This is a genomic window from Chitinimonas lacunae (assembly GCF_042650885.1).
Taxonomy (GTDB): Bacteria; Pseudomonadota; Gammaproteobacteria; order Burkholderiales; family Chitinimonadaceae; genus Chitinimonas_A; species Chitinimonas_A lacunae.
Genome location: NZ_JBHSBU010000001.1, coordinates 2,411,255 through 2,467,430 on the forward strand (window position 1 = coordinate 2,411,255; position 56,176 = coordinate 2,467,430).

Consider the following 56,176-nt stretch of genomic DNA (forward strand, 5'->3'; position numbering starts at 1 on the left):
GGCGGATATTGCTGCGCAGCTCGATCTCCGCCACGCCGCGCAGGCGCGCCCAGGCTTCGGCCTCAAGCAGCAGACGGGCGCCGATGCCGCTGCCGCGCGCGGCAGCCGTCACCACCAGTCCCAGCACTTCGACCCGCAGCGACGACTCGAGCGCCAGCCGCTCGCTGGCATGGAGCCAGCCGAGCACCTGGCCTCTATGCTCGGCCACCCAGACGGCCTGATCGTCGCGAGCGGCGAAGCGGCTCAGCGTCGCACCGATCTCCTCGGCCGTTCTGGCATAGCCCAGCTCACCTGCCAAGGCCGCCAATACCGCGGCGTCGGCCAGCACAGCCCGCCGCAGCGTCATCTCATTCAGCGGAACCACAGCTTCACCGCATCGGCACTGCGGCCGAACCAACCGGCTTCGGGCACGGCGGCGAGCGTGGTCAATGGCAGCTCAAGCAGCGGCCGGCCGTCGAGCAGCACCCGCACGCTGCCGACCTGTTGGCCCTTGGCCAGCGGCGCAATCAGCGGTTCACGCAGTACGATCTGTTTCTGCAAACGGCCCGACTGGCCCCGGGTCAGCGTCACATAACGGTCGCTATCGAAGCCGACGGCCACCGTATCGCTGGCGCCCTTGTAGACCTGGGGCTTGGCCAGCGCTTCGCCACCCGTGAACAGCTTGGGCGTTTCGAAGAACTGCACGCCGTAGCCCAGCAGCTTGGCGCTTTCCTCGGCGCGGATCTTTTCCGAACGGGCCCCGAGCAGCACCGACACCACCCGGCGGTTCTGATGGCGCTTGGTGGCCACCAGACAGAAGCCGGCCGATTCGGTATGGCCGGTCTTCATCCCGTCGACTTCGGGGTCGCGGAACAGCAGCAGATTGCGGTTGGGCTGGGTGATATTGTTGTAGCGGTATTCCTTGAGCGAATAGATCGGGTAGAACTCAGGGAATTCGCGAATGATGGCGCCCGACAGCACGGCCAGATCGCGCGCCGTGGTGTAGTGGTCGGGATGGGGCAGCCCGGTTGAATTCATATAGCGCGAACCCTTCATGCCGAGCCGGCGCGCTTCCTGATTCATCATCTCGGCAAAGGTGGCCTCGCTGCCGGCAATGGCTTCGGCCAGGGTGATACAGGCATCGTTGCCCGACTGCACGATCATGCCGCGGATCAGCTCGGCCACCGTGGCCGGCTTTTTCGGGTCAAGGAACATGCGCGAGCCTTCGGTCTTCCAGCCTTTTTCCGACACGGTCAGTTGCTGGTCGAGCTTGAGTCGGCCTTCGCGCACCGCCTTAAAGGTCAGGTAGGCGGTCATCAATTTGGTCAGCGAGGCCGGTTCGACCCGGGTATCGGGGTCGCGGGCGGCCAGGGTGGCACCGCTTTGGAAATCGACCAGCAGATAGGCACGAGCGGCGATCTCGGGCGGCTGCGGTGCAGGCAGTGCGGCGGCCGGGACGCTGGCATACAGCAGCGCGGCGGCAGCGGCGATCAGAACGGATTTCATCGGCATTGTGCGAAAGTAAACGGGTATGGAGTCGCGAACAGCGGGGCCACCCGGGTTCAGCCCTGCGCGACAAAAGCGACTTCGATCCGGCCTTCGGGCCGGTCGAGCCATAACAACCAGTCACGACGGCCCTGCACGCACAGCGGCAAGGTCGCCGTCAGCGCCGCACGGCCATTTTCGGCCGACAGCGGAAAAGCGATGGGTCCCATTTCCATCCCGGCCATGCCAAAACGCACCGTGGCGGGGCTGCTGAGACCGGTCACTTCAAGTCGGAACGGATGCAAGGCCGAGGGCGCCCGGTCGGTCCGCAGCGTCACGGTGGCGTCGGGCAGCACGATACGGCAGCCGCGTTGCAGCTCGGCGCAGTTGGCCCGGATCGCCGGTGCCGGCGCACTGCGTTGCCGATCGAGCCAGACACCCAGCAACACCAGCGTGCTCAGCACGGCAAAGGCCAGCGACAGCAGTAAGCGGCTGCGTTTCATCGCCAGGCCGCCCGCAACATGGCCACGCCATGACCGCCATGCCCACGCGCGGTGGCGACGAACTCAGGCCTCATGCCGCCCAAGGCATAGACCGCCAGCGGCCAGCCTTGCTCGACCAGACGGGCAAAGCCGTCCCAGCCCAGCGTCGGCGCATCGGGATGGCTCAGCGTCGGCAATACCGGCCCCAACATCACATAGTCGAGTCCCAATTCGGCCGCCTGGGCCAGTTGCGCCGCATCGTGCACCGAGGCGCCGCACCAGCCTTGCGGCCGCTCTTTAACTTCAGCCAGCAGACGGCTCGGCAGATGGACGCCGTCAGCGCCGACTTCCTCGACCAGGGCCGGGTCGCCATGGACCAGCAGACGCGCGCCATAGCGACGCGCCAGCGTCCGCGCCGCCGCGGCCAGATCGAGATATTCGGCCCGCGCCAGTTGCGGTTCGCGCAGCACGAACCAGCGCAGACCACCGGCGAGCGCCTGCTCCAGCGCATCGAGCCAGCCTTGCCGACCCAGCTCTGCCACATTGGACAGGGCCAGCGTGGGCGGCAATTCCAGCCCACGCAGAATCGGTGTATTGGCCGGCAGGATCGGCTCGGCCGTGGTGGCGCCCGCTGTCTGCCAGACAAAGGCCTGACCCTCATGCGGATGCGGTTCACCACGCCACTGACTTACCAGAAAGAAATGCAGCTTCACCGTGGCATGCGGGTAGACAAAACGCTGTACCAGCCAGGGCGTGGCCGCTTCGACCTCGATGCCCATCTCTTCGCGCAGCTCGCGCACCAGGGCCTCATACGGGGTTTCGCCGGCTTCGAGCTTGCCACCGGGGAATTCCCACCAGCCGGCGTAAGGCTTGCCCTCGGGCCGCGACCCGAGCAGGAAGTCGCCGTCGGGTCGTATCAGAATACCCGCCGCCACTTCGGTGATCTTGCTCATGCTGATTGTCCTCGCGACGGAAGGACGAAGCCGCCGCATTGCTGGATTCGAGGCCGAAAATAAAAAAAACGGAAAATTATTCGCGATATTCCATGTTCATAAAACATGGAAATGCAAAATTCGGGGCGCTATTTTGCCTGATCGCGCCGGCTATCGGAACAACCGTCCGGCTGAAGCGCTGCGCCGCGTCATCCACGGCGCCCACGCATTATTCAAATACTGCGCCATATATCCGCAAGACACATGGCGCCATATGAAAGAAAAATAAAAATCTAACAAATGTCCATCTCCGACTCTTCTGACGCCCTTCCCTTACTTTGCCGGCGCCACCTTGGGCTCGGACGCACCGGCTGCCGGTTCGGCAGCCGGCTTGGTGCTGACATCGGGAACTGCCGGCTTGGCCGGGCGGGTCAGGGTAAAGCGGCGGCTGAGGAAGTCGAGCGCCAGCACGGTGTCGTTGATGCCGGCCAGTCCCATGGCGCCGCGATGGCCGTCCTGGAACCACCACATATCGGAACTCTTGTCGCAGTACAGCACAGGCGCCTTATTGAGCGTCACGCCCGCCAGGCTCGCGCTCATCGACGACGGGGCCTGATAGCAGTGCTGTTGCCGGCCCCAGAACAGGGTCGGGAAGGCAAATACCAGATCGGGCCGATCGACGCCGGTGGCGGTCGGCCACAGCTTGCGGTCGACGGCCAGACCCATCGGGCCCATACCGGTATCGAACATCATCTTGAGCGGCTGATTGTCCGGCCCCTGCAAGGTCATCACGATCTGGCCGCCACGGCCTTGCTTGCGCCAGTCAAACGGCTGGCCCTGGCCCTTGAGGGTCGCCTTGGGCTCGAAACGCCAGCGGCCCTGCAGCAGATCGAGGGTCAGCGTGCCCTTGGCGAACAGATCGTTGCCCAGTGTCCCGATCACCCCGCACTGCTTGTCGCGGGCGGTGCCGATCACCGATTCCATCCGGGCCTTGAGCTTAAGGCTGCGGTCGCCGATGTCGAGCTTGAATTCGGCCTCGTCGCCCGGAATCTTGCGTTGCAGCCAATGCTCGGCGGTGCGGCGGAAGATGGTGGTGTCGCCGGCACCGGCGTCGAGCTTCATCTTGCAGTCCACGCCATCCACCTTGACGTCGATCAGGATGGCGGCCTTATCGGTGAAATACGGTTCGGCCTGGAAAGGCATCCAGGTAAAGGACTGCCAGCCCGGCGCCTCGTCGGCATGGGCGACGGCGGCCAGGGCGAGGGTAGAAGCGAGCAGATAACGCATGGGAAATCTCTACAGGAAATAGCTATTGGACAAGAGGGAACGATTGGAGCGAGCCCGGCCCGGAAAAATCCATCGCCGCAGAAAAAACTTGGCCGCTATGCCTCGCGGCCGGCGCGGTCGCGGGCAAACTGCCACGCCACCCGACCGGAGCGGGCACCGCGCGCCAAGGCCCAGTTGAGGGCGGCCCGCTCGATTTCCGGGTTCCAGGCAGGACAGCCGAATTCGGCCAGCCAGTGGCGCGCGGCCGCTAGGTAGGCGTCCTGGTCAAAGGCATAGAAAGTCAACCAGAGGCCAAAGCGCTCGGACAGGCTGATCTTTTCTTCGACCGCCTCGTGCGGATGGATTTCGCCATCCTGATGACGGGTACGGGCATTGTCGTCGAAATATTCCGGCATCAGATGACGCCGGTTCGAGGTGGCATAGACCAGCACATTGTCGGGCGCCGCCACCACCGAGCCGTCGAGCACCGACTTCAGCGCCTTGTAGCCGGCGTCGCCCTCTTCAAACGACAGATCGTCGCAAAACACAATAAAGCGCTCGGGGCGACCGGCCAGCAAGGCCACCAGCTCGGGCAGATCGACCAGATCGGCCTTATCGACCTCGATCAGGCGCAGGCCGGCCTGTTCCAGTTCATGCCAGACCGCCTTGACCAGCGAGGATTTACCGGTGCCGCGCGCGCCGGTCAGCAGCACATTATTGGCCGAGCGGCCGGCGGCGAACTGGCGGGTATTGCGCACCATCTCGGCCTTCTGCGGCTCGATATGCTGCAAATCCTCCAGGCGGATACGGTGCGGTGCAGCCACGGCTTCGAGCCAACCGACCCGGCTGCCCAGCACATCCTTCTTACGCCAGCGAAATGCGTGGGCGCGCCAGTCGGGCGACTGGTCGAGCGGCGGCAGCAGGACTTCGAGACGGCGCAGCAGCAGTTCGATGCGATCCAACATAAGGGCTCCTTGGCGCGGCATGACTGGGTGCAGACCCCGTCTCCGACGGCTCCTCCTGGAAGGGAGAGCACCCTCCCCTTGCTGTCCGCCCGAACCTCAGCGTGACTGGACACGGACGGAGCCTTATCGCGCTTTGCGGCTAAGGCGGTTGACCAGCGAAGAGCCTGGATACGAGGTGGCAGACGGGTCAGCTCCGGTAGTCGGCGTTGATCTTGACGTAGTCGTAGGAGAAATCGCAGCTCCAGACCGTGGCCGTGGCATCGCCCCGGTTGAGCATCACCCGCACCAGAATCTCGGGCTCGCGCATCACGCGCTGGCCGTCCTCTTCGCGATAGTCGGGGTGACGGCCGCCTTGATGGGCGACCAGCACGTCGTCGAGGTAGAGATCGACCTGGTCAACATCGAGGTCGCTGATGCCGGCGTAGCCGATGGCAGCCAGGATACGGCCCAGATTGGGGTCGGAAGCAAAGAAGGCCGTCTTGACCAGCGGCGAGCGGCCGATGGCGTAGCCGACGGCTTTGCATTCCTGATGGTCGCGGCCGCCTTCGACCTGGATGGTCATGAATTTGGTCGCGCCTTCGCCATCGCGCACGATGGCTTGCGCCAACTGCTGCGCCAAGGCAGTGACGGCGTCGCGCAAGGCCAGATAGTCGGCGCTGTCGGCATTGTCGATCTGCGGGCCCGCGCGATGGCTGGCGATCAGGATAAAGGAATCGTTGGTCGAGGTATCGCCATCGATGGTGATGCTATTGAACGAGCGGTCTGCCGCGTAGCGGACCAGGTCCTGCAGCAGCGACGGCGCCACCCGGGCGTCGGTCGCGATATAGCCCAGCATGGTGGCCATATTGGGGTGGATCATGCCGGCGCCCTTGGCGATACCGGTGATGGTGATGGTGTCACCGCCCAGTGGCAGCTGCACGCTGGCAGCTTTGGGCAAGGTATCGGTGGTCATGATCGCTTCGGCGGCCTCGGCCCAGTTGGCCGGTGCCAGCGCAGCCACGGCCTCGGGCAGGGCGGAGCAGATCTTGTCGGCCGGCAGCGGCTCAAGGATCACCCCGGTGGAAAACGGCAGAACGGCCTGGCGTTGGCAATCGAGCAATCCGGCCAGCGTGTCGCACACTTCGAGCGCCCGATGGCGGCCATCGAGGCCGGTGCCGGCGTTGGCATTGCCGGTATTGACCACCAGCGCCCGCACGGGCTTGCCGCTGGCCAGATGCTCACGGCACAGATGGACGGGCGCGGCACAGAAGCGATTGAGGGTAAACACGCCAGCCACCTGGGCACCGTCGTCGAGCCGCATCACCAACACGTCCTTGCGTCCCGGCCGTTTGATACCGGCCGAAGCGATGCCGAGCGTCACGCCGGCAACAGGATGGAGGGAAGCGGGATCGGGCGCGGTCAGGCTGACTGGCATGGCGGTATTCCTGGAACTTGAGTGGATGAGAAAAGGCAAAGCGGCGTCGCGGACACGAAGCACGCTATTGTAGCCCAAGCCAGACAGCGGTCTTGGCAAAAGCGGCGCAATCGCGTATGGTTTTTCGGCTCGGTCGGCAGTTCACCCAGGCGTCGCCGCCCCGCAAGGGGAGCTAAACCTGCCATTGGCCTTATGCAAGTTACTCGACGCGCAATCCTGTGCCGCGTCGGAAGCCGGCGACCACCGACACCCGCTCCGGGTAGGCACCTCATTGAGGATTAGCCCATGTCCAGACTTGCCATCCCCTTCCACAGCGACGATATCTCGGCGCTGGCCCGTTCCCTCTGCCAACAACTCGAACAGCTCGGCCAGTTGCCGGGCCATCTGCAGATGCTCAATATGCTGGCGCGCGCCAGCGGCCATCGTAATTTCCAGAGTCTGCGCGCCGCGCCGCTCGAACGCCCGGCGCCGGTCGGCTCGCTTCCCGCTCCGGCGCCCGCGCCCATCGCGGCCACCCCCAAACCCACCCCCTCGCTCAGCCGCCAGCTCGAGCGCTATTTCGATGCCGAAGGCCGGCTGCTGCGCTGGCCGTCCAAGTTTTCGCACCAGGAACCCTGTCTGTGGGTGCTGTGGTCGCGCCTGCCTGCCCGGCGCACCTTCAATGAAGCCGAAGTCAACGGCTTGATCAAACCGCAACATCATTTCGGCGATCATGTGCTGCTGCGGCGCGAGCTGTGCAATTACGGTCTGCTGAGCCGGACGCTCGATGGCCGCATCTATCACCGGGTGGAACGACAACCGACCGCCGAAATGCTGCAACTGATCCGCACCATGGCGGCGCGGATGGAAGCCGTGAAGCAAAGTTAAAATCTTGAGACACCTTCTCGCAAGGAAGGTAGCCTTTTATAAAGAAAAATAAATCATTGATGCAAACCGCCGCTTAACAGCGGCGGTCTTTGTCATAGGACTAGGATATGTCTCCGCTCACCTTCTGCGCCGGCCGTCGCAGCCGGCCTGCCGCCGGGCCGTCTTCCAGCGTGGCCGCCCCGACACCGGCCCCGGCCGCCAGTCCTGCCCCGGCGACCCAGACCGATCCACCTTCGATATGGCGGCCCAGGTCGCCGACCTCGTAGCACCGTCCCCGTCACGGCCGTCCGCCATCATTGACTTGGAGACGCGTGCCGCCACTTGGCAGCTAGCGCATTTCCAGCCAATCCGGCGTCGGCGTATCCGGACCTCAAAGCACAGGCGTACAGCGCTTCACCAGGCTTAGCGGCGATGCCGGTTTAAAGGGAAATGCCCTAGCGCAACTCCGTCCGGTCTACAGCGCTGACAGTGTCTATCGGCCTGACGCCCAGTGTCCGAACAATCGGACGCCAGGTCCTGCGGCCATGGGCTGCCATCCCTGTGACTTGGGATGGACACCAGGCCGAAGCCAGATCGGCTCAGTCCTCCTCGAACAGCCGCGGGCTGCCCTGGTCGAGCAGCAGGCGGCGCACGGGAGTGGGAATCCCAGCTGCCAGTGCCGCAGCTGGCTCCAGCCAGGTCAGCGCCTGCTCGCGCAGGCTGCTCGCGCCGACGACCGTGCAGTATTGCGGCGTAATGGTCAGGCGATAGTGGGTGAAGACATGGACAAAGGGTGCAAGCCGGCTGCCCGTGGCCACTTGCAGACCGAAGCGCTCGCGGCAGTAGTCAAGCGGGTCGTCTTCAGGCGGCATCTCGGGCAGGCTCCACAGCCCGCCCCAGATGCCGCTCGGCGGCCGCTTTTCCAGCAACAGCCGGCTGCCGTCGCGGACCAGCAGCATCACCGTGGCCTTCTCGGGAATCGTCTTTTTCGGCTTGCGGGTCGGCAAATCGGCCGTGCGACCCTCGGCATAGGCGCGGCAGTCGCGTTGCAGCGGGCAGCGCTGGCAGTCGGGCCGGCTGCGGCGGCAGATGGTGGCGCCCAAGTCCATCATGCCCTGGGTATAGGCGGGCATCTCCTCGGCACTCAGCGGCAACAGCGACTCGGCCAATTGCCAGAGACGCTGCTCGATCGCCCGCTCGCCCGGAAAGCCTTCGATGCCGGCCCAGCGTGTCAGCACCCGTTTGACATTGCCGTCGAGAATGGCCGTCCGCTCGCCAAAGCAGAACGAAGCAATCGCCGCCGCCGTCGAGCGGCCGATGCCGGGCAGGCTTTCCAGCTCGGCGGCAGCGGTGGGCATCTGCCCGCCGAAGCGCTCGACCACGGCCTGGGCTGCCGCATGCAGATTGCGGGCACGGCTGTAGTAGCCAAGGCCGGCCCAGAGCGCCAGCACTTGATCCACTTGGGCGGCGGCCAGCGCCGTGACGGTCGGGAAACGTTCGATAAAGCGGTGGTAATAGGGCACCACCGTCGTGACCTGGGTCTGCTGCAACATGATTTCAGACAGCCAGACCCGGTAGGGATCGCGACACTGCCAAGGCAGGTCGTGGCGGCCATGGCCGCGTTGCCAGCGCACCAGGCGCTCGGCAAAGGAAGACAGATCGCTCATCGTGAATCGCGCCAAAACCGCCTTGTTACCCCGCGCTGTCGCTGACGTCAAGCAAAGCAAAACGGGACGCCAGGCGTCCCGTTTGTCTGTCTGGCCGGAGCAGTTCCGGACTGGTGCCGATCAGGCGTCGGGATTATAGGTAGCGTCACCAAAGCCCAGAATCGGGTAGAAAATAAAGCCCAGCAGAATCAGCCCCACGGCGAACAATCCGCTCTTGCCGAATTTACGGGCGATATCAATGGAAGTGATGATGGCCACGATAAGGCCGACGAACGGAATAAGAAACAGGATCAACCACCAGCCCGGCCGCTTGGCAATCTGCAACAGCACATACAGGTTGTAGAACGGAATCAGCACCGCCCAGCCCGGCTGGCCGGCCTTGACGTAGACCTTCCACATCCCGGCAATAAAGGCCACGATGACTGCCACATAAACCAGACCAATGATCAAACCAAAAATCGTGTCCATCTGTTTTTTCTCCCTGAGAGGACTTTACTGCCATGCACAAAAAACGCCGGTCTATTGATCGGCGTCACGCTTGCCAGAAAATCAATTCCGCCGGGTACGCAACCGGCGGAAAATCCGTAAAACGGTGAATAACTCTAGCATGGCTAAAGCCGCCTTCCACGCCAGCCAAATTACCAAGCCCGCCGCCTTCTTCATGGCGGCATTTCATTTTTGGACCAGTAAATAAGTATTGACGAATAAAGCTATCGGGAAAGGTTTTTGGCAGTTCAACAGTCCGCACAAAAAATAAAGTTACTGGTCTTTTGGATGCCAGCAACTGTGCTGAGAAAGGCCTGAAAATAAAATATTCTCCGGCCCAACCTAAATTCGGTAGCGTTCGACCACGCTCTGCATCCGATCGGACAGGGTCTTGAGTTCATCGGCCGCAGTCGAGGTATTGGCTGCCGCCGAACTGGCTTCTTCCGACATCTGGGCGATCCGCTCGACCAATTGGGCAATATTTACGCTCGCCGCGCTTTGTTCACGGATCGCGCGCGAAATATCGCCGACCACCACCACCACCCGATCGGAGCCCTGGCGGATTTTCTGGATCGCCATCCCGGTTTCCTCGGCCTTGGCCACTCCGCTGCCGACCCGGTCCACCACTTCGCGCATCCGCGCCACGGCCGCGTCGGCGCTTTGCTGGATCGACCCGATCAGCTTGCCGATTTCCTGGGTCGATACCGAGGTGCGCTCGGCGAGCTTGCGCACCTCATCAGCCACCACGGCAAAACCGCGTCCCTGCTCACCGGCCCGGGCCGCTTCGATGGCAGCATTGAGCGCCAGCAGATTGGTCTGGTCGGCCACTTCCTTGATCACATTGACCACCGCGCTGATATTGCTGCTCTCACGCGCCAGCGCATCGATCTGGGCGGCGGCGTCGTGCACGGTGTTGGCGATGGTATTGATTTCCGCGACGGTCGCGTCGATCACCTGGGCGCCTTCGTCGGCGATCCGGCCCGATTGGCGCGATTCGTTGTCGGCTTCACCGGCCCGGTCGGCCACATGGTTGATGCTGACCGTGACCTGTTCGACCGTGGCCGCCATATTGGAGGCCGCCTCGCTTGCCGCCGACGAGTTGCCCGACATCTCGCGCGAGGTCGAGGCCATCATATCGGCCTGACGTGCCACACCGGCCGCCTGGCTCGACAGCTCGCGCAGGCTCTGTTGCCAGGTATCGAGCAGCCGGTTGAAGGCCGCCACCGTCATGCCGACCTCATCACGGCTCTGCACCGGTACGCGCTGGGTGAAATCGAGTTCCTTGCCGATCCGCTCGACGGTCTTCTCCATCACCGCCAGCGGTACTTTGACTGCGCGGAAAATCAGGGTGCCGAACAGGGTCAAGCCGATCACCGCCACCAGGATCACCCCGCCGAAAATCCCGAGCGAGCGGCTATAGACCTGATCGACGCTGGCGGCGGTCGTCTCGACCATCCGCACGTTATAGGCAGTCGATTGCTTCAAGGCGGCCTCGAGTACCTGGGCCGTCGGCATCACCTTGCCGTAGAGCGCCGCCTGGGCCAGATCGGCCTTGCCTTCGCTCGAATTCTTGAGCGCCTCGTCATAGGCGACCAGATAGGTTTCAAACGCTTTTTTGAGGGTCTGGTAGTTGCTGCGGTCGGTGTCGTCCGTCACCAGATTGCTGTAGCCCTCGACCACCGCACTGGCCCGGTCACGCGCTTCCTTGACCTTGTCGTTGAAGGCGTTCTTGAGGTCCACATCCTGTTCCATGATGTGCGACAGCAGCAAGGTGCGCATATCGCGATAAGCGGTGCCGATATCGCCCATGGCCTGCATGCTGGGCAGGATGGCATTGGTCATGTGCAGCATCTCAGTCTTGACCCGCTGAAATGCCCCCACGCCCGTACCACCCACCACCAATAGCGCCACGATTGCCAGCGCCAGCATCATGATCAGTCGTTTGCCTATCGTCATCTTCACGTCCCTGCCTGCAATGGCTCGGCGCGGCCACGGGCGTGGCCCCTACCCTAACTCTTGATATGGCAGGCCGAAGCGAAGTGCAAGCCGAAGCCGCGTGGGGCGGATCGGTTGAGCCGGTAATCAGATATAAAGGACATCAAGCGGAATTTTCATTTATTACTTAGTAGAAAGATCCGCTTGATCTGAGTGTGAAGGGAAGGGTGAATTGTTTTTTCCGAACCGAAATGCCAGATAGAGTCTGGCATTCAGTTCACCCGCGAATCGAAGGCCAGGCAGGGAATTCAAATTCTTCCACCAGAAAACCTTCCAGTCTCACAGTATTTATCCTGCCAAATAAAGCGCTTCTCGCCTGATGGATTCGCGTCAAAGAATAATGCCGCCGCCGAGGCAGACCGGGCCGTCGTACAGCACCAGCGACTGGCCGGGTGTCACGGCCCATTGCGCTGAGTCGAAGCGGACTTCGAGCCGGCCGTCTTCGACTGCTGCGATCTCGCAGGCCGCATCCTGCTGACGGTAGCGGGTCTTGGCGCTGTAGCGGCCCGGTGGCGGCGGCTGATCGGCCACCCAGGACAACTGGCCGGCAGTCAGCCGCTCGGACAGCAGCAGCGGATGGTCATGGCCTTGCACCACGATCAGCTCGTTATTGGCCATATCCTTGGCCGCCACATACCAGGGCTCGCCCGGGCCGCCGATAGCGAGGCCCTGGCGCTGGCCCAGGGTGTAATACATCAGCCCCATATGCTCGCCGAGCCGGCGGCCTTCGGGGGTGCGCATCAGACCGGGGCTGCGCGGCAGATAGCGGTTCAGGAATTCGCGGAACGGCCGCTCGCCGATAAAGCAGATGCCGGTTGAATCCTTCTTGGCATGGTTGGGCAGGCCCAGCGCGGCCGCCTGGCTGCGCACTTCGGTCTTGTGGAGCGCACCCAGCGGGAACAGCGCTCTGGAGACCTGGAACTGGCTCAGGCGATAAAGGAAATAGCTCTGGTCCTTGCCCGGATCGGCGCCGCGCAGCAGCCGGGTGCGGCCGTCCCGATCGAGATCGATGGCGGCGTAATGACCGGTGGCGATCTTCTCGGCGCCCAGGCCGATGGCGTAGTCGAGAAACGCCTTGAACTTGATTTCGGCGTTGCAGAGCACATCGGGATTGGGGGTGCGGCCAGCCTGGTATTCGGCGAGGAAATAGCTGAATACCCGCTCCTTGTATTCGCCGGCGAAATTCACCAGTTCGATATCGATACCGAGCAGATCGGCCACGGCGATGGCATCGCGCGAGTCTTCCTTGATCGAGCAGTATTGATCGTCGTTGTCGTCCTCCCAGTTCTGCATGAAGACGCCAATGACATCGTGGCCCTGCGACTTGAGCAGTGCCGCAGCGACCGAAGAATCGACGCCGCCGGACAGGCCGACGACGATGCGGGAAGCGCTGGACATGGTCTCAACCTTTCGGATAGTGGCGCACGAGTTCAAGCGGGAAACGCCGCCCGGCGCGCAGATCGTCGATACATTGCAGCACCAGCGGGCTGCGGTGGCGGTCGCGGCAGGCCAGGACTTCGTCGTAGCTGAGCCAGACGGCGCGCACGATGCCCTGATCAAGTGGTCTGGCCGGCAGCGTCGGGAATTCCTGGGCGAAGGCCGTGCTGACCGTATCGACCGGGGTGGCCGGGGTCAGCAGGTCGGCGGCATAGGCAAAGCGCAGATAGTCGAGCGTGGGGTCGGTGGGCGGCGACCATTGATAGATGCCCACCAGCGCCGTCGGCCGCACTTCGCACCACGTCTCTTCGCGCGCTTCGCGGGCCGCTGCGGCCAGCAGCGACTCGTCGGGGTCGAGATGGCCGGCTGGCTGGTTGAACTGGCGGCCGTGCGGAGTTTCCTCCTCGACCAGCAGATAACGGCCGGCGTGCTCCAGCACGACGGCAACGGTGACATTGGGTTTCCAGCGCAGGGGATCGGCCATGGGAAAGCAGCTAGGCGGCGAATAAACCAGCGATTTTACCATCGCCGACCGGGGCAGCCACTTGGCCGATCAGGCGCCGCAAAACTTGCCCAACGGCGGGTCCGACCTGCGTGAACCAGACAGGTGACACTACGGCAGAAAAACAGGAACGGCGCGGGAGTGACCAGAAGGCGGCACCAGTGGAGGAAGCGGTGCAGTGGAGGCATCGGGACCGATGCGATGGGGAGAAACGGAACAGCCAACAATGACAAAGGGCGGTCGGAACCGCCCTTCGCGCAGAAAGCGAGGCGAAGAATTACTGAGCCTTCTTCTCTTCAGCCTTCTTTTCTTCGGCCTTCTTCTCTTCTTTCTTTTCGGCCTTCTTTTCGGCCTTCTTGTCAGCCTTGGCTTCGGCCTTCGGGGCTTCAGCGGCGGCGGCCTTGGGGGCTTCGGCCTTCGGGGCTTCGTTGGCGAAAGCGACGGTAGCGAACAGGCCAGCGATCAGGGCAGCGATCAGTTTCATGTTTTTGTCCTTCAGACAAGTATTGTTGGAACGGTAGAGTGTTGCGGACGGCATGATCCAGCAACGCGCGGCATTTTAGGTGGGTTAGCCAGGATTGCAAGCTCCATCGCATTAAATGCCCGCGTCATGAGATATGGCCGTTGCATTTTTACCCACCCCGATTGCCAGCACAGCAGTCTTCCAACAGGAGCATTAGCTTGACACCTGTTCAAAGTGGTATCAAACTTGTATTGCAATTTCGCATAAATATAAATCAGGCGGAGCAGCGGGTCCGATGAGCACGACGGTCGATTTCCTGATTGGGGTGGATGGCGGCGGCAGTGGCTGCCGGCTGGCCATCGCCGGCCCCGACGGTCGTGAGCTGATCCGCAGCCAGGGCGGCCCGGCCGGTCTGGCGCTCGGTATCGACACCGCCTGGCGGGCCATTCTGGACGCGATCGGGCAAGCCTTCGCCCAACTGGGCCACCCCGACTGGCAGTTCGAGCACTGCGCGATCGGCCTCGGACTCGCCGGCGTCCACCACGCCGCCTGGGCCGAGGCGTTCGCGCAGCAGGCGCCCGCCTTTGCCGCGCTCGCGCTGCGCGACGACGGCGTCACCACCTTGCTTGGTGCCCATCATGGCGAGCCGGGCGCGATCATCGCGATCGGTACCGGCGTGATCGGCCAGGCCTGGTTCGGCGGCGAGGACTACCGCACCGTGTCAGGCTGGGGCTTTCCCAGCGGTGACGAAGGCAGCGGCGCCTGGCTCGGTCTGCGCGCGGTGCAGGCGACCCAGAAGGCACTCGATGGTCGTGCGCCGTTCGGGCCGCTGAGTCAGGCGGTACTGGCCCAGGTCGGCGGCAAGCGCGAATCGCTGCTGGGCTGGCAAGCCCACGCCAATCAGACCACTTACGCACAACTCTCACCCCTTGTCCTGCAACACGGGTCCAATGACCCGACTGCGCTGGCACTCCTGTCCCAGGCTGGCAGCGAGATCGCTGCCGTCGCGACCGCCTTGGACCCCGAACGGCGCCTTCCGCTGGCATTATGTGGCGGCCTGGCCGAAGCGCTGGGACCATGGCTGCCGGCCGAATTGCGCAGCCGAGTCCAACCGGCGCATGGCGACGCCGTCGCCGGCGCCCTGTCCCTGATTCGAGGAGTGTTGCGTGGATAAAGCACGGATTGACGCCCTGGCGGCGTTGAAACCAGATAGCGAGAGCAGTACCCCGCTCTACCTACAGGTGGCGAGCAAGCTCTCCAGTGCCATCGGTGCCGGCCTGTGGCAGGCCGACGAGGCGCTGCCCTCGGAACGGATGCTGTGCGAGCTGCTGGGCGTGTCGCGCGTCACAGCCCGCAAAGCCATCGATGTGCTGTTCGAACAAGGTCTGATCGTGCGCCGCCAGGGCTCTGGCACCTATATCGCCCCGCGGCTGGTGCAGCCGCTGTCGCGCCTGACCAGCTTCAGCGAGGAAATCCGCAATCGCGGCTTCAACCCCGCTTCGGCCTGGCTCAGCCGCGAAGTCGGCATCGCCACCCAGGAAGAAGTACTGCGGCTTGGCCTGTCGCCGGCGGCCCAGGTGGCCCGTCTCAAGCGTCTGCGCACGGCCGACGGCGTTGCGATGGCCTTCGAGACCAGCACCTTGCCCGTGGCCTATCTCAACGAACCGACCCAGGTCAACGACTCGCTCTACAGCTATCTCGACGCCCGCCATACCCCGGTGGTGCGGGCCTTGCAGCATATCAAGGCCATCAATGCCAGCGACGAGATCGCCCGGTTGGTCGGCATCACCCCGGGCACCGCCATGCTGATGATTACCCGCATCGGCTATCTAGAAAACAATCTGCCAATCGAGTTAACCAACTCATATTGTCGTAATGATTACTACGACTTTATTGCAGAGCTACGTCGATAAGAAGAAGAAAAAATCATGCAAAGCATTTTCGGCAATCTGTTGACTCCCGACGGCTGGTATCAAGGCCGGCTGCGCTTTGAGGAGCGGATCGCCGCGCTGGATGCCTTTCCGGCCGATCCCGACGCCAACGACGCCGACTATATCGTGCCAGGCTTTATTGATCTGCATGTGCACGGCGGCGGCGGCCGCGATGTGATGGAAGGCGGCGACGCGCTCGATACCGTGGCGGGCCTCCATGTACGCCACGGCACCACCAGCCTCCTGGCCACCACCATGACCGCGCCCCGGCCCGAGATCGAAAACGCGCTGCGCGCGGTGGGCGCCGCCATGGTGCAGCGCCGGCCCGGCAGCGCCCGGGTGCTCGGCGTCCATCTGGAAGGGCCGTATATCAATCCGGGCAAGCTGGGCGCCCAGCCCAACTTCGCCCGCGACGGCATCGAAGACGAAATCGACAGCTTTGCCGCGCTCGCCCCGCTGCGCGTCTTGACGCTGGCGCCCGAGGTGCAGGGCCATCTGGCCTTGATCCGCCATCTGAGCGCACGCGGCATCCGGGTCCAGCTGGGCCATACGCTGGGCAGCTACGAGGACGGGGTCGCGGCGCTCGCTCACGGCGCCACCGGCTTTACCCATCTCTTCAATGCCATGACCGGCCTGCAGCATCGCGAACCCGGCATCGTCGGCGCGGCGCTGGCGCACGCCCAATTCGCCGAGCTGATCCCCGATCTGCTCCATGTCCACCCGGGCGCGATCCGGGCGGCGCTGCGCGCGATTCCCAAGCTCTACTGCGTCACCGACTCCACCGCCGCCGCCGGCATGCCCGATGGCGAATACAAGCTCGGCCGCCATACCGTCACCAAATGCCTGGGCGGGGTGCGCCTGCCCGACGGCACGCTGGCCGGTTCGACCCTGACCATGGACCAGGCGCTGCGCAATCTGGTCCAGCTCGGGCTCGGGCTCGATGAGGCGGTGGCGCGGCTATCCACCTATCCAGCCGATTTCCTGGGCCTGGCCGATCGTGGCCGGCTGGTCGCGGGGGCCTGGGCCGATCTGGTCGTGTTCGACCGTCAACTGCGGCTCAAGGCCGTCTATGTCGAAGGAGAAGCGATTGCACTCGCGGATGTGGCTTGAAACCCATGAAGCCCCGGCAACATTGGCGCGCCAGGGACGCCTGCACGATGAACGCTTCGCCGCGCTGGGCGAGCGGCTGCGCGCGGCACCGCCCCGGGCGGTGGTGACGGTCGGGCGCGGCAGTTCCGACCATGCGGCGGCCTATCTGGGCTATCTGACCATGGCCCGGCTCGGCCGGCTGGCCGTCTCGCTGCCGATGTCGCTGGTGACGCTGTATGAAGCACCGCTCGATGTGGCGGGCACGCTGGCCGTCGCCGTGTCGCAATCGGGCCGCAGCCCCGATGTGGTCGAGCCGATCCGCCATTTCCGCGCCGGCGGCGCCGAGACGGTGGCGCTGGTCAACGATACCGCCTCGCCGCTCAGTCAGGCCGCCGCCTGGAGCTTCGGCCTCGAAGCCGGGCCCGAATACGCCGTCGCCGCCACCAAAAGCTATATCGCTAGCCTTGGCGCCGCTGCCCGGCTGGTGGCGCACTGGCAGAACGACCAGAGCCTGCTCGCGGCGCTCGACGAACTTCCGGTGGCCCTCGAAGCCGCCCTGTCGGTCGACTGGTCCGAAGCGGTCGAGCGGCTGCAACACAGCGACCGGCTGATGACGGTCGGGCGCGGCCTGACCCTGCCGATCGCCCTCGAAGCCGCGCTCAAATGCAAGGAAACCGCTGCGATCCAGGCCGAAGCGTTCTCGGGTGCCGAGATCAAGCACGGCCCGATGGCCTTGATCGAGCACGGCTACCCGCTGCTGATCTTCGCCACCCGAGGCCCGGCCCAGGCCAGCCTGCGCCAGACCGCCGCCGAGATGCGCCGTCGCGGGGCCCAGGTATTGCTGGCGGCACCGGCCGACGTGGCCGAGCGCGATCTGACGCTGCCGCTTGCGCCCGTTGCTGAACTCGACCCGCTCACGGCCATCACCGCCTTCTACCCGATGGTGGAAGCCCTGGCGCGGGCACGCGGGCTCGATCCGGACCAGCCGCGCCATCTCGACAAGGTGACGCTGACGCGCTAGCGCCCAGCCGATTCGGCCTCAGCGTGTCCGATCCGCCAAGCACCGGCGCGTCACACCGAGCCAGGCGGCGTGGCGTTGAACGGACAGGCCATAAAGGTCAGATGAAACTTTTAGGCAATCCACCCTCAAGATAGAAAGCGGAAAACAAAAGAAATCTATATAAATCGGCAAATCTTGCGTCCTTGCGGACGCCCAGAAACGCCGAACGTGCCCTACCCGCTATATGCCCCAGGTCGCGAGCCGGACGCCGGTTCGCCCACCACAAGAAGAGAGAGGAAGACCATGCAAGGAAAATCGTTTGCACGCGGCCTGCTGCTGGCGGCCGGGCTGCTGGTATCGGCCGAAGCATTGGCCGACAAGCCGCAACTCGAAGTCTGGACGATGAGCCTGTCGCCCAAGTTCAACGACTACTTCAAGCAGTTGATCAGCCGCTATAACGCGGCCAATCCGGCGGTCGAATGGCGCTGGGTCGATTATCCGTGGGATGTGATCCAGACCAAGTTCACCGCCGCCGTGGCAGCCGGCCGGCCGCCCGCGCTGGTCAACCTCAATGTGCCGTGGGCCTACGACTACAAGCAGGACAATCTGATCCAGCCGCTCGACCAGTGGGTCGACAAGAGCCAGTACACCGAAGGGGCGATCCGCGACGTGACCTTCGACGGCAAGGTCTATGCCTTTCCGCACTACAACGGCGCCAATGTGATCGCCTTCAATACCGAGCTGTTCAGGAAAGCCGGGCTCGATCCGGCCAAGCCGCCGCAAAGCCTCGATCAGCAATTGGCCTACGCCAAGCAGATCAAGGCCAAGACTGGGGTAGCCGGCTTTGCCCCGGCAATCGGCCCGACCAAGATCGAAGGCTTCTTTATGCAGGAAGGGCTCGATGTGGTGAAGGATGGCCGCGCCGTGTTCAACTCGCCGCGCCATGTCGAACTGCTGCGCAAGCTCGCCGACGCGTATAAGTCGGGCGCGCTGTTCCGCAACAATCTGTTTGCCCAGGACAATTTCCAGGTATCGATGGCGGCCTACAACAGCGGTCAGATGGCCATGCTGGTATCGACCCCGACCTCGCTGACCCGGGTGCGCGACGATGCCCCGGCCATCTACAAGATCACCGACGTGGCCGGCGCCCCGCTTGGCCCCACCCGGATCGCTTCGGGTGGCTGGATGTTCAACTTTGCCGTGGCACGCAATGTCGATCCCAAGCTCCTGCCTGAGATCGGCAAGTTCGGCAGCTATCTGACCAACGCCGACAACCAGCTCGCCTTCTCCAAACAGGCTGGCACCCTGCCGACGGCCAAGAAGACCGCGGCCGACCCGTTCTTCCAGTCGCTGCCGGCCAACGCCGGTGCGGTCGAGAAAGGTCTGGCGGTGGCGGCCCGCCATCTCGACAACACCCGGACCGTGTTCCTGGCCGGCGTGAAGGATGCCGAGTTGCTGTCCAACCGTCTGGCTGCTGCGGTCGAGCAGGCGGTGACGGGGCGCAAGGAACCCCAGGCGGCGCTCAATGAAGCGGTGGCGTTCTGGAACCAGAAACTGGCGGCCAAATAGACGCCCTGACGGCGCGCCCCAGGCGGGCGCGCCATTTGGAAAGTATTCGGCAAAAAGACTGCAAACACTGATGCGAATTTAAAAGAAAAATAAAAAATATCCGCTTTTTATTCGCCAATCCCGAACCCATGCTGGGGCACGATACGCTGCGGTGAACGTGCGCCACGAGGTATTGCATTGATGGATGCCCATTGCGATTGTCGCCGGAGGTCCGTGCCATGAGCCAGCGCCGCCGTGCCACCCTGCAAGCCTATCTGTTCCTGGCTCCCGCGATTGCGCTGTTGCTGGCGTTTGCGTTCTGGCCGGTCGGATTCGGCTCCTATCTGGCCTTTACCCAATACAACCTGATCGATGCGCCACGCTGGGTCGGGCTCGATAATTTCCGCGAGCTGTTTGCCGACGAACTGTTCCTGTCGGCGCTGAAGAATTCGGCGCTCTATCTGCTGGTGGTGCCGCTGATCCAGATCGTGTCGATCGCGCTGGCGGTGCTGGTCAACAACAATCTGCCCGGCATCAAGCTGTTCCGTGCCGCCTATTACCTGCCGGTGGTCACCACCGTGTCGGTGATCGGGGTGATCTGGAATTTCATGTATGCCGACCAGGGGGCGCTCAATGCCATCCTGACCTGGCTGCGGCTGATCAACGAGCCGGTGGGCTGGCTCAGCGACGATCGGATCGCCCTGTTTGCCGTGATGTTCGTCACCGTCTGGCGTGGTCTGGGCTGGTATATGGTGCTGTACCTGGCCGGGCTGCAATCGATTCCGCAGGATGTCTACGAAGCCGCCATGCTCGACGGCGCCAATGGCTGGCAGCGTTTCTGGCGCATCACCGTGCCGCTGCTGCTGCCGACCATCCTGCTGTGTTCGGTGTTCTCGCTGCTGGCGGCCGTCAAGGCCTTCGAGGAAGTGCAGATCATGACCCAGGGCGGCCCCTACCAGTCGACCTATACCGCGCTTTATTACGCCTACGAATTCGGCATCCGCTCGCTCAACTTCGGTCGTGCCCTGGCGGCCAGTCTGGTGATGTCGCTGTTTTGCGTGGTGCTGGCCTGGCTCAACTTCCGCTATCTGCAACCGCGCAGCCGCTGACCGGAGACCCAGCCATGACTGCCCTGACCGCTTCCGTTCCCGCTACCCGCGAACCGCTCGCCGGCCGGCTCAGGCTGCGCCGCCGGCTTGACCGGGCACTCCATTATCTGGTGCTGTCGGCGATTGCGCTGATCACCGTCTATCCATTCTGGTGGACCCTGGTGACCGCGCTGTCGACCGATGGCGAGGTCTACCGCTTTCCGCCGCCGCTGTGGCCCACGGCACCCGGTCTCGACAACTTTGTCGAGGTGTTCAGGACCATCGATGTCTGGGCCTTCTACAAGAACTCGATCCTGATCTCGCTGGCCACGGTGATCGGCACGCTGGTGGTGTGCAGTCTGGCGGCCTACCCACTGGCCCGGATGGAGTTTCCCGGGCGGAAACTGGTCTTCGGCGCCGTGATCGCCACGATGATCCTGCCATCCGAAGTCAACTTCCTGGTCAACTTCATTACCGTCTCCAAGATGGGCCTGACCGACACCATCGCCGGCGTCGCGCTGCCCGGGCTCGCCGGAGCGCTGGGCATCTTCCTGATGAAGCAGGCGTTCGAGGCCGTGCCGCAGGATCTGATCGACGCTGCCCGCATCGATGGCGCCAGCGAATGGCAGATCTTTCTCAGGATCATGCTGCCGCTGGCCAAACCGGCACTCGGGGCCTTGGCCATCCTGACCACGGTGACGGCCTGGAACCAGTACATCTGGCCTTCGATCGTGATGACCAGCCCCGACAAGTTTCCGCTGTCGGTCGGCGTGCTCTATCTGTCGGGCGCCTTCAGCTTCAAGACCCGGGTGGTGGCAGCCGGGGCGGTGTTGACCGTGCTGCCGATCCTGCTGGTGTTTCTGTTTACCCAGCGCTATTTCCTGCGCGGTTTTGACGGAGCCGTCAAATGACCCTTTCCCCTGCCCAATTGGCCGGCCGACTGCTGATGGTCGATATCGCCGGCGAGCGGCTCGAAGCCGACGAGGCCGAATTTCTGCGCCGGCACCATATCGGGGCAGTCTGTCTGTTCCGCCGCAATGTGGGCGATTTCGACACCACCTGCCGGCTGCTGAGCCAATTACGCGAACTGCTCGGCCCCACGGGGCTGGTCGCCATCGATCAGGAAGGCGGCGCCGTGATGCGCACGCTGTTCATGCCCGAAGCCCCGTCGGCGATGGCGCTCGGCGCGGCCGACGATGAAGCGCTGGCGTATCGGATCGGCGAGGCAGTCGGCCGCGGCCTGGCGGCACTCGGGATCAACTGGAATCTCGCTCCGGTGCTCGATCTCAACTGCAATCCGCACAATCCGGTGATCGCCGAGCGCTCGTTCGGCGCCGACCCCGAGCGGGCGGCACGGCTCGCCGGTGCCTGGCTCGACGGCCATCTGGCGGCAGGCGTGGCCACCTGCGTCAAGCATTTCCCCGGTCATGGCGACACCCAGGTCGATTCGCATCTGACGCTGCCGGTAGTCGATAAGCCGCGCGAGGCGCTCGAACGCTATGAGCTGGCGCCGTTCCGGCTGCTGAGCGGACGCACGCCGGGGCTGATGTCGGCCCATATCGTGTTTCCGGCCTTCGACCCGGTCCATCCGGCCACGCTGGCCCCGGCGCTGCTTGACGAGCTGCTACGGCAGCAGTGGGGCTATCAGGGCGTGGTGATCACCGACGGCATGAATATGAAGGCGATCCACGACCGCTACGGCCAGGCCGAAGGCACGGTGCTGGCGCTGGCAGCGGGCGCCGATCTGTCGCTGGTGCTGCAATACCGCGACGAGATGGCGGCCTCGCACGCGGCCATCGTGGCCGCGATCGAGCAAGGCCGGCTCGACCCGCAGCGCCTGCTGGAATCGGCCCGACGGCTCGACCAGCTCGCGACCCGCTTCCCGCTCGGGGGCGCCGCTTACCCGTCTGCGGCCCAGGAAGCCGACCGCGCCTTGATGGCCGAAGGCTGGCGGCGAGGGCTTACCGCCTATCGCCAGCCGCCCCGTCTGCCGGTCGGCAGTCGCTTGCGTCTGGTGGTGCAGGCCGAAGCGGCCTCGGACGGCGTGTCCGAAGCCGGACTCAAGCCGGCCCGGCTGATCGAGTTACTTCAGCCTCACTACCAGCTCGATGTGGTCAGTTTTGCCCGCCGCGAGGCGCTCGATTGGGCAGGGCTGCCGCACGACGGTGTCTTTACCGTGCTGGCCTCGACCACCCGGGCGCGCTACGGCGAGCGCGAGCGGCAGAGCTGGCGGCCCGATCTGCATCTGGCGCTGTGGAATCCCTACGCCGCCGCCGATCTCGACGCCCCGGCGCTGGTGAGCTACGGCTTTGCGCCGCCGGCGCTGGCGGCTGTGGTCGATTGGCTCAGCGGTCGGCTCGATGCCAGCGGCCGAGCACCGGCGCCTCTGACGGAGGCTGCCGAGCCAGCCTAAAAAGTTTCCGCTCCATCCCCGGCTTCTCAACCGCGTCGCCGACCCGGTTGTGGCCCTTTGTTTGCCAAGGCTGGGTGGATCGATCGTGCTGCCTGTCCGGCTTGATTTGCGCCGGACAGGCCATCTTGCGGACGGTGGGCGGAAATAAAATATTGTGAAAAACGTCTTCAAGCACTGTTGCGGCGTTCATTAAAAAATAAACGTATTGTTTTTAGATTCTTGCTGACTGGCCCATAACGATCAGCGACCATCGCAGCTCGCTGCCGTGGCCGGGGAAGACGATCGCCCAGGCTTGGGTCGGCCGTGGAAAAGCCAGTCTTCAACTGAAAACCGCCCAATGCCGGCTTGCCGGTACGGCTCGTGGACAAGGAGCGATGCGATGGCAGAACTGCGCCTGAAACAGATCAGGAAATGCTACGGCGACGGCAACGGGGTGATCCACGGGCTCGACCTGACCGTGCGCGACGGTGAATTCATGGTGTTCGTCGGGCCGTCCGGTTGCGGCAAATCGACGCTGCTGCGGATGATCGCCGGCTTGGAATCGTTGAGCGCCGGGGAGCTGTGGATAGGCGAGCGCCGGGCCGACGAGCTGCCGCCGGCGCAGCGCGGGGTGGCCATGGTGTTCCAGAGTTACGCGCTCTATCCGCATATGACGGTGCGGGAAAACATGGGCTTTGGCCTCAAATTGGCCGGTCTGCCGCGCCGCGAGATCGATGCGGCCGTGGAGCGGGCCGCAGCGGCACTGCAACTGACCGAGCTGCTCGAACGCAAGCCCAAGGCGCTGTCGGGCGGCCAGCGGCAACGGGTGGCCATCGGCCGCGCCATCGTGCGCAAGCCGCAGGTGTTTCTATTCGACGAGCCGCTATCGAACCTCGATGCCGCGCTGCGGGTGCAGATGCGCATCGAGCTGGCCCGGCTCCATCAGGAACTGGCCACCACCATGATCTACGTCACCCACGATCAGGTCGAGGCGATGACGCTTGGCGAACGGATCGCCGTATTCAACAGCGGCCGGATCGAACAGGTCGGCACGCCGCTTGAGCTGTACGAGCGGCCGGCCAATCTGTTCGTCGCCGGTTTCCTGGGTTCCCCCCGGATGAATCTGCTGCCGGCCGTGGCCGAGAGCGACGGTCGGCTGCGGCTGCCCGCCGGCTTTGTGCTCGATCTGGGGGTGGCGGCGCTGCCGGGCGAGACGCTGACGCTGGGCGCGCGGCCGGAACATCTGCATCTGGCCGGACGCGGCCTGCCCGGGCGGCTCGATCTGGTCGAGCATCTGGGTGACTGCCAGCTGCTGCATATCAGCGTCGAAGGCGTGGCGGAACCGTTGGCGCTCAAGCTGCCGGGCCATGCCCAGGCGCCGGCGCTCGGCGAGCCGGTGCGGATCGGCTTCGATCCGGCCTTCTGCCATCTGTTCGACCACCACGGCCAGGCGCTGGCGCCCCGCGAGGCGCCCGTGCCGGCCTGACTTTCCGGTTCCCGCTGTGGCGGGAACGACTTCCACTCATCCACAGCACGATAAGAACGGAGAACACATCATGCGCATTCAGCCCCTGGCGCTCGCCGTCAGTGTCGCCCTGTCCGTCCCGGCGCTGGCCGGTTTCAATATCGGCGGTTCAGCCGAGCTCAATTTTGTTAGCGATCGTGGCCGGGCCGAGTATGGCGACGATAAATGGCACCAATCGCTCGACCGTGCCCTGGTGATCCAGTTCGACGGCGACCATAAGCTCGACCAGGGCGGCAAGTTGCAGGCCCGCGTCTCGCAGAAGATCGCCGAGGGCAACCAGACCCCCAACTGGGGCAACCGCGAAGCCTGGGTCGGCTTCTCGGGCGACTGGGGCAGCCTGCGCGGCGGCCGCCAGTTTCTCAACAGCTATCTGACGCTCGACTGGCCCTATGGTCAGGGCGGCTTCTGGGAGCTGGCCGAACGCGATCTGGGCAGCTGGGACGGTGCCGGCAAGATCACCTCGCTGTTCCAGCAGAACGATCAGCAGAAGGACAGCCGGATCCGGGTCAATTCCAACGTCGGCACCTCGATCAACTATCTGTCGCCCAACTGGAACGGCCTGAGCTTCGGCGCCCAGTACGCCTGGGACGACAACCGCTTTGCCAACGGCGGCGTGGTCGATCTGTCGGCCAACTACACCATGGGCGCGCTGACCTTCAACGGTGGCTATCTGCACGCCAAGGGCATCAGCACGCTGGCCGGTGCCGCCGAAGAGAAGGAAGTGGTCGGCATCGATGCCGAAGGCCGTGCCGTCACCCGCAGCAAGTTCAAGCCGCTCAAGGACAACAAAGACCAGCAGTTCTATCTGGGCCTTGTGCATAACGGCGGCAATCTGGTGCTGCGGGCGCTCTATACGGGCTATCAGACCGAAGGCGTGCGCGGCAAGGCGCGCGGCGGCGATCTGATCGCTGCAGGCACCTATGTGTTCGACAAAAGCTACGTCAAGCTCGGCTGGCTGCGCCGTGACGACCGCAGCTCGGCGCTGATCCCGGTCATGGCGCAGAAGGACTTCAATATGCTCAAGGCCGAATACGGCTACAACCTAGCCAGCAGCGTGGTGGCCTATGGTCGGGTCACGGTCAAGAAATGGGCCGCCAACTCGGTGGGCGCCGGCGAGCGCTACACCCAGTTGATGGCAGGGGTGTGGGCCGGCTTCTGAGGTCTTGCCAGCGCACCCGTGCCCACCAGCACAACGGCCGGCCGCTTCGGGACGCGGAAGCGGCCAGGTCGTGATGTCGCACAGCGTCCAAGAGTAGGTTCACTCCTCTCAGGCGCGGTCAGTCGCCTAGGCGGACCCCTCCCGCTGACCGACCGCGCCGCTTTTTAGCCGATGACGGCCTTCCCTCCACGGCCGGCCTCCCACCGTCTCCGCTTGTCCGACTGTGTGTCCAGCTCCACCGAAAACCCGAACCATTGTCACCGCCAAGAGCCGTAGCAGAGCATAAGGCTGTAACGGTACAGCCCGCGGCCAAGGCAGCGGCCTTGCTAAAGCATTTCCGTTTGACTCGGCGTCGCGGCCAAGTCTGGTTGAATAGCATGGCTTGCGCTTTGAGGTCCGGACACGCTGACTACGAATGGTCTGGCAATGTGCCAGCGCATTTCCTGTTGAATCGTCGGCGTCGGCACTAAAACTCGTTGAGGACGCTTAGCGGCGGGTCCGGACCCGCTGACTCCGGCTCGTCTGGAAATGCGCCAACCCAGAACCGAAAGATCACGACCTTCCCAGCCATGGACTATTTCTCTCAACACGGCTATTCCCTGCGTTTCGAATGGGGCTTGAGCGGCATCGACTATCTGGCCGCGGCGGCCGAATGTGTGGTGATCGTCGATGTGATGTCGTTTTCGACCTGCGTCAGCGTGGCGACCGGGCGAGGTGCCACGGTCTACCCTTACCGCTGGCGCGATGACACCGCCTTTGAATACGGCAAGCAGTTGCGGGCCGTGGTGGCCGATCCGCATCGGCGCCTGAGTGACGGCTATTCGCTGTCGCCTTCCTCGCTTCTGACGATTCCTGCCGGCACGCGGCTGGTGCTGCCTTCACCCAATGGCTCATCGGCTGCATGGCTGGCGCGCGATTCGGGGGCGACCGTGTTGAGTGGCTGTCTGCGCAACCGCCAGGCCACCGCCGAAGCATGTCGGGGCTTTGCCAGCGTACTGGTGGTTGCCTGCGGCGAACGCTGGCCCGATGGCAGCTTGCGGCCCAGTCTGGAAGATCAGTTGGCGGCCGGAGGCATCATTGCCGCGCTGCCGCAGCTGCGCCCGTCGCCCGAAGCGCAGGCCGCCGCGCTGCTCTACCGGGGTTTCGGCCCGACCCGCCAGCAGGCGCTGGCGCAGTGCAGCTCGGCGATCGAACTGCGGGAGCGGGGCTTCGGCGCCGATGTGGCCCTGTGTATCGAGGAAGACGTCTCATCGAACGCCTGCTGGCTCGACGGTGATCGCTTTGTCGCGAGAAGTGGCTGATTCCGGACCCGGCGAGACACCGGCCTCCCGCAGCAACTTTGCCAGTTTCCTCTAAAAGCAGCCGCCGATCCCCGCCAACTCGTAGGATGCGTTAGCGGCAAAGCGGCATAACGCACCATTTCCCTTCCCTCCCACCACGATTCCCACCCGATAGTGGCGGACACCACTACGTCCTGGCCGCCACCACCGTCCCCGCACGCAGAGACTCGCGCACCAGACTGCGCACCCGGTCATGGACCGCAAAGGTCCGTTCAGGCGGGCTGTCGAGCCAGGACACATGCTCCAGCACCACCACGCTGAGCTGCTGGACCGGGTAGTAGAGCAAGGTGCTGAGATAGCCTTCCACATAGCCGCTATGGCTCAGTTCGAGCAGGCCATCGTGTTCCGACACCTGAAGGCCGTAGCCATACCCCAATTTCCCCCAGCGATGCGAGCGCTGGGCGGTGGCAGCTGGGGTGATCATGGCTTGATAGAACGGGCCGCTGATCCACTTGCCCTGATGCAGACAGGCATTCCAGCGCACCAGATCGCCCAGCGTGGAAACCGCTCCGCCCGACGGATTGTGGGCCACATTGCGCTGAGCGCTCCACGGCCACAGCCGGCCATCGCCACGCTCGACCAGTCCCGGCATCAGCCGGGGCAAGGTGCGCAGCGACTCGGACTGTGGCGGCATCAGACTGTCCTTCATGCCGCAGTGGGCGAACATTTCCTCGGCCTGGAGCGCAAAGGGCTGGCCGCGCACCCGTTCGAGAAGCCGACCGAGCAGCAGATAGGAAAAATTGGAATAGGCAAACACGCTACCGGCCCGATGGAGCAAGGGCCGGCCCAGCGTATCGATGCCCGAGGTATGGTTGAGCAGTTGGGCGATGCTGACCTGATCGGCCCACTCATCGGTCAGATCGGGCAGATAGGTACGCAGCGGGGCATCGAGTTCGACCCGGTTCTGCGCTGCCGCCCGCAGCACCAGCGCGGCGGTCATCTGCTTGCTGATCGAACCGATCACATATTGGCTGGCCAGTGTCGGTGCCGACCGGCCAGGCAGCCCGGCGGCGCGTTCATACAGACGCTCGTCCCTGCGCGCCACCAGCACACCGCCACTGAAGCCACGCGGTGAAGTGGCCGTCAGCACGGCATCGATGGCCGCGCCCAGCGAATGGCGCGGAGAAACCGAAGCTGCGGGAGCGCCTTCGGGCGCCGGTGCATGAACCACGACAGCCGCACACAACACCACGCAGAACAGCAGAAAAGACGACATCGGCATGCTTCCGTTTCGACATGGAGGAAAAATTGAGGAATTCCTTTTCAGCGCTGGACCTTATCAAGGCTTGCATGGCCTTGTCGCTTATTTTTCCAGTAACCGCTGTAACCGGGCTGGGACGCTGCGGGACATAAGGTTGCGGCATCTGCCGCAAGCGGCTATCGACCCGGCTCAGCCGTAAGCGTTCCCCTTATCGCTGCCAATCGGCTGGCTAGCGCATTTCCACTCAAATCGGCGTCGCAGCAAGTCTGGTTGGGCGCTGGGAGCCGGCACGTTGAGGGCCGGACACACTGACGCCGAATTGACTGGAAATGCGCTAGCGAGTCGGGAGAAGGAGACTTTGACGGTGATCGAGCGGGCGCCAGACAGAGATCACGCCAGGGGTGCCTGATGTGGTGTCCGAAGGCGGGAAGCGACCTCGACGCAGACAGCGTCATGGCCGGCTCCACCCTGGGGAACAGGGATAGCGGAGCCGCCGGTCAGCGGCTCCTGGGAAAGTCAGCGGCGGGGGCGCAGCATCCGGCTGGGTTCGAGGCCCGATTCGGCATAGGGCTCAAGCCGCTCGCCCATGGCGGCATCGAGGCTGTCGAGCCGCGACGACGGGGTCGGATGGGTTTTGAACATCAGGGCAAACGACGTGTCTTCGGGGCTGACCGTATCGAGCGTCTGCAAGACCGCCACCAGCCCATAAGGGTTGTAGCCGGCGCGGGCGGCGATCACCACGCCCATCCGGTCGGCCTCGAACTCGTCGCCTTTATCGAGGCCCCGGGTATACAGCTCGTTGAGACCGGAAAAAGCCTTGAGCGCGTTATACGTCCCGGCACTGCCGCGTGCCTCGGCCCGGGTCTGGATCGCGTCGCCCAGCGCACCGCGCAGATTGCCGCCCTGGATCGCCTTCAGATGATGGCGCTGCACCACATGGGCAATCTCATGGGCCAGCACCCCGGCCAGTTCGGACTCGTTGCGCAGCCGCTCGAACAGACCCCGGGTAATCAGCACATAACCGCCCGGCGTGGTGTAGGCGTTGATCTGGCTGTCGTCGAGGATGCCGAAATGCCAGGCGATATCCTGCCGCTCGGTCTGCAGGGCAAGCCAGCCGCCCACACGATTCACATAGCGCTGCAACTCCGGATTGGGCAGCAAGGGCGAGGCACCGAGCAGACTGGCGGCCATGCCGGCACCCATTTCCATTTCCTCGGCCGGGCCGATGTCGCGGACGCTGTCGACCACTTTCTTGCCGATCGAGAAAATCTTGTTGAGGTCGATGGCCGCAGCCGGCAAGGCGAGGCCGGCCAGCAGCAGGGACAGGACGATACGCTTCATGGCGGCCTCCTCAACGGTCGGCGGAATCACGGCGCGGCGCCGGCTCGTCGCGGCGGCGTTCCTGGCGGCCGCCCGCCAGGTAATCGACCTGGCGCGCGCTCAGCCGGGCGCTGTTGGCGAAACGGGCGGCCTCCTCGCGGCTGCTGTGGTAGCTCTTGAGCTTGGCGAGTTCGGCCGTATTGGGTTCGGTGTGGCCGAGCTGCTCCTCGTCGATCCCCTTGACTCCGGTGGTGGTGGTCTTGCCTGAACGTCCGGTGGTCACCAGACCGACGACCGAGGCCACCCCTCCGCCCGCGGCAGCCCGCTCGCCGCTGCTGGTGCGCACATTGAGCATCTTGACCCAGCCCTGGCGGCCGTCTTCGGTCTTGACCTGCATCCAGGCTCCTTGCCGCGTCAGAATCTCGACCCGGCTATTGGCCGCCAGATCGGCCAGCTTGGCGGCGTCGCCAAACGGCTTCTGCCGCAACTCGGCATTGCGCGCCAACGTGCCGCTATCGGCCAGGGCAGTCAGCGCACAGCAGAGCAGACCCAGGCTCACGAGAATCTTCATATCGTTTGCTCCTTGGAACGGGGCTCGAACAGACGGACGCCTTGTTCCCGCCCCTTGACGTGATGCAGGCCGTGGTCGAGGTAATCGAAGTCCTCGGCGGCCAGACGGGTGGATTCGGCCACCAGCACGCGCGCCACCCCTTTGGTCTGGCCTTCGATCCGGCTCGCCAGATTGACCGTATCGCCAATCACAGTGTAATCGAGCCGTTCAGCCGAACCAATGAAGCCCACCACGGCCGGGCCGGTATTGAGGCCGATGCCGATATCGAAGTCGGGTCCAAGATCGGACAGCTCGGCCTTGAAGCGTTGCACCGCAGCGGCCATCTCGATCGCGGCCGCCACCGCATGGCGGGCGTGGTCCGGATCGTCGGCCGGCGCCCCCCAGAAAGCCATGATGGCGTCGCCGATAAACTTATCGAGCGTGCCGCCGTGCTTGAAGATGATCTCGACCTGCATCGAGAAGTAGCGGTTGAGCAGATCGACGATGAATTCGGGCGAACGGGTTTCGGACAGCGTGGTAAAGCCGCGGATATCGGAAAACAGCACGGTGATCTGCCGGGTCTGCGCCACGGCGGCGGTATCGACCCGATGATCGTCCACCAGTTGCCCGACCACCCGGGGATCGAGAAAGCGGCGGAACATCCCCACCGCATGCTCGCGCCGCTCGCGCTCCTTCAGATAGGCCAGCACGGCGGAAACGAAATAACAGGCCCAGCCCCACAGCAGCGGCGCCAGCGCCGGCCACCAGACACCGCGACCAAGCTGCCACCATAGCGCGCCCACCGTCACCACGCTGGTGGCGGCCAGCCCCAGTGCGATCCGGGTCGCCGTCACGCCGTACTGGAACGCCCAGGCAATCGCCGCCATCAATCCGAGCGCCAGCGGCAGCATCCACCAGCGCGGTCGTTCGATCAGCGCATCGCCCGCTTGCAGGTTGTCGATGGCCGTGGCCAGCACATCGACGCCCGGGTAGGTGCTGCCAAGCGGCGTGACGCGCAGATCCTGCAAGCCGGGCGCGGCCGTGCCGACCACCACGATCTTGTTGCGGAATTCATCGGCCGGCCGCTGCCGCCGTTCGCGCTGGGCATCGAGATAGAGGTCGGCGTAGGCGATATGGCGACGGTCGCGGTACCAGTTGAGCAATATGCGCTCGCCTTCGGGCACCACCCAGCCCAGATCGCGGCCGATGCGCGCCGGCAGCGAGGGAAAGCGCCAACCCTGGTCTTCCACATACAGGTAGTAGTGACGCCCTACCCCGTCACTGTCTTCGGCAAAGCTGATCATGCCGGCCCGCCAGTCCTCAGGGCGGAAGATCAGCCCCAGGATGGGCGAGCGGGCCTCGGGCTGCGCCGTGGGGCCGGGACGCACCCCGAGCGCCGAGGGCAGATCGATATTGCGCAGCGAACCCTGGCCGCCGACTGCCAGCGCCGTGCCGAAATACACCCGTGGCTGGCGTGCCACGACCTCGGCCAGATAATCGTCGTCGGCCCGGCGAAACACATCGCGTTCATTGAACAGGATGTCGAACACGATAGCGCGCGGCTGCTGGGCAGCCAGATATTCGATCAGCTCGCCGTGGACCGAACGCGGCCAGGGCCAGGCGCCCGCAATCGGATTCATCTGCTCGAGCGAAAACTGGTCTATATCGACCACTACCACCTCGTCGCGTGCAGGCCGCTTCTCGGCGTGCCAACGCAGCAACAGGTCGCCGCCGCGCTGGTCGACAATGCGGCTGGCCTCAAGCCAGCCGTAGTCCAGCCCGGCCAGCAAAGCAAATAGCATGAAGCACTTCCAGAAGGACCCGGCTAGCGACTTGCTCATGGCATTTTTTGACGCTGGTTCAATGTCGTTTCGCTCTATAAACGGCAAAACACCGCAGGAAGGGCGGCGAAAAAACGCTACCAAGCAGGTGCTTTACTCAACTAGAATAATCAGTTGCAGCAACTCTCACGACCGGATGCAAGCATCATGTATAGCATACCCAACTATCGCAACCGCCCTACTCGCACCCTGCAAGATCGTCTGCGTACCCTGTTCAAGGTCCGGGTCAATCGCAGTCTGCCCGAACCTGGGTTGCGGCCGAACGTCGGCGACTTTATCGCCCTCAACGGCCTGGCCATGCGAATCACCGAGCCGATGCGTGACGAGCTGTGGGACTGGCTGACCTTTGCCCGCTGGCGTCAGATCTACCCCAAACGCGACCGCCGCAACTACCGCTATCTGCCAAGCGACAGCTTCCGCCGCCTGGCCCGTTGTACCAGCGATGAACGTTCGGCAGTGATGAACCACCTACTGCGTCACCATGAAGAAAGCCCGGCCGGCTGAATCGGCGATTTTCCTAAAAAACAAAAAACCTGAAAAATACGCACAAGACCTGTTTTAGAAAAAGCGGAAAACATAATTTTCCGCCAGCTTCCCTAGCATGCCATAAGCAGCTTCCCCAAAGCAAAGGCCCGCTTCAAGCGGGCCTTTGTCTTATGCAACGACGCCAAGCGGTGTGGCGGGACTCAGTCCTCCAGTACCGCCGAGGTGTAGATATCCTGCACGTCGTCGAGGTTTTCCAGCGCATCGAGCAGACGCTGCATCTTGGCGGCGTCGTCGCCGCTCAGCGGGGTGTCGTTGAGCGGTTTCATGGTGACTTCGTCGTGTTCGGCCTTGAAACCGGCGGCTTCGAGTTGTTCCTTGATGGCCACGAACTCGTAGGGCGGGGTGATCACTTCGATCGAGCCGTCCTCGTTGCTGACCACATCTTCGGCGCCGGCTTCGAGGGCGGCTTCCATCAGGGCGTCCTCATCGGTGCCCGGGGCGTACAGCAGGATGCCGCAATGCTTGAACTGGAACGATACGCAACCGTCGGTGCCCATATTGCCGCCGTATTTGGAGAAGGCATGTCGCACATCGGCCACGGTTCGGGTCTTGTTGTCGGTCAGGCAATCGACCATCACGGCAGCGCCGCCGATACCATAGCCTTCGTAACGGCATTCCTCATAGTTGACGCCTTCGAGGTTGCCGGCGCCACGGTCGATGGCGCGCTGGACGGTGTCCTTGGGCATATTGGCGCCAAGCGCCTTATCGACTGCCAGCCGCAGCCGGGGGTTGGAACCCGGGTCGCCGCCGCCCAGCCGGGAGGCCACGGTGATTTCCTTGATCAGTCGGGTGAAGATCTTGCCGCGCTTGGCGTCGGCGGCAGCTTTCTTATGCTTGATGTTCGCCCATTTGCTATGGCCGGCCATGGTGGAAACCTCTGCTCTGTTGCCTAGGAGAGAAAAGCGCCGATTTTATCACAGCGTCCGGCAGCGGTTGTCGGCCCCCGGCGGCGTGGCTATGGTGAAGGCGCCGGGCACTTCCCTTGCAGGCGCAAAAGGGAAAGAATCGGCGCCGGCGTCCTGCCATCCCCTTACAACACTACCGTGGAGAACCCCATGCAAAAACTGCTGATCGCCCTTGCCGCCTGTGCCGCCCTTGGTCTGGCCCAGGCAGCCGACCCGGCTCCGGCCACGCCCGCCACCCCGGCCACGCCGACAGCACCGGCCGACAAGGCGGAAAAGACCGACAAGGCGGCCAACAAGCAGCAGAACAAGATGGCCGAGTGCAACAAGGAAGCCGGCGACAAGAAAGGCGACGAGCGCAAGGCCTTTATGAGCGAGTGCCTGAAGAGCAAGAAAAAGGCCCAGCAGGAAAAAATGAGCGCCTGCAACAAGGAAGCCGGCGAGAAGTCGCTCAAGGGCGATGCGCGCAAAACCTTTATGTCCGAGTGTCTGAAGAAGGACGCCTGAGTCACGGTCGCGACACGGTCCCCTCGGGGACCGTTTTTCTTATGCCAAGCCGCCGCGTTAGGTCTACAATCGCGCGCTTTTTGGTACAGGTGGACGGTGGTGGCAACGATGAAGGAGAGGCCCATGGCATGGTCGGTAGCGCAGAGCCGCGCCGTTTACGGCATTCGGCATTGGGGAGCCGGTTATTTCGATATCGGCGACCAGGGGCACGTCCTGGTGCGCCCACACGGCCGCGATGGCCAGGCGCTCGATCTGCACCAGCTGATCGGCCAGCTCAAACAGTCCGGCCTCGCCTTGCCGCTGCTGGTGCGCTTTCCCGATATCCTGCAAGACCGGGTGCGCAATCTGTACGGCGCCTTTGCCGAGAGCATCGCCAAACACCAGTACGACGGCCGCTATACGGCGCTCTACCCGATCAAGGTCAACCAGCAGGATGCAGTGATCAAATCGATCATCGCCACCGAATCGGTATCGATCGGCCTCGAAGCGGGCTCCAAGCCCGAACTAATGGCCGTGCTGGCACTGTCGCCGCGCCATGGCACCATCGTTTGCAACGGTTACAAGGACCGGGAATTCATCCGCCTGGCCCTGATGGGCCAAAAGCTCGGCCATCGGGTCTTTATCGTGATCGAGAAGGAATCCGAAGTCGCTCTGGTGATCGAGGAGGCGGCCCGGCTCAGCGTGGTGCCGCAGATCGGCCTGCGCGTGCGCCTGTCCTCGCTGACCTCGTCCAAATGGGCCGATACAGGCGGCGAAAAAGGCAAATTCGGCCTGTCGGCTGCACAACTGCTGTCGGTGGTGACGCGCTTTCGCGAGGCGGGACTGGGCGACAGCATCCAGCTGCTGCATTTCCATATGGGCTCGCAGATCGCCAATCTGGCCGACTACCAGGCCGGTTTCCGCGAGGCGATCCGCTACTATGGCGAGCTGCGCGCGCTGGGCCTGCCGGTCGACCATATCGATGTCGGCGGCGGTCTGGGCGTCGATTACGACGGTACCCATTCGCGCAATTCCTCGTCGATCAACTATGACCTCGACGAATACGCCAGCACCGTGATCGGCATGCTCAAGGAATTCTGCGACGACAATCAGTTGCCGCACCCGCATGTGTTCTCCGAATCGGGCCGCGCGATGACTGCGCACCATGCAGTGCTGGTAGTCCAGGTCACCGATGTCGAGCGCCATCACGACGAAACCCCGGTGGTCGAGGACGTGTCGGCCCTGCCCGAAGTGATCCAGTGGCTCTACGAGCTGCAAGGCCAGACCGATATCGAGATGGCCACCGAAACCTATTACCGCGCCAGCCACTATATGAGCGAGGTGTCGGCCAAATTCGCCGAGGGCCGGATCACCCTGGCCGAAAAGGCGCTGGCCGAGCATTGCTACTTCGCCCTGTGCCGCCGTCTGCAAGGCAGCCTGATGGCCACCCAGCGCTCGCACCGCCAGGTGTTCGATGCCCTCAACGACAAGCTGGCCGACAAGTACATCTGCAATTTCTCGGTGTTCCAGAGCCTGCCCGATACCTGGGCCATCGATCAGGTGCTGCCCATCCTGCCGGTCCACCGGCTCGGCGAGGACCCGACCCGACGGGCCGTCCTGCAGGATCTGACCTGCGACTCCGACGGCAAGATCAAACACTACGTCGATGAACAGAGCATCGAGACCAGCATGCCGGTCCACGAGCTGCGCGCCGGCGAGGACTATCTGCTCGGTGTGTTCCTGGTCGGTGCCTACCAGGAAATCCTCGGCGACATGCACAACCTGTTCGGCGATACCGACTCGGTCAACGTCTATATGCAGCCCGATGGCAGCGTGTCGTGCTCAGGTATCGAAGTGCACGACACGATTGAAGACATGCTGCGCTACGTCCACCTCGAACCGACCGAGCTGATGACCCGCTACCGCGACAAGGTCGCCAGCGCCGAGTTGAACGAAGGCGAACGCACCCTGATTCTCGACGCCCTGCGGCTCGGGCTGACCCGGTCGGCCTATCTGGCCGCCTGAGGCGCCTTGGAGGGGATCGGCCGACGCTCCGTCAGCCATTCGCGATAAAGTTTTCTTTTCTGTTTATAGCCGGCCTCTTGTCTAGCAGACAGTTGGCTGGCTATTTTATTTTTGCCCGACAAGACTTGCTCCGCCATCCCACGGCAATAAGTACGGCTGCAATACCGTCTCCATCCATTCCATAAACACCTGCACTCGCCGTGGCAACTGGCGTCGATGGGCGTAGAGCAGCGTCACCGGCAGCGGCGCTGCCTGGTAGGCTGGCAGCAGCTCGACCAGCCGACCGCTGTCCAGATGCTCGGCCACACCAAGCCTGGGCACCTGGATCAGGCCAAGCCCGGCCAAACAGGCGCCCAGATAAGCGTCCGCGTTATTCACGCTTATTGCTCCCGCCATCGCCAGCGAACGCTCGACCCCTGCGGCATCAAGATAGGCAAAGCCCGTGGATCTGCCGCCCAGTATCGGTTGGTAGTGGATCAGTTGATGTTGCGCCAGCTCGTCCAGCCGCGTGGGCTCGCCGTAGCGCAGCAGGTAATCGCGGCTGGCGCAATTGAGCAGACGGAAATAGCCAAGCGGCCGGGCGATCAGGCTGGAGTCGGCCAGGACACCCACCCGCAGCACACAGTCAAAGCCTTCGCGCACCAGATCGACCTTGCGGTCGGTGCTGCTGAATTCGATGCTCAGCCGGGGATGGGCTTGCAGGAATTCCGGCAGCCGCGGCAGCACGGCGTGACGCGCCACGCCGCTCGACATATCGACGCGCAGCCGGCCGCTCAGCGCCTGCGGACCGGCACGGAACATCTGCTGCAACTCGTCCATATCGGCCAGCAGATCCCTGCAACGTTCATAGAATGCCTGGCCGTCGGGCGTGGGCTGTACCCGCCGGGTGGTCCGGTGGAGCAAGCGGGTGCCGAGCCGCTCTTCCAGCCGCTGCACGGCAGTCGACACGCTGGCCTTAGGCAGCCCCAGGGTTTCGGCTGCCAGCGAGAAACTGGCGAGTTCAGTTACCCGCAGGTAGATCCGCATGGCGTCGAGTTGGTCCATGGCGATGTCACTGTTCGCAAATAACGAACAGTCTAATCAGAAATGGCCTATTTATCGGTGCTTTCCGTGTCAATAGACTGCCCTTCATCGATCAGGACGCCGCCGTGTCGTCCCCAATCAATCTGAAGGAGCAGCAGACATGACACAGACTATCGCCCTCGTTACCGGTGGCAATCGCGGACTGGGCCGCAATACCGTGCTTAAACTTGCCGAGCAGGGAGTGGACAGCATCCTGACCTTTCGGCGTGGCCGCGAGGAGGCCGCAGCGGTGGTGGCGGAAGCCGCGCGTCTTGGCCGCCGCGCCGTCGCCCTGCCGCTTGATATCGGCCCCAACGCCGCCTTGGCGAACTTCGCCGGCCAGGTCCGCCAGGTACTGGCTCAGCAGTGGGGGCGCGAGCATTTCGATTTTCTGGTCAACAATGCGGGGATCGGCATCCATACGCCGTTTGCCGACACCAGCGAAGCGCAGTTCGATCAATTGATGGCGGTACATCTCAAGGGCCCGTTCTTCCTGACCCAGGCCCTGCTGCCCCTGCTGGCCGATGGCGGCCGCATCGTCAATGTCTCGACCGGGCTGACCCGCTTCGCCATTCCCGGCTATGCCGCCTACGCATCGATGAAGGGCGCGGTGGAAGTGCTGACGCGCTATCTCGCCAAGGAATTGGGCGCACGAGGCATTGCGGTCAATGTCGTGGCCCCGGGCGCCATCGAAACCGACTTCGGCGACGGCATGGTGCGCGACAACCGGGCGATCAACGACTATCTGGCCAGCCAGACCGCACTGGGCCGGGTCGGCCTGCCCGACGATATCGGTGCCGTGATTGCCTCGCTGCTGTCCAGCGACAATCGCTGGATCAATGCCCAGCGGATTGAAGCCTCGGGCGGGATGTTCCTGTAAGCCGGCCAGACAAGGTCAGCGCTGGCGCATGGTCGTGCAGCGCGGGGGCACCGCTGAGCCTGGCTGAGGGTGAGGCGCCGGCGTCTTGAGGTTCGGCCGAACCATCTGGAAATGCGCCAGCCAGCGAGTCGATGCCATTGACGGCGTGTCCGGCTTGGAGCCGACATGGCAGCGGTCGCGGACGCCTCGCCCAGGCGCGAGGCTCGGCTTGTCCATACCCTCCCTTGCCGTGCTGGCTGGCTTGGACCCGCTCAGCCGTGGAAGCGGGCCACTTGTGTCTGCAGGGTGCGGGCAATGAGTTCGAGTTCATGGGCCAGACGTGAGGCGACCATGGCAGCCTGGCTGTTGCGTTCGGTCATCCGTGCCACCTGCTCGATATGGTTGGCGATCAGATGGCCGGCCTCGTTCTGTTCGCGCAGGGCGCCCGAGATGCTATGGACCTGCTGTTCGACCTGACCGGCGCTGATGGTGATGTGTTCGACCGTCTGGCCGGCGGCGTCGGCCAGTTCCACCCCGTTTGCCACCCGTTTGACGGCAGTATCGACATTGCTGGCCACCTCATGGGAAGACTGCTGGATCGCCTCGATCTTGGCGCCGATATCGCGGGTCGCATCGCTGGTACGCTCGGCGAGCTTGCGGACTTCGTCGGCCACCACGGCAAAGCCGCGTCCCTGCTCGCCGGCCCGTGCCGCTTCGATCGCGGCGTTGAGGGCCAGCAGATTGGTCTGGTCGGCCACTTCGCGGATCACCTCGACGATGCCGGTGATTTCACCGGAGCGGTCGCCCAGATGGCGGATCGCCCGTGCCACCTGTTCGATCACGCCGGCAATCGCATTCATCTCGGTCACGGCATTCTGGATCACCGCCCCACCTTCGCGCGCTTCGCGTCCGGCAGCGAGCGAGCATGACAGCGCTTCACCGGCGCTGTCGCTGACATGGCTGATGCTGTTGGACAGCTCCTCGATGGCCGCGGCCATACCGCTTGAGGCATCGCTCTGCTGTTCGGTGCCGGTGGCCACTTCCTTGGCCGAACTCGCCAGCGTCAGCACCATGCCGCTGAGCTTGTGGCTGGCCTCGGCCACGCTCTGCACCACCTGCTGCACACTGATCGCCATCTGATTGAACGACTGCGCGGTTTGGGCAATCTCGTCGCGGCCGCTGATCTCGACGCGGCGGGAGAAATCGAGTTGCTGTTCGATGTCGCGGATGGTGGTCTGTAGACGGCTGATCGGTACGGTGATCGCGCGGACGATCCAGACCGACAGCACCAGACAAAGCAGCAGCGCCCCGCCCAGAATGACCCACAGCGCCTGGCGACCGGCCGCGTAATCGTCATGGGCCGCTTTCGAGCGGCGCGCCGCCTCGACCACGTTGTAATCGACGATCTTGTCGATGGTCGGCAGGAAATCGCGGAACGCCTTGCGGCTATCTCCCCGAAAATAAGCCAGCGCGGCATTGTGATCGCCCGACTCCACCACCTTGCGGAACTGCGCATGGGCAGCCAGATAGCGTTTATGTGCAGCCTGGTAGGCGGCGAAATTCTGCTTTTCCTCGTCGGTATCGACGGTCTTGGCGTATTCGTCCTCGAACTTGCGCATCGATTCGAGGTTCTTGCCCATCCGTCCCAGGGTTTCCTTGATTTCCTCGTCGTTCTTGGCGATCAGCAACTGGGTTTCGCGGTTACGGGCATCGATGGCCTCTGCCCGCATCGCGCCCGAGTAACGCACCCCGGGCAGACTGGCATCGGTAATCTCGCTGACTGCATGGTCGAGCGAAGTCAGCTTGGCCACCCCCAGCAAACCCATCGCGGCACAGATCAGTACCAGAATCGAAAAAGCCAGGATCAAACGATGAGAGATCAACATGATCGTTTCCTTGAGCGAGGGGAAAAACACAGCCGAATATGTATTTTTTATATGGCAGAGCAGTGCTTTCTTCTGAGTGTGCGATGGACGGCAAATTCAGCCATGGCGCGGCTTAGATCGTGACGGCAAGCCGCGCTAGAATAGGGCGGTTCGCCCGCCGCGCGGGCTTTTCCCCCTCTGCCACCGCCATGCACCCGACCCCGATCCCCGCCCGTCTTGCCGCGCTGCGCGCGGCCATGCAGCAGCATCGTCTCGCTGCCTATATCGTTCCCTCGTCCGACCCCCATCTGTCCGAATACCTGCCGGCACGCTGGCAGGGTCGGCAATGGCTGTCGGGCTTCAACGGCTCGGTCGGCACGCTGATCGTCACCGCCGACCAGGCCGGTCTGTGGGTCGACAGCCGTTACTGGACCCAGGCCGAAGCCGAACTGGCCGGCAGCGGCATTGCTCTGATGAAGATCCCGGCCGTATCGAGCACGCTGCATATCGACTGGCTGGCCGAGCAGGTCCCGGCCGGCGGCCGGGTCGGTGCCGACGGCGCCGTGCTGGGTCTGGCGCAGGCCCGTCTGCTCGAACAGCAGCTCGGCCCGCGCGGCGTCAGCCTCGATACCAGCATCGACCTGCTCGAACAGGTCTGGCCCGAACGTGAAGCACTGCCCACGGCACCGATCTATGCCCATCCGGCCCGTTTCGCCCCGACCAGCCGTGCCGCCAAGCTGGCCCAGGTGCGGGCCGAGATGAACCGGCTCGGCGCCCAGTGGCATTTCATTTCCACGCTCGACGATCTGGCCTGGCTGTTCAATCTGCGCGGCGCCGATGTCAACTACAATCCGGTCTTCGTCGGCCACGCCCTGATCGGCCCCGATCGCGCCGAATTGTTTGTGGCGCCCGGCAAGATCGACGCCACCCTGGCTGCGCAACTGGCGGCCGATGGCGTGGCTGTCCGCCCCTATCCCGCAGCCGCTGCCGCGCTGGCCGCGCTGCCGGGCGACGCCACCTTGCTGCTCGACCCGCGTCGCATCACCCTGGGCTTTCGCCAGGCAGTGGCCGCCGGGGTGAAAGTGGTGGAGGCGGTCAATCCCTCGACCTTTGCCAAGTCGCGCAAGACCGCCGAAGAAGCCGATTTCATCCGGCGCGCCATGGAGCAGGACGGCGCGGCGCTGTGCGAATTCTTCTGCTGGCTCGAAGCGGCCATCGAGCGTGGCGAGCGGATCACCGAACTCACCATCGACGAGCAGATCACCGCCGCCCGTGCCCGCCGGCCCGATTTCGTCAGCCCGAGCTTCAGCACCATCGCCGGCTTCCGGGGCAATGGCGCCATGCCGCATTACCGCGCCACCGAAGAAAGCCACGCCGTGATCGAAGGCGACGGCCTGCTGCTGATCGATTCGGGCGCCCAGTACTACGGCGGCACCACCGATATCACCCGGATGGTGGCCGTGGGCCAGCTCAACGACGAACAGCGGCGCGATTGCTCGCTGGTGCTCAAGGGGGTGATTGCCCTGTCCAGTCTGCATTTCCCACGCAGCGTGCGCTCGCCGATGCTCGACGCCATCGCCCGCGCCCCGATCTGGGCCGCCGGGATCGACTACGGTCATGGCACCGGCCATGGGGTGGGCTACTTCCTCAATGTCCACGAAGGTCCGCAGGTCATCGGCCCGAGCGCCATGCCCGAACCGCATACGGCGATGGAGCAGGGCATGATCACCTCGGTCGAGCCGGGCATCTACCGGCCCGGCCAGTGGGGGGTGCGGATCGAAAACCTGGTGCTCAACGTGCCGCACGAGCAGACCCGTTTCGGCGACTTCCTGGCTTTCGAGACGCTGACCCTGTGCCCGATCGATACCCGCTGCCTCGACCTGGCGCTGCTGCGCCCCGACGAGATCGCCTGGCTCAACCACTACCACGCCGAAGTGCGGCGTCGGCTGTCGCCACTGGTCCAGGGCGAAGCGCTGGCCTGGCTTGAGCGTCGGACCGCTGCGGTCTGATCCAGCCGCTCCAGCACGACGGCCGCCTTATCCCGGGCGGCCGTCGTGTTATTTCCCACTCGATTTTCTGCATGCCCCAACTGATCCAGACTAGCGAAGCGGACTTTCCACCCGAACTGCGCCGTCAGGCGCTCGAACTGTCCTACCTCGAATGGCCGCAGGCGTTCAGCGCACCGCCCAAGGGCGACGAAGCGCTTAACGATCCGGCGCTCGATCCGGTCTGTATCGCACTGGTCGAGGATGGCTGCCTGCTCAGCTATACCGGAGTGCAGTCGCTATGGTTCGGTAAAGGGGACGAGGTCTGCCGCGTCTCCGGCATCAGCGGCATGCTGACCCGTGCTGCGCAGCGTGGTCGCGGTGCCGGGCGCCAAGTACTGGTCGCGGCAAGCGCCTGGATGGCCCGTTCCGGCACTGACTTCGGCATATTTACCTGCGACCCGCCGCTTGTGGCCTTCTACGCCCGCGCCGGCTGGATCGAGACACCCACGATGCCGCTGGTCGGCGGCACGCGCGAGCAGCCGTTTCCGAGCGCGCAGTTTGGCAAGGTGACATTGGCGCAAGCCTTCACGCCGCGCGGCCAAGCCCGGTTGGTGCAGCAGCAGGGCCGGCCGATCGAGCTGGAGCTGGGCGTAGGCAATCTGTGGTAAGGCCGGTCAACGCCGGCCTTTTGAGCGATGAATGGGTGTTGGAGAAGGCATCCACCCAGCAGACCCCGCAAGAGGCCTCCATCACCGACCGGCGTCACGCCTCCCTGCGGATGATCGAGCGGACCCAGGCTCACGGCCTGCTGTGCTGATTCACCCTTGTGGCCTGGTGCTGTCTGGACGCCCGGGGAAAGTCAGGAGTCACGGCAGTCCGCAGCGCTACTTGCCGCCGATATGCGGCAACAGCACGATGTCGAATTCGCGCCCCTGTTCGAGCGACAGCACCGGCATCAGGGTCTCGGCATTACGGACCTCCTCGACCAGATTGGGGTCCGCCTGATTTTCATCGCGCTTGAGCAGACTATCGGCCAGCCCTTGGGTGGCACGCGACAGCGCCTGCCGGGTGGCGCGGGCCAGGAAATTTTCCTTTTCGCGGGTGCCGACGCCGATCATCAGCAGGTCCTTGGCCGACTGACTCCAGTTGACGACGCCGCGGATGCCGGCCTTTACATCGCTATCGACCGCATAACCATGAATGGCCCGGGTCGTCACTTCGACCCCACGGTCGTCGTAGCAGCGCAGCATGCGCAGCGACAGATTGACCCGTTCGGCCGACAGATGGCCATAGCCGCTGGCCTCGACAATGCAGTCGCTGGCATTGCGCCCCACATCGCCCATCCGCCCAGGTTCCTTGACCCGCAATAGCACCGTGGAGGGGAACAGGCGTGCCTCGGCCCCGATCCCCACATCGGCCCCCACCACCACCGACACGGGAATCGCCCGCTGCCAGCGCTGTGGCGGCGGAGTGGGCGGGGCGGAAGGTTGCGGTGGGGTATCGGCAGCACAGGCGGTTTGCAGTGCGAACAGGAGGAATGCGTAGTTCTTCCACTTGGATTTCATCATGATTTGGTCTGCCTTTCAGAGAGGGAAGCCTGCCTGGGTATCCAAACGCCGCCACTGCCTATATTTGACAAGACTGGCAACGCTGCCTCACTTGTTCAAGCTGTCGGCCATCAGGGCGAGTTGGCCAGGTTGAGTCTGTGCCCCATCCTATGCTTAAAACATGCCCGGCCCGTCCCCACTCCAGGAGCCGCTTATGAGTGCCCCGCCCAGCAGCACCACCGGCGTCATTCCCGTGGACTGGATACAGCGTATCCACGACGGCCTGACCGCCCATGAAGTCCGCAGCCGGCTCGGCCCGCCCATCCGCGTCGTGCCGCCTGGGCGGGCACTGGACAACGGCCGGCGCAATCTCGATGCGGTCTGGGTCTACCGTCATCAGCCGCGCCAGCACGCCCGCCCGAACCAGGACATCGAAACCTTCGTCGGCTTTCGCAACGACGCGGTCTGCATCATTTGGCAGGCACTCAGCAGCAGCTGAAAACCTGGCCGCACCGTGTTGCCAATTTGACAAACTTCGCTATAGATCTTGCAAAGCAAAGACTGCCTGGATACGTACTATCTGCCGGGGAAATAGATAAGCGAGCCTTAAAACAGAGGTGGAGGAGATCGAAGAAAAAAGGAAATTAATCTGAAAATTATCTTCCAGTCATACAGCCATATAAAAACAAAAGAAAATAAATATCCAAAAAATTCCTAAAATCTATTTCTCCTCGTACTTTTCTCTCCCATCACGTCGCTTCCCTCCCCCATTCCCCCAAACCCCTGCAAGGCAAAAACAGCCCATTGCCAGTTCCGACTCACGCAAAGCGTCCACCCCAATCAAACCATCACGGAAACAAGCGTCGTCACGGACGGCCATAGGATGCTGTTCGAGCGTCCGGGCAGACGCCGACCTCGTGGCGAGGTGGTGAGGAAATCGGGGGAGTCGCCAGACGGTGCGTGGTACAGACCGTTTGGCGACTCCCCGGAGATGCAGGTAGGGAAATTTCCCTGAATGGATCAGTGATCAGTCTTGTAAAGTTCTTAGCAGATAAGCGCTATTTCTTTCTAAGTCAGACTATCTATCTTGCAGACATTTTTCTGATTATTTTATTTACAGCTTTCTATCACCCACCCATGCCGCCCGGTGACACCAGCGCAGTCGCCTTGCCAAGACAGCGTTGATAGCGGCCGTCGACCCGACGGGCGAACCATTCGGTGGTGAGCTTGCGGGTGATCTTGGGACTTTGCAGACGGATTTGCGGCAACGCTGCGCGCGGCAGTTTGCGGCCGCCTTGCTGGTCGGCCAGGGCGAACAGGCGGCGGTAGGTGGCGGTCTGCTCGAAGCTGAGCTGCTTTTCCTGCAAGAGATCGCGCCGTAGGGCCGACTCCTCCAGATCGAGCCGATCCGCCACCGCCAGCAGCGCGGCCAGCGTGGCGCTGCGCTCAGTGGTGGGTGCGCCGTCACGGTAGATCAGCAGATCGCCGTCGAGGGTCAGCTTGGCGTGGCGTTTGCCGGCCACGCTCGCCAGCGCCGCCTGGAAGGCCACATTGCGGCTGCTGTACTGGCCGGCGTTGAAGTCGGCGAAGCGGTACAGCATTTCCGGATAGTTGGCCGGATAGTGCAGCAGATTGGCGATCCCGAAATATACGCCGCCGCGCCGGGTAAACACTTCCTGGCGCAGGCTGGTCTTGAAGCTGTAGGGATAGGGCCAGTGCCGCATATGCTGCTCGGCGAACGCAAAGCTGACCTGCATCGGCCCGCCGGTGCGGATCGGATTATGGGCGATCAGTTGTTCGCGGCCGATGGGCAGTTCATCGACGATATCTTCAAACAGCAGATTCATCTGCCGCTCGGTCTTGAGCGCATTGATGCGTTCGGCGTAGCTGCGGCCGTTGGCCGATTTGCGCTTGAGGATCGCTTCGACGATCGGGAACGGCACGCCGTAGCGGTCGGCGTAACCCTCGATCTTCTTCCAGACGATACGGTTAAGACCGGGCACCACCGGGTCGGCCTGGAAGCTCGATTCCTGCTCGATCACGGCGATGGCGGCACAGATATTCTCATGGCTGGCGGGCAGCTTGAGCGCCACCAGGGCCGTAGCGATATCGTCGCGCCAGCCGTTGCGGTCGCTGATCTTATCGGGCAGCAGGCGACCGACCAGCTCGCGGGTAGACCGATCGACCACCGGCTTGATCGTGCCGGGCTTGGCTGGCGGCGGCGGTGCCGGGGTGGGGCTGAGTGCAGGCGGCGGCGCGACCGGAGGGGGTGGTGGCGGCGGAGGCGGCTCAGGAAGCGGGACAGGAACGGGTTCGGTCGGCGAGGAGATGGGCGCAGGCGCCTGGGTGGCACAACCGGCGAGCAGAACAAACGGGATAAATCCCAGAGCGAAACGACGCAACACGGTGGGAATCGGGTGGGACCAAAAGTCCGCGAGCTTAGCACTGGCCGCCGTCGGCGCGAAGAAGCGGCGCGACGGCGGCGCATCGTCGCAACACCGGCGCTGACTATGCAGCCAGCGCCGGCGAACGATCAGCGCGAGATCGGCTTGTAGCGGATACGCTTGGGCTTGGCACCTTCCTCACCCAGACGACGCTTCTTGTCGGCTTCATATTCCTGATAGTTGCCGTCAAAGAAGGTCCACTGCGATTCGCCTTCGCAAGCGAGGATATGGGTGGCGATCCGGTCGAGGAACCAGCGGTCGTGGCTGATCACGAAGACCGTGCCGGCGAATTCGAGCAGCGCATCTTCGAGCGCACGCAGGGTTTCCACATCGAGGTCGTTGGACGGCTCGTCCAGCAGCAGCACATTGCCGCCGGCGATCAGGGTCTTGGCCAGATGGAGCCGGCCGCGCTCACCGCCCGACAGATTGCCGACGATCTTCTGCTGATCGACGCCCTTGAAGTTGAAACGGCCCAGATAGGCGCGCGACGGCATCTCGAAACGGCCGACGGTCAGGATGTCGCGGCCGCCCGACACGTCTTCCCATACGGTCTTGCCGGCTTCGAGGCTGTCGCGGCTCTGGTCAACGTAGGCGAGCTTGACCGTCGGACCGATCTTCACTTCGCCGCTGTCGGGCGTATCGCGGCCGGCGATCATCTTGAACAGCGTCGATTTACCGGCACCGTTGGGGCCGATGATGCCGACGATGGCACCGGCGGGCGCCTTGAAGCTCAGCTTGTCGATCAGCAGCCGATCGCCGAAGCCCTTGCTGACATCGACGAACTCGACCACTTCATTACCGAGCCGCTCGGCCACCGGAATAAAGATTTCCTGGGTCTCGTTGCGCTTCTGGTATTCATGGCTCGACAGCTCTTCAAAGCGGGCCAGACGCGCTTTCGACTTGGCCTGACGGCCCTTGGGATTCTGCCGCACCCATTCGAGTTCTTTCTGGATGGTCTTCTGGCGGGCCGACTCCTGGCTTTCCTCCTGCTTGAGCCGGGCGTCCTTCTGCTCCAGCCAGCTCGAATAGTTGCCTTTCCACGGAATGCCATGACCACGGTCGAGTTCGAGAATCCACTCGGCGGCATTGTCGAGGAAGTAGCGATCGTGCGTCACCGCCACCACGGTGCCGGGGAAGCGCACCAGGAACTGCTCCAGCCAATCGACCGACTCGGCATCGAGGTGGTTGGTCGGCTCATCGAGCAGCAGCATATCGGGCTTGGACAGCAGCAGCCGGCACAGCGCCACCCGGCGCTTTTCACCGCCCGACAGATGACCGATGGCGGCATCCCACGGCGGCAGACGCAAGGCGTCGGCGGCGATTTCCATCTGGACTTCGACATCGCTGCCGGCCGTGGCGATGATGGCTTCGTAGCGGGCCTGATCTTCGGCCAGCTTGTCGAAGTCGGCGTCGGGGTCGGCGTAGGCGGCGTAGATCTCTTCGAGCTTGAGCTTGGCTTCGAACAGTTCGCCCAGCCCTTCTTCGACGGCGGTACGTACGGTCTGGGCCGGGTCAAGCTGGGGTTCCTGCGGCAGATAGCCGATCTTGATGCCGGGCATCGGGACCGCTTCGCCTTCGATGTCCTTGTCCACCCCGGCCATGATCTTCAGCAGGGTGGATTTGCCCGAGCCATTGAGACCGAGCACCCCGATCTTGGCACCGGGGAAGAACGACAGGGAAATATCCTTGAGAATCTGGCGCTTGGGCGGGACGATCTTGCCCACCCGCAGCATCGAGTAAACGTATTGAGCCATACCGGTCCGGTAAATGCCTGAGGAGTGTTAGGAAAGCCGCAGTGTAGCAAATGGCAGGCGGCAAGGCCGCCTGGCTGCGGCGGCCGGGACGGGGAAAGGCAGACAGGTCGGCGTTCGGGCTAAGGACGGCCCGTCACCAGCCATTGCCGCAGCGCAGCCGCCTCGCCATCGACCCGCTCGGCCCGGCGCACGAAGCTGCTGTAGTCGGTGTCGCTCATGCAGACCAGTAATTGGCTGAGCGGATTGCCCAGGGTCAGCAGGTCCCAGGCGGCGCGATAATCGGCGAGCACATCGCGCGCCGAACCCGCTGCGAGACCACGCTCGTAGGCACGCCGGATCAGATTGAGCGTGCCATTGCGCCGGATCAGCCAGGCACCGAGCCCCAGGCCCGGCTCGGCAGGCGCCTCGAGCCCGGGATAGGCGCTCTCTGCGCCTTCGGCTGTGTCGGCGGCAAGCAGACGGTCCAGCCCATTGGCGTGGAGGCGGAATTCGCCGATCAGGCTGCGGCCCAGCATCGCCCGCACCGATTCGCCGCCCAGCAAAGGCAGCGCCAGACGACGGGCCTGCGGCAGGCTGGCAGGATGACGCTTCAGCATCGCCGCCAGCAGCGCCTGACCCCGTCCCAGCGCCGAACTCGCCACCATCAGATTGACCATGGTGCGCGAACCGGCCGCCGCCCGCCGCCAGAAACCCTGGTAAGCGGCCCACAGATCGTAGGCATATTCGACCTGACCCTGTTCGAGCGCTTCGACCACCTCGCTCAGATACAGCAGGCCAAGCTGCTGCGCCGGGGCATAGCGCGGCAGCGGCAGATCGTCTTCAAACGGCAGATCCTCGGCGAATTCCGGCAAGGCCAGCATCGCGCGGTAGCGTTGCAGCAGCTCGGCATGGTCGCGCCGCAACAAGGCCAGCATCGCGCTGCGCTCGCGCAGGCTGTCGTAGCAGTCGGCTTCACAGAATTTCAGGCTCGGCAGCGCCACGTCGAGCGGACGCAGCCAATGCTCCTGCACCGCCTGATAACGCGCCGCGCCAGCCCAGCCGGGCTGCTCGGCGGCAATGGTGCGGTAGGCGGCAAGCGTCGCGGCAGCGGCCTGGAGCGGCCGTTCGTGCTCGGCGTCGAGCGAGATCAGCGCCAGATAGCCATTGCGCTCCGGCAGCGCGACCGGGAAGCGGTAATCGAGCCAGGCCTCGGTCGCGGGTTCGAGCGGCTCGTCCAGCCAGTTGAGCAGCAAGGGCAGCGCCACGATCAGCAGCAGCAATGCCAACGCCCACCAGACCAAACGGTGCAGGCGAAGCGGAAAAGACCATGGCGCACTGGCCGACAGAAAACTCATGAAATTTGCTACCCGGGGAAAAACAGCCACGCCACGTTACCGTCAGACACGGCAACATCGAAGCGTCACGCGATTTTATCCTATTGTCATAGAATTGATCTAGACAAGCCTTCCATCCACGTAAAAAAGGTAGCCCGTACCGGCGGAGGCCCGACCGCACCGCCCTCTGACTTAGGGGGGTAGCAGGACGGGACGGTCGGGTCCGCCGGTCGGGCCGACAAAGACACGCACCGCCAGCAGGCGGCACGCGGACGGGAACGGTGGCGCCGCCGGGAACCCGGAACAATTCATCCGGTCTGCCAGCAGGCGACGCGCTTGTTTAGACAGCTATGCCAAGTCGATACTAACAAGGTCATTCTCGAATTAGAAGGGTCAATCAAAAATTGATTGAAGATAGTTTTTGTCAACTGTCATACCTGACAGGCTGGCAAAGCCAACAGTGGAATTCGTTTTGCATTACCGATAAACCAGCACACTCATTCTCCTTAAAAATGGCGTCCACCTTCACCCATCCCCAGCGTCCAGCAGCCAGCAGATGACATGTCCATCTCTGCTTGATTCCTGAGCATGACTTATCACTGAAGAAATCGTGGATAACTGCCTGTGGTTGGAGAGGCAGACTGTTTTCTGGGCGCCATTTCGAAGGCGAATTTCTGGAAGTGCTGCCTGCGCCGCCTTAGGCTGCCGTGGTCGCGGGACGCGATGACGAAGATTAGGCAGCCTCGATAGCCGTATTGATAGAAATTTTACTTTTCTATTCTAATCGGCTACCTATCTTGCGATATGATGTCGTATTATTTTATTGGAAAGGGAATGGCTGTTTACAGCCCGGCCAGCACCCGAATATGGGCCGTGGCGCTACGCCCCAAGGCCGACAAGGCATAGCCGCCTTCGAGCACCGACACCACCCGGCCCTCGCCATGGCGTTCGGCCACGTCGAGCAACTGGCTCGTCACCCAGGCGTAGTCGTCCTCGACCAGACCCAGCGAGGCCATCTCGTCCTCGCGGTGGGCATCGAAGCCGGCCGAGATAAACAGCATCTGCGGGCGGAATTCGTCGAGCGCCGGCAGCCATTCGCGCTCGACCGCCGCGCGGAATTCCTCGCTGCGGCTGCCCGCCGGCAGCGGCACATTGTGCATATTGGGGCCAAGCGGCGGCGAGCCGCAGTAGGGATAGAAAGGGTGCTGGAAGGTGGAGACCATCAGCACGCGCGGATTGTCATGGAACAGTTCCTCGGTGCCGTTGCCGTGGTGGACGTCGAAATCGGCCACCGCCACCCGCTCCAGCCCCTGCTTGAGCGCATGGACCACACCAAGCCCGAGGTTATTGAGAAAGCAAAAGCCCATCGCCCGGCGCGATTCGGCGTGATGGCCAGGCGGGCGCACCGCACAGAAGGCGTTCTGTGCCCGGCCTTCGAGCACCAGTTCGGTCGCCTTGACCACCGCCCCGGCCGCGCGGAACGCGGCATCGAGCGTATGCGGGCTCATGGCGGTATCGGGGTCGAGGTGAACGATGCCCTGCTGCGGCGACAGCCGCTCCAGCGCCTCGATATAGGCAGGCGGATGGAGCAGGGCCAGTGATTCGTGACTGATGCGGGGAGCTTCGACATGCCAGAGCAGGTCCCAGATGCCGGCGGCGATCAGCCGGTCCTGGATGGCCGCCAGCCGGTCGGGCGACTCGGGATGGTGCGCCCCCATCTGGTGGCGCGCGCAATCGGGGTGCGTAAGGTAGGCCGTCGGGGCGCTACCCCGGATTTTGCGGCTGATCCATCCCAACAAGGCATGCTCCTGGCTAAATAAGAACACCGGCCGCAGACGCGGCGGGGATAGGCGAACGACGGAATAGAGAATCCTGCAAGGTCCGACTGCTGGACAGTTTAGCGGTCGAGGTGTCATAAACCAATAGAAGGCGTCCTGCCCTTCGCCAACCCGGAGCGATCGTCGATCATGGCCCAGCCCTCCTCCCGGCCGACCCCGGCCCATCTGCAAAGCGCACTTGACCAGCTCGATCTGCTGATCCTGGGCAAAGGCCGCGAAACCCGTCTGGCGTTGGCCTGCCTGCTGGCTCGCGGCCACCTGCTGATCGAGGACCTGCCCGGCGTCGGCAAGACCACCCTGGCCCATGCGCTGGCAGCCGTGCTGGGGCTGGCCTTTCAGCGGGTCCAGTTCACCAGTGACATGCTGCCGGCCGATCTGATCGGGGTGAATATCTATGAGCGGGCCAGCGGCGAGTTCCGCTTCCATCCGGGGCCGGTATTCAGCCAGGTGGTGCTTGCCGACGAAATCAACCGCGCCACGCCCAAGACCCAGTCTGCGCTGCTCGAAGCGATGGAGGAGCGCCAGGTCACCCTCGATGGCGAAACCCGGCCCCTGCCCGAACCGTTTTTCGTGATCGCCACCCAGAACCCGGCCCACCAGATCGGCACCTTCCCGCTGCCCGAATCGCAGCTCGACCGCTTTCTGATGCGGCTGACCCTGGGCTACCCCGATGCAGCGGCCGAGCGCGCCATGCTGCTGGGCGAGGACCGACGCGACATGATGAAGCGCATCGCACCGCTGCTGACCCCGGAGCAACTGTCGCAAGCCCAGGAAGCAGTACGGGCGGTTCATGTGGCGCCGGCGCTGGTCGACTATGTGCAGGCGCTGACCCACGCCACCCGCGAATCCCCAGACTTTGTCAACGGCCTGTCGCCGCGCGCAGCGCTTGGCCTGCTGGCCGCCGCCCGGGCCTGGGCCATGCTCGACGGCCGCGATGCAGCGCTGCCCGAAGACTTGCAGGCGGTGTTCGACAGCGTCGCCACCCACCGGCTGCTGGCGCGCACCAGCGGCCGGCCGCAACCCGAACTCGTGCGCAAGCTGGTGGCCAATGTTGCCATCCCTTGAGCGCCTGCTGCTTTCCCCGTTCGCCGGCTATTGGCAACGCTGGCTGCTGCGTCACCATCCGCGCGGCGGCGTCACGGTGCGGCTGACCCAGAAGCGCGTCTATATCTTTCTGAGCCGCTCGGGCTTTGTGTTCATCGTGATGCTGCTGACGATCCTCGGCGGCGCCATCAACTACGATCTGGCGCTGGGCTATATCCTGGCCTTTCTGCTGGGCGCCATGGCCATCATTTCGATCTTCCATACCTTCCGTAATCTGCTTGGCCTCGAACTGACCCCGGGCCGGGTCGAGGCAGCCTTCGTGGGGGAAACGGCCCGTTTCGAGATTCTGGTCAGCAATCCGTCCGAGCTGGCGCGCCACCATATCGAGCTGAGCTATGGCGAGATCAAGGACTCGATCGATCTGGCCGGCCGCGACAGCGCCACCGTGACGCTGGCGCTGCCAGCCACCGAACGCGGCTGGATCAAGGCGCCGCGGCTGCGGCTCGATACCCACTGGCCGATCGGGGTATTCCACGCCTGGTCCTATGCCTTCTTCGAGCAGCGTGCCCTGGCCTATCCGGCGCCGGAAGCCGATCCGCCTCCCCTGCCACCGCCGGTCGAAGGCAGCGGTGGCGGCAGTTCGCTGCGGCGCGGTCAGGATGATTTCGCCGGGCTGCGCCCCTTCGTGCCCGGCGACTCGCTGCGCCGGGTGGCCTGGAAGGCGCTGTCGCACGACGACGGTCTGATGGTCAAACAATTCTCGGGCGAAGCGGCGCCGATGTTGTGGCTCGACTGGGAAACGCTGCCGCCGGGCCTGACAACCGAACACCGGCTGTCGCGGCTGTGCGCCTGGGTCCTGGCCGCCCATGCCAGGGGGCTGGGCTGGGGACTCAAGCTGCCGGGCCGCGAACTTGCCCCGGCAAGCGGCGAGGCCCAGCTCGAAGCCAGCCTGGCTGCGCTCGCGCTCCACGGTATCCGCGAGGAAGCATGACCCACCCTCACCTCGACCGCACCCAGACCCTGACCCTGATCGTCGTGCTCGGCGCCCTGCTGGCGCCGCATCTGCTCCATCTGCCACTCTGGCTGGGCGGCGCGCTGGCGGCCATGCTGCTGCTGCGTGGCTGGATCGCCCGCCGCCAGTGGCGCTTGCCGCCGCGCTGGCTGCTGACGCTGGCCACCTTTGCCCTGATCGGCGGGGTATTCGCCGAATTCCGCACCCTGCTTGGCCGCGACGGCGGCGTGGCGCTGCTGGCCGTGCTGGTGGCCGCCAAGCTGCTCGAAACCCGCGCCCGCCGCGATGCGCTGCTGCTGGTCTATATCAGCTATTTCCTGGTCGTCACCAATTTCCTGTTCAACCAGAGCGTCTGGATGGCGGCCTATCTGCTCCTGGCCGTGCTGGCCACCACCGCACTGCTGATCGGCTGGAACAGCCGGGGCGGCTGGACCGGCCGGCGTGCCGCCGCGCTCGGGCACTGGCGCATGGCCGGCATGCTGCTGTTGCAGAGCCTGCCCTTGATGGTGCTGCTGTTTGTGCTGTTTCCGCGGATCGAAGGACCGCTGTGGCGGCTGCCGCAGGACCGGGCGGGCCTGCGCAGCGGCCTGGCCGACAATATGTCGCCGGGCAGCTTTTCCGATATGTCACAGAACGACGAAGTGGCCTTCCGCGTCAGCTTCAGCGAAGGCCGGCCCGACCAGTCGCAGCTCTATTGGCGCGGGCCGGTCTACGAGGAATTCGACGGTCGTACCTGGAGCCAGGGCGCGCCCTCGCTATGGCTCGAAGCGCAGCGGCCGCGCCGGGTACGCAGCAATGAAGTGCCGGTGTCCTATGCCATCACGGTCGAACCACACCAGCGGCCCTGGGTGCTGGCACTCGACATGCCGGCCACCGTGCCCGACGGCGCCCGCTTTACCGACCATCTGCAATTGGTGACGCGCCCGCTGCTCAAGCGGACCCGCTTCGAGCTGTCTTCCTATATCAATTACCAGGCGGTTGCCGACAGCGAGGAGCGCACCCTGCTGCGCCGTGCCCTGCAATTGCCGCCCAGCGGCAATCCGCGCGCCCGGGCGGCGGCCGAAGCCTGGCGCGAGCTGCCGCCGCAGGAGCGGGTCGATGCGGCCTTGCGTCTGTTTACCAGTCAGCGGCTGCGCTACACCTTGCAGCCGCCGCTCTACGGAACCGATCCGATCGACGGCTTCGTGTTTACCGGCCGTCAGGGCTTTTGCGAACACTTTGCCGGCGCGTTCGTGTTTCTGATGCGGGTGGCCGGCGTGCCGGCCCGGGTGGTCGGGGGCTATCAGGGCGGCGAGTACAACGATGCGGGCGACTACCTGATCGTGCGTCAGGCCGATGCCCATGCCTGGACCGAAGTCTGGCTCGAAGACCAAGGCTGGGTGCGGGTCGATCCGACCTTTGCCGTGGCACCGTCGCGGATCGAACGCGGACTCGCTTCGGCCGTCAGCGAGGAAGTGCCGCTGATGATGCGACTTGACAATAATCTGGTGAAACAGGTGCGCCTGATGCTCGATGCGGCGGTCAACGGCTGGAACGAATGGGTGATCGGCTACAACACCGAACGCCAACGCGACATGCTGCGCCGGCTCGGGATCGATTCGCTTCTGTCGTTCCGTTTTATCAGCACCTTCCTGCTGGCCATCCTGGCCGCAGCGCTGCCGGTGGTGCTATGGCTGCTGTGGCGCGCCCGCCCGCTGCCGCTTGATCCGGCCCGCCGCCACTACCAGCGTTTCCGCCAGCGTCTGGCCAAGCTCGGCGTGCCCGACCTGCCCCAGCAGGGCCCGCGCGACTATGCCGAGGCCGCGACCCGTCTGCGGCCCGAACTCGCCGCCATCGTGGCCGAAGTCACTGCCGCCTATATCGATACACGCTACCGCGGCGACGCTGCCGCGCTCGATCGGCTGCGCACTGCCGTAGCGACGCTGGGAAAACGGTCTGCTTAGCGATTCATGCGTAGAGCGCATAGGTGTTTGGATCGATTGCAAGATAGAATCTTGCACATCAGCCAAAATTCATGCGCTATGCGCATACCTTATAACCAGAACTCCGTACTGGCGCCCTGCCGCGGCCGCAGCGGGTCCTTGCCGACTCGCCGGCAAGCGCTGTGGTGGGCCCGAATTGGTGGGGGCGCTGCCGCCCACTAGAATACGAAGCCGATCCACCTAGACCGCCGTTCCTGTTATGGAAACCTCCTCCTTCGTCTCCGCCACGGTCCTGCTGCTGCTCGTTACCGACCCGCTGGGCAATATTCCGCTGTTTATCGGCCTGCTCAAGCAGGTCGATCCGGCCAGACGGCGCCGCATCATCATCCGCGAAGTCTTTTTCGCCTTTCTGATCCTGCTGTTCTTCGCATTCTTCGGTCAGCGTTTTCTCGATGTGATGCATCTGACCGATACCTCGCTCAGCATCGCAGGCGGGGTGATCCTGTTCATCATCGCTCTCAAGATGGTGTTTCCCCATTCGGAAGGCTCGTTTGGCCATGCGGTCCATGGCGAACCGTTTCTGGTGCCCTTGGCGATCCCGTTTATCGCCGGCCCGTCGGCCATTGCCACCGTGCTGCTGATGGTGTCACGCGAGCCGCACCGGATGCCCGAATGGATCGGCGCGCTCACCATCGCCATGCTGGTCTCGGCCGTGGTGCTCGGTTTTGCCGAGAAGATCGCCGACTTCCTGGGCGAGAAGGTGACCATGGCGTTCGAACGGCTGATGGGCCTGATCCTGACCGCCATCGCCATCGAAATGCTGTTGGCCGGCATCACCAAATTCGTGCATCAGTTGCAAAGCGGCCGTGGGCTATAGCCGCGCCCGCCCTCTTTCTTCCACTCAAGCCGAGTCCGCCATCATGACCCAGAACGCCTATAAGCAAGCCGCCGCCCAAGCCGCCATCGCCTTTTTGCCCGAGCAGGCAGTGATCGGCGTCGGCACCGGTTCGACCGCCAACTACTTCATCGACGAGCTGGCCAAGATCAAGGGTCGCATCGACGGTGCCGTCGCCAGTTCGGTGGCCACCGCCGAGCGACTCAAGTCGCATGGGATTCCGGTCTACGAGCTGCAACAGGTCGATAGCCTGCCGGTCTATGTTGACGGTGCCGACGAGATCAACGGCCATCTCCAGATGATCAAGGGCGGCGGCGGTGCGCTGACGCGCGAGAAGATCGTGGCGGCGGTTGCCGAGCAATTCATCTGTATTGCCGACCATTCCAAGCGGGTGCGCCAACTGGGGGAATTCCCGCTGCCGGTCGAAGTCATTCCGATGGCGCGCAGCCATGTGGCGCGCGAACTGGTCAAACTCGGTGGGCGGCCGGCTTTGCGCGAAGGTTTCGTCACCGATAACGGCAATCTGATTCTCGATGTCTGGGGATTGGCGATTGCCGAACCGATCAAGCTCGAGAGCGAGATCAACCAGATCGTTGGTGTGGTGTGCAACGGCCTGTTCGCCCGCCGCCCGGCCGACGTGCTACTGTTGGGCGGCCCCGACGGCGTCGAGACCGTGCGCGGTCCGCGCGCCTGAGTGTCAATAAAACTTCTTTTGCCGCCCTGGTGCGGCCATGCCAAGCTGGCCGCCCGTCCGCAGCAATCGGATACGTA

The 56,176-nt window shown here is 63.9% G+C and carries 53 protein-coding genes (1 of these 53 only partly in view); 27 read left to right on the forward strand and 26 right to left on the reverse strand.

Annotated features, from left to right (window positions below; translation table 11 throughout):
• The 4 genes in view from ACFOW7_RS10020 to ACFOW7_RS10035 are tightly spaced (at most 56 nt apart) and all read right to left on the reverse strand, a layout consistent with a single transcriptional unit that may run on beyond the window.
• Positions 1 to 364 carry the 5' portion of a GNAT family N-acetyltransferase gene (locus tag ACFOW7_RS10020; protein WP_378163704.1) on the reverse strand. Its footprint begins 80 nt before the window's first position, so 364 of the gene's 444 nt are visible here — the first part of the coding sequence; it begins with the start codon at positions 362 to 364; its stop codon lies off the left edge, out of view.
• Entirely contained in the window at positions 352 to 1,485 is a 1,134-nt protein-coding gene (locus ACFOW7_RS10025; protein ID WP_378163707.1) for a D-alanyl-D-alanine carboxypeptidase family protein, read from the reverse strand. Before ACFOW7_RS10025 ends, ACFOW7_RS10020 begins: the two co-directional genes overlap by 13 nt.
• A gap of 56 nt (positions 1,486 to 1,541) precedes the next feature.
• Positions 1,542 to 1,967, reverse strand: coding sequence for a hypothetical protein (locus ACFOW7_RS10030; protein ID WP_378163709.1), 426 nt, complete (start codon positions 1,965 to 1,967; stop codon positions 1,542 to 1,544).
• Complete coding sequence (locus ACFOW7_RS10035) at positions 1,964 to 2,899, reverse strand: Nudix family hydrolase (protein WP_378163711.1); 936 nt, start codon at positions 2,897 to 2,899, stop codon at positions 1,964 to 1,966. Before ACFOW7_RS10035 ends, ACFOW7_RS10030 begins: the two co-directional genes overlap by 4 nt.
• Here ACFOW7_RS10035 and ACFOW7_RS10040 point away from each other — a divergent pair.
• Complete coding sequence (locus ACFOW7_RS10040) at positions 2,898 to 3,167, forward strand: hypothetical protein (RefSeq protein ID WP_378163713.1); 270 nt, start codon at positions 2,898 to 2,900, stop codon at positions 3,165 to 3,167. The genes ACFOW7_RS10035 and ACFOW7_RS10040 overlap by 2 nt on opposite strands.
• Before the next feature lie 44 nt (positions 3,168 to 3,211).
• On the opposite strand, the gene ACFOW7_RS10045 is transcribed toward ACFOW7_RS10040, so the two are convergent.
• The 3 genes from ACFOW7_RS10045 to argJ all read right to left on the reverse strand — a co-directional run bounded on the left by ACFOW7_RS10045 (position 3,212) and on the right by argJ (position 6,523).
• The gene (locus tag ACFOW7_RS10045; RefSeq protein ID WP_378163715.1) at positions 3,212 to 4,165 is read right to left on the reverse strand and encodes a hypothetical protein; all 954 of its coding nucleotides are present in this window, start codon (positions 4,163 to 4,165) and stop codon (positions 3,212 to 3,214) included.
• 95 nt (positions 4,166 to 4,260) lie between these two features.
• Positions 4,261 to 5,109: an ATP-binding protein gene (locus ACFOW7_RS10050; protein WP_378163718.1), complete on the reverse strand. Its 849-nt coding sequence runs from the start codon at positions 5,107 to 5,109 to the stop codon at positions 4,261 to 4,263.
• 187 nt (positions 5,110 to 5,296) lie between these two features.
• Positions 5,297 to 6,523: a bifunctional glutamate N-acetyltransferase/amino-acid acetyltransferase ArgJ gene (argJ, locus tag ACFOW7_RS10055; protein WP_378163721.1), complete on the reverse strand. Its 1,227-nt coding sequence runs from the start codon at positions 6,521 to 6,523 to the stop codon at positions 5,297 to 5,299.
• 285 nt (positions 6,524 to 6,808) lie between these two features.
• Between argJ and ACFOW7_RS10060 the strand changes: the two genes are divergently transcribed.
• Together ACFOW7_RS10060 and ACFOW7_RS10065 are read left to right on the forward strand one after the other, a co-directional pair.
• Complete coding sequence (locus tag ACFOW7_RS10060; RefSeq protein WP_378163723.1) at positions 6,809 to 7,390, forward strand: DUF2087 domain-containing protein; 582 nt, start codon at positions 6,809 to 6,811, stop codon at positions 7,388 to 7,390.
• Between the two features lie 107 nt (positions 7,391 to 7,497).
• Positions 7,498 to 7,656, forward strand: coding sequence for a hypothetical protein (locus ACFOW7_RS10065; protein ID WP_378163725.1), 159 nt, complete (start codon positions 7,498 to 7,500; stop codon positions 7,654 to 7,656).
• A gap of 312 nt (positions 7,657 to 7,968) precedes the next feature.
• Here the strand turns inward: ACFOW7_RS10065 and mutY are convergent, their stop codons facing one another.
• From mutY to ACFOW7_RS10100, 7 genes are all read right to left on the reverse strand, one after another.
• Entirely contained in the window at positions 7,969 to 9,036 is a 1,068-nt protein-coding gene (gene mutY / locus ACFOW7_RS10070) for an A/G-specific adenine glycosylase (RefSeq protein ID WP_378163727.1), read from the reverse strand.
• 120 nt (positions 9,037 to 9,156) lie between these two features.
• Positions 9,157 to 9,504: a DUF5684 domain-containing protein gene (locus ACFOW7_RS10075; protein ID WP_378163729.1), complete on the reverse strand. Its 348-nt coding sequence runs from the start codon at positions 9,502 to 9,504 to the stop codon at positions 9,157 to 9,159.
• Between the two features lie 64 nt (positions 9,505 to 9,568).
• The gene (locus tag ACFOW7_RS10080; protein WP_378163731.1) at positions 9,569 to 9,820 is read right to left on the reverse strand and encodes a hypothetical protein; all 252 of its coding nucleotides are present in this window, start codon (positions 9,818 to 9,820) and stop codon (positions 9,569 to 9,571) included.
• Positions 9,821 to 9,864: 44 nt separating this feature from the next.
• Positions 9,865 to 11,478 (reverse strand): methyl-accepting chemotaxis protein, encoded by a 1,614-nt coding sequence (locus ACFOW7_RS10085; protein WP_378163733.1) that lies wholly within the window; start codon positions 11,476 to 11,478, stop codon positions 9,865 to 9,867.
• Positions 11,479 to 11,847: 369 nt separating this feature from the next.
• On the reverse strand, positions 11,848 to 12,915 hold the full coding sequence (gene mnmA, locus ACFOW7_RS10090) for a tRNA 2-thiouridine(34) synthase MnmA (RefSeq protein ID WP_378163735.1): 1,068 nt from the start codon (positions 12,913 to 12,915) through the stop codon (positions 11,848 to 11,850).
• A 4-nt stretch (positions 12,916 to 12,919) separates the two neighbouring features.
• Positions 12,920 to 13,438 (reverse strand): NUDIX domain-containing protein, encoded by a 519-nt coding sequence (locus ACFOW7_RS10095; RefSeq protein WP_378163737.1) that lies wholly within the window; start codon positions 13,436 to 13,438, stop codon positions 12,920 to 12,922.
• A 295-nt stretch (positions 13,439 to 13,733) separates the two neighbouring features.
• The gene (locus tag ACFOW7_RS10100; protein WP_378163739.1) at positions 13,734 to 13,940 is read right to left on the reverse strand and encodes a hypothetical protein; all 207 of its coding nucleotides are present in this window, start codon (positions 13,938 to 13,940) and stop codon (positions 13,734 to 13,736) included.
• 274 nt (positions 13,941 to 14,214) lie between these two features.
• Here ACFOW7_RS10100 and ACFOW7_RS10105 point away from each other — a divergent pair, with 274 nt between their 5' ends.
• The 11 genes from ACFOW7_RS10105 to ACFOW7_RS10155 all read left to right on the forward strand — a co-directional run bounded on the left by ACFOW7_RS10105 (position 14,215) and on the right by ACFOW7_RS10155 (position 26,952).
• The gene (locus ACFOW7_RS10105; RefSeq protein ID WP_378163741.1) at positions 14,215 to 15,093 is read left to right on the forward strand and encodes a BadF/BadG/BcrA/BcrD ATPase family protein; all 879 of its coding nucleotides are present in this window, start codon (positions 14,215 to 14,217) and stop codon (positions 15,091 to 15,093) included.
• On the forward strand, positions 15,086 to 15,832 hold the full coding sequence (locus ACFOW7_RS10110; RefSeq protein WP_378163743.1) for a GntR family transcriptional regulator: 747 nt from the start codon (positions 15,086 to 15,088) through the stop codon (positions 15,830 to 15,832). The genes ACFOW7_RS10105 and ACFOW7_RS10110 overlap by 8 nt, the downstream gene beginning before the upstream one ends.
• A gap of 15 nt (positions 15,833 to 15,847) precedes the next feature.
• Positions 15,848 to 16,960, forward strand: a complete 1,113-nt coding sequence (nagA, locus tag ACFOW7_RS10115; RefSeq protein WP_378163745.1) for an N-acetylglucosamine-6-phosphate deacetylase — start codon at positions 15,848 to 15,850, stop codon at positions 16,958 to 16,960.
• On the forward strand, positions 16,938 to 17,960 hold the full coding sequence (locus ACFOW7_RS10120; protein ID WP_378163747.1) for an SIS domain-containing protein: 1,023 nt from the start codon (positions 16,938 to 16,940) through the stop codon (positions 17,958 to 17,960). The genes nagA and ACFOW7_RS10120 overlap by 23 nt, the downstream gene beginning before the upstream one ends.
• A gap of 282 nt (positions 17,961 to 18,242) precedes the next feature.
• Positions 18,243 to 19,508 (forward strand): extracellular solute-binding protein, encoded by a 1,266-nt coding sequence (locus ACFOW7_RS10125; RefSeq protein WP_378163749.1) that lies wholly within the window; start codon positions 18,243 to 18,245, stop codon positions 19,506 to 19,508.
• A 218-nt stretch (positions 19,509 to 19,726) separates the two neighbouring features.
• A complete protein-coding gene (locus tag ACFOW7_RS10130) occupies positions 19,727 to 20,596 on the forward strand; it encodes a carbohydrate ABC transporter permease (RefSeq protein ID WP_378163751.1) in 870 nt (289 codons plus the stop codon).
• A 14-nt stretch (positions 20,597 to 20,610) separates the two neighbouring features.
• A complete protein-coding gene (locus ACFOW7_RS10135) occupies positions 20,611 to 21,486 on the forward strand; it encodes a carbohydrate ABC transporter permease (RefSeq protein WP_378163753.1) in 876 nt (291 codons plus the stop codon).
• Positions 21,483 to 22,988: a glycoside hydrolase family 3 N-terminal domain-containing protein gene (locus ACFOW7_RS10140; RefSeq protein ID WP_378163755.1), complete on the forward strand. Its 1,506-nt coding sequence runs from the start codon at positions 21,483 to 21,485 to the stop codon at positions 22,986 to 22,988. Before ACFOW7_RS10135 ends, ACFOW7_RS10140 begins: the two co-directional genes overlap by 4 nt.
• Positions 22,989 to 23,367: 379 nt before the next feature.
• Entirely contained in the window at positions 23,368 to 24,453 is a 1,086-nt protein-coding gene (locus tag ACFOW7_RS10145) for an ABC transporter ATP-binding protein (RefSeq protein ID WP_378163757.1), read from the forward strand.
• A 70-nt stretch (positions 24,454 to 24,523) separates the two neighbouring features.
• The gene (locus ACFOW7_RS10150; protein ID WP_378163759.1) at positions 24,524 to 25,651 is read left to right on the forward strand and encodes a porin; all 1,128 of its coding nucleotides are present in this window, start codon (positions 24,524 to 24,526) and stop codon (positions 25,649 to 25,651) included.
• Positions 25,652 to 26,220: 569 nt separating this feature from the next.
• Positions 26,221 to 26,952, forward strand: a complete 732-nt coding sequence (locus ACFOW7_RS10155; RefSeq protein WP_378163761.1) for a 2-phosphosulfolactate phosphatase — start codon at positions 26,221 to 26,223, stop codon at positions 26,950 to 26,952.
• A gap of 166 nt (positions 26,953 to 27,118) precedes the next feature.
• On the opposite strand, the gene ACFOW7_RS10160 is transcribed toward ACFOW7_RS10155, so the two are convergent.
• The 4 genes from ACFOW7_RS10160 to ACFOW7_RS10175 form a co-directional block, all read right to left on the reverse strand.
• Positions 27,119 to 28,207, reverse strand: coding sequence for a serine hydrolase domain-containing protein (locus ACFOW7_RS10160; protein WP_378163763.1), 1,089 nt, complete (start codon positions 28,205 to 28,207; stop codon positions 27,119 to 27,121).
• Positions 28,208 to 28,708: 501 nt separating this feature from the next.
• Positions 28,709 to 29,533 carry a M48 family metalloprotease gene (locus ACFOW7_RS10165; RefSeq protein ID WP_378163765.1) on the reverse strand — a complete coding sequence of 275 codons (825 nt, stop codon included), beginning with the start codon at positions 29,531 to 29,533 and terminating at the stop codon, positions 28,709 to 28,711.
• A 10-nt stretch (positions 29,534 to 29,543) separates the two neighbouring features.
• Entirely contained in the window at positions 29,544 to 30,083 is a 540-nt protein-coding gene (locus tag ACFOW7_RS10170; protein ID WP_378163767.1) for an SH3 domain-containing protein, read from the reverse strand.
• Complete coding sequence (locus ACFOW7_RS10175; RefSeq protein ID WP_378163769.1) at positions 30,080 to 31,864, reverse strand: CHASE2 domain-containing protein; 1,785 nt, start codon at positions 31,862 to 31,864, stop codon at positions 30,080 to 30,082. The genes ACFOW7_RS10170 and ACFOW7_RS10175 overlap by 4 nt, the downstream gene beginning before the upstream one ends.
• 186 nt (positions 31,865 to 32,050) lie before the next feature.
• Here ACFOW7_RS10175 and ACFOW7_RS10180 point away from each other — a divergent pair, with 186 nt between their 5' ends.
• Entirely contained in the window at positions 32,051 to 32,407 is a 357-nt protein-coding gene (locus ACFOW7_RS10180) for a hypothetical protein (RefSeq protein WP_378163771.1), read from the forward strand.
• A gap of 182 nt (positions 32,408 to 32,589) precedes the next feature.
• Here ACFOW7_RS10180 and ACFOW7_RS10185 read toward each other — a convergent pair whose 3' ends face one another.
• Positions 32,590 to 33,315, reverse strand: a complete 726-nt coding sequence (locus ACFOW7_RS10185) for a YebC/PmpR family DNA-binding transcriptional regulator (RefSeq protein ID WP_378163773.1) — start codon at positions 33,313 to 33,315, stop codon at positions 32,590 to 32,592.
• A 189-nt stretch (positions 33,316 to 33,504) separates the two neighbouring features.
• Between ACFOW7_RS10185 and ACFOW7_RS10190 the strand changes: the two genes are divergently transcribed.
• Both ACFOW7_RS10190 and speA read left to right on the forward strand, forming a co-directional pair.
• On the forward strand, positions 33,505 to 33,858 hold the full coding sequence (locus tag ACFOW7_RS10190) for a PsiF family protein (RefSeq protein WP_378163775.1): 354 nt from the start codon (positions 33,505 to 33,507) through the stop codon (positions 33,856 to 33,858).
• 123 nt (positions 33,859 to 33,981) lie between these two features.
• Complete coding sequence (gene speA, locus ACFOW7_RS10195) at positions 33,982 to 35,862, forward strand: arginine decarboxylase (protein ID WP_378163777.1); 1,881 nt, start codon at positions 33,982 to 33,984, stop codon at positions 35,860 to 35,862.
• Positions 35,863 to 35,967: 105 nt separating this feature from the next.
• On the opposite strand, the gene ACFOW7_RS10200 is transcribed toward speA, so the two are convergent.
• Positions 35,968 to 36,906 (reverse strand): LysR family transcriptional regulator, encoded by a 939-nt coding sequence (locus ACFOW7_RS10200; RefSeq protein ID WP_378163779.1) that lies wholly within the window; start codon positions 36,904 to 36,906, stop codon positions 35,968 to 35,970.
• Between the two features lie 139 nt (positions 36,907 to 37,045).
• Between ACFOW7_RS10200 and ACFOW7_RS10205 the strand changes: the two genes are divergently transcribed.
• A complete protein-coding gene (locus tag ACFOW7_RS10205; RefSeq protein WP_378163781.1) occupies positions 37,046 to 37,804 on the forward strand; it encodes an SDR family NAD(P)-dependent oxidoreductase in 759 nt (252 codons plus the stop codon).
• 251 nt (positions 37,805 to 38,055) lie between these two features.
• Here the strand turns inward: ACFOW7_RS10205 and ACFOW7_RS10210 are convergent, their stop codons facing one another.
• Positions 38,056 to 39,669 carry a methyl-accepting chemotaxis protein gene (locus tag ACFOW7_RS10210; RefSeq protein ID WP_378163783.1) on the reverse strand — a complete coding sequence of 538 codons (1,614 nt, stop codon included), beginning with the start codon at positions 39,667 to 39,669 and terminating at the stop codon, positions 38,056 to 38,058.
• Between the two features lie 188 nt (positions 39,670 to 39,857).
• On the opposite strand from ACFOW7_RS10210, the gene ACFOW7_RS10215 reads away from it, so the two are divergent.
• The 3 genes from ACFOW7_RS10215 to ACFOW7_RS10225 all read left to right on the forward strand — a co-directional run bounded on the left by ACFOW7_RS10215 (position 39,858) and on the right by ACFOW7_RS10225 (position 42,453).
• Entirely contained in the window at positions 39,858 to 41,657 is a 1,800-nt protein-coding gene (locus ACFOW7_RS10215; RefSeq protein ID WP_378163785.1) for an aminopeptidase P family protein, read from the forward strand.
• Between the two features lie 71 nt (positions 41,658 to 41,728).
• Positions 41,729 to 42,304 carry a GNAT family N-acetyltransferase gene (locus tag ACFOW7_RS10220; protein WP_378163787.1) on the forward strand — a complete coding sequence of 192 codons (576 nt, stop codon included), beginning with the start codon at positions 41,729 to 41,731 and terminating at the stop codon, positions 42,302 to 42,304.
• 20 nt (positions 42,305 to 42,324) lie between these two features.
• Positions 42,325 to 42,453 carry a hypothetical protein gene (locus ACFOW7_RS10225; RefSeq protein WP_378163789.1) on the forward strand — a complete coding sequence of 43 codons (129 nt, stop codon included), beginning with the start codon at positions 42,325 to 42,327 and terminating at the stop codon, positions 42,451 to 42,453.
• A 67-nt stretch (positions 42,454 to 42,520) separates the two neighbouring features.
• Here ACFOW7_RS10225 and ACFOW7_RS10230 read toward each other — a convergent pair whose 3' ends face one another.
• Positions 42,521 to 43,204 (reverse strand): hypothetical protein, encoded by a 684-nt coding sequence (locus ACFOW7_RS10230; protein WP_378163791.1) that lies wholly within the window; start codon positions 43,202 to 43,204, stop codon positions 42,521 to 42,523.
• A 193-nt stretch (positions 43,205 to 43,397) separates the two neighbouring features.
• Between ACFOW7_RS10230 and ACFOW7_RS10235 the strand changes: the two genes are divergently transcribed.
• Positions 43,398 to 43,682, forward strand: a complete 285-nt coding sequence (locus ACFOW7_RS10235; protein ID WP_378163793.1) for a hypothetical protein — start codon at positions 43,398 to 43,400, stop codon at positions 43,680 to 43,682.
• A 628-nt stretch (positions 43,683 to 44,310) separates the two neighbouring features.
• On the opposite strand, the gene ACFOW7_RS10240 is transcribed toward ACFOW7_RS10235, so the two are convergent.
• The 4 genes from ACFOW7_RS10240 to ACFOW7_RS10255 form a co-directional block, all read right to left on the reverse strand.
• Positions 44,311 to 45,588 (reverse strand): DUF1615 domain-containing protein, encoded by a 1,278-nt coding sequence (locus tag ACFOW7_RS10240; protein WP_378163795.1) that lies wholly within the window; start codon positions 45,586 to 45,588, stop codon positions 44,311 to 44,313.
• 128 nt (positions 45,589 to 45,716) lie between these two features.
• Positions 45,717 to 47,381, reverse strand: coding sequence for an energy-dependent translational throttle protein EttA (gene ettA, locus ACFOW7_RS10245; protein WP_378163797.1), 1,665 nt, complete (start codon positions 47,379 to 47,381; stop codon positions 45,717 to 45,719).
• A 119-nt stretch (positions 47,382 to 47,500) separates the two neighbouring features.
• Positions 47,501 to 48,715: a hypothetical protein gene (locus ACFOW7_RS10250; RefSeq protein ID WP_378163799.1), complete on the reverse strand. Its 1,215-nt coding sequence runs from the start codon at positions 48,713 to 48,715 to the stop codon at positions 47,501 to 47,503.
• A gap of 821 nt (positions 48,716 to 49,536) precedes the next feature.
• Positions 49,537 to 50,493, reverse strand: coding sequence for a histone deacetylase family protein (locus ACFOW7_RS10255; protein ID WP_378163801.1), 957 nt, complete (start codon positions 50,491 to 50,493; stop codon positions 49,537 to 49,539).
• Between the two features lie 168 nt (positions 50,494 to 50,661).
• On the opposite strand from ACFOW7_RS10255, the gene ACFOW7_RS10260 reads away from it, so the two are divergent.
• From ACFOW7_RS10260 to rpiA, 5 genes are all read left to right on the forward strand, one after another.
• Positions 50,662 to 51,597, forward strand: a complete 936-nt coding sequence (locus ACFOW7_RS10260) for an AAA family ATPase (protein WP_378163803.1) — start codon at positions 50,662 to 50,664, stop codon at positions 51,595 to 51,597.
• On the forward strand, positions 51,581 to 52,567 hold the full coding sequence (locus ACFOW7_RS10265) for a DUF58 domain-containing protein (protein WP_378163806.1): 987 nt from the start codon (positions 51,581 to 51,583) through the stop codon (positions 52,565 to 52,567). Before ACFOW7_RS10260 ends, ACFOW7_RS10265 begins: the two co-directional genes overlap by 17 nt.
• A complete protein-coding gene (locus ACFOW7_RS10270) occupies positions 52,564 to 54,531 on the forward strand; it encodes a transglutaminase TgpA family protein (RefSeq protein WP_378163809.1) in 1,968 nt (655 codons plus the stop codon). The genes ACFOW7_RS10265 and ACFOW7_RS10270 overlap by 4 nt, the downstream gene beginning before the upstream one ends.
• A gap of 238 nt (positions 54,532 to 54,769) precedes the next feature.
• Positions 54,770 to 55,387, forward strand: coding sequence for a MarC family protein (locus ACFOW7_RS10275; RefSeq protein WP_378163811.1), 618 nt, complete (start codon positions 54,770 to 54,772; stop codon positions 55,385 to 55,387).
• A 40-nt stretch (positions 55,388 to 55,427) separates the two neighbouring features.
• Positions 55,428 to 56,099: a ribose-5-phosphate isomerase RpiA gene (rpiA, locus tag ACFOW7_RS10280; protein ID WP_378168005.1), complete on the forward strand. Its 672-nt coding sequence runs from the start codon at positions 55,428 to 55,430 to the stop codon at positions 56,097 to 56,099.
• Positions 56,100 to 56,176 lie beyond the last annotated feature (77 nt).

Coding starts and splice junctions, on each gene's coding strand:
- ACFOW7_RS10210 (WP_378163783.1), bottom strand. CDS start 39,669: ATGTTGATCTCTCATCGTTTGATCCTGGCTTTTTCGATTCTGGTACTG.
- speA (WP_378163777.1), top strand. CDS start 33,982: ATGGCATGGTCGGTAGCGCAGAGCCGCGCCGTTTACGGCATTCGGCAT.
- ACFOW7_RS10100 (WP_378163739.1), bottom strand. CDS start 13,940: ATGAAACTGATCGCTGCCCTGATCGCTGGCCTGTTCGCTACCGTCGCT.
- ACFOW7_RS10135 (WP_378163753.1), top strand. CDS start 20,611: ATGACTGCCCTGACCGCTTCCGTTCCCGCTACCCGCGAACCGCTCGCC.
- ACFOW7_RS10035 (WP_378163711.1), bottom strand. CDS start 2,899: ATGAGCAAGATCACCGAAGTGGCGGCGGGTATTCTGATACGACCCGAC.
- ACFOW7_RS10215 (WP_378163785.1), top strand. CDS start 39,858: ATGCACCCGACCCCGATCCCCGCCCGTCTTGCCGCGCTGCGCGCGGCC.
- ACFOW7_RS10175 (WP_378163769.1), bottom strand. CDS start 31,864: ATGCTATTTGCTTTGCTGGCCGGGCTGGACTACGGCTGGCTTGAGGCC.
- ACFOW7_RS10150 (WP_378163759.1), top strand. CDS start 24,524: ATGCGCATTCAGCCCCTGGCGCTCGCCGTCAGTGTCGCCCTGTCCGTC.
- ACFOW7_RS10095 (WP_378163737.1), bottom strand. CDS start 13,438: ATGGCCGATCCCCTGCGCTGGAAACCCAATGTCACCGTTGCCGTCGTG.
- mutY (WP_378163727.1), bottom strand. CDS start 9,036: ATGAGCGATCTGTCTTCCTTTGCCGAGCGCCTGGTGCGCTGGCAACGC.
- ACFOW7_RS10200 (WP_378163779.1), bottom strand. CDS start 36,906: ATGGACCAACTCGACGCCATGCGGATCTACCTGCGGGTAACTGAACTC.
- ACFOW7_RS10185 (WP_378163773.1), bottom strand. CDS start 33,315: ATGGCCGGCCATAGCAAATGGGCGAACATCAAGCATAAGAAAGCTGCC.
- ACFOW7_RS10265 (WP_378163806.1), top strand. CDS start 51,581: ATGTTGCCATCCCTTGAGCGCCTGCTGCTTTCCCCGTTCGCCGGCTAT.
- ACFOW7_RS10190 (WP_378163775.1), top strand. CDS start 33,505: ATGCAAAAACTGCTGATCGCCCTTGCCGCCTGTGCCGCCCTTGGTCTG.
- ACFOW7_RS10220 (WP_378163787.1), top strand. CDS start 41,729: ATGCCCCAACTGATCCAGACTAGCGAAGCGGACTTTCCACCCGAACTG.
- ACFOW7_RS10270 (WP_378163809.1), top strand. CDS start 52,564: ATGACCCACCCTCACCTCGACCGCACCCAGACCCTGACCCTGATCGTC.
- nagA (WP_378163745.1), top strand. CDS start 15,848: ATGCAAAGCATTTTCGGCAATCTGTTGACTCCCGACGGCTGGTATCAA.
- ACFOW7_RS10125 (WP_378163749.1), top strand. CDS start 18,243: ATGCAAGGAAAATCGTTTGCACGCGGCCTGCTGCTGGCGGCCGGGCTG.
- ettA (WP_378163797.1), bottom strand. CDS start 47,381: ATGGCTCAATACGTTTACTCGATGCTGCGGGTGGGCAAGATCGTCCCG.
- ACFOW7_RS10275 (WP_378163811.1), top strand. CDS start 54,770: ATGGAAACCTCCTCCTTCGTCTCCGCCACGGTCCTGCTGCTGCTCGTT.
- ACFOW7_RS10060 (WP_378163723.1), top strand. CDS start 6,809: ATGTCCAGACTTGCCATCCCCTTCCACAGCGACGATATCTCGGCGCTG.
- ACFOW7_RS10170 (WP_378163767.1), bottom strand. CDS start 30,083: ATGAAGATTCTCGTGAGCCTGGGTCTGCTCTGCTGTGCGCTGACTGCC.
- ACFOW7_RS10050 (WP_378163718.1), bottom strand. CDS start 5,109: ATGTTGGATCGCATCGAACTGCTGCTGCGCCGTCTCGAAGTCCTGCTG.
- ACFOW7_RS10145 (WP_378163757.1), top strand. CDS start 23,368: ATGGCAGAACTGCGCCTGAAACAGATCAGGAAATGCTACGGCGACGGC.
- ACFOW7_RS10250 (WP_378163799.1), bottom strand. CDS start 48,715: ATGAGTTTTCTGTCGGCCAGTGCGCCATGGTCTTTTCCGCTTCGCCTG.
- ACFOW7_RS10205 (WP_378163781.1), top strand. CDS start 37,046: ATGACACAGACTATCGCCCTCGTTACCGGTGGCAATCGCGGACTGGGC.
- ACFOW7_RS10140 (WP_378163755.1), top strand. CDS start 21,483: ATGACCCTTTCCCCTGCCCAATTGGCCGGCCGACTGCTGATGGTCGAT.
- ACFOW7_RS10040 (WP_378163713.1), top strand. CDS start 2,898: ATGCTGATTGTCCTCGCGACGGAAGGACGAAGCCGCCGCATTGCTGGA.
- argJ (WP_378163721.1), bottom strand. CDS start 6,523: ATGCCAGTCAGCCTGACCGCGCCCGATCCCGCTTCCCTCCATCCTGTT.
- ACFOW7_RS10160 (WP_378163763.1), bottom strand. CDS start 28,207: ATGTCGTCTTTTCTGCTGTTCTGCGTGGTGTTGTGTGCGGCTGTCGTG.
- ACFOW7_RS10030 (WP_378163709.1), bottom strand. CDS start 1,967: ATGAAACGCAGCCGCTTACTGCTGTCGCTGGCCTTTGCCGTGCTGAGC.
- ACFOW7_RS10155 (WP_378163761.1), top strand. CDS start 26,221: ATGGACTATTTCTCTCAACACGGCTATTCCCTGCGTTTCGAATGGGGC.
- ACFOW7_RS10085 (WP_378163733.1), bottom strand. CDS start 11,478: ATGACGATAGGCAAACGACTGATCATGATGCTGGCGCTGGCAATCGTG.
- ACFOW7_RS10065 (WP_378163725.1), top strand. CDS start 7,498: ATGTCTCCGCTCACCTTCTGCGCCGGCCGTCGCAGCCGGCCTGCCGCC.
- ACFOW7_RS10130 (WP_378163751.1), top strand. CDS start 19,727: ATGAGCCAGCGCCGCCGTGCCACCCTGCAAGCCTATCTGTTCCTGGCT.
- ACFOW7_RS10025 (WP_378163707.1), bottom strand. CDS start 1,485: ATGAAATCCGTTCTGATCGCCGCTGCCGCCGCGCTGCTGTATGCCAGC.
- ACFOW7_RS10230 (WP_378163791.1), bottom strand. CDS start 43,204: ATGATGAAATCCAAGTGGAAGAACTACGCATTCCTCCTGTTCGCACTG.
- ACFOW7_RS10105 (WP_378163741.1), top strand. CDS start 14,215: ATGAGCACGACGGTCGATTTCCTGATTGGGGTGGATGGCGGCGGCAGT.
- ACFOW7_RS10165 (WP_378163765.1), bottom strand. CDS start 29,533: ATGAAGCGTATCGTCCTGTCCCTGCTGCTGGCCGGCCTCGCCTTGCCG.
- ACFOW7_RS10075 (WP_378163729.1), bottom strand. CDS start 9,504: ATGGACACGATTTTTGGTTTGATCATTGGTCTGGTTTATGTGGCAGTC.
- mnmA (WP_378163735.1), bottom strand. CDS start 12,915: ATGTCCAGCGCTTCCCGCATCGTCGTCGGCCTGTCCGGCGGCGTCGAT.
- ACFOW7_RS10235 (WP_378163793.1), top strand. CDS start 43,398: ATGAGTGCCCCGCCCAGCAGCACCACCGGCGTCATTCCCGTGGACTGG.
- ACFOW7_RS10260 (WP_378163803.1), top strand. CDS start 50,662: ATGGCCCAGCCCTCCTCCCGGCCGACCCCGGCCCATCTGCAAAGCGCA.
- ACFOW7_RS10180 (WP_378163771.1), top strand. CDS start 32,051: ATGTATAGCATACCCAACTATCGCAACCGCCCTACTCGCACCCTGCAA.
- ACFOW7_RS10045 (WP_378163715.1), bottom strand. CDS start 4,165: ATGCGTTATCTGCTCGCTTCTACCCTCGCCCTGGCCGCCGTCGCCCAT.